Genomic DNA, 56258 nt, shown 5'->3' with positions numbered 1-56258 from the left:
GCGTCCGGCGCGAGCAGCGCGCTGACGATCGCGTCGGCGGACGCCGCCGCGCGCTGCGGGTCGTCCCGAGCCGAACCGCGCACGAAGACCAGTCGGCCGCCGAGGGCACGGACCGCTCCGGCCGTCGCGCTCGCCAGGGCGACCGTGTCGGCGGGCGGAGCGTCCGCGGGCCAGTTCAGGTGGTGGTCGGCGATGGTCGTGACGCCGGACAGGAGGCCCTCGGCGGCTCCGACGGACGCCGCCAGTCCGTAGAGCTCAGGGTCGTGACCGACGCGCGCGTACGCGCCGGCCATGGTCGGCAGCCAGTCCGCCATCGGCACGCCACGGGTCCCCGGCAGCGTCCGGAAGGCCGTCTGCAGCAGGTGGTGATGCGCGTTCACCAGGCCGGCGGTGACGACGCAGCCGGATGCGTCGAGGACGGAGGCGTCGGGGCTGCCGTCCTCGAGGACCACGTCGCCGACGCGCTCGGTCCGCGGGTCGACGAGGACACGGACGGCGCCGGAGACGGTGAGCATGACGTTCGTTCTAGCAGGGGTGCGTTTCGGGCTCGTGTCGGGGCGACATCTGCCGGTAACACCCACGTGACACGGCTCTCCTAGGGTCGCCGCATGACCCAGACCCTGATCCGCGGCGGTTGGGTCCTGACCGCCGCACCCGCCACCTCGCCGACGCCGGCCGCGATCCGGGACGGTGCCGTCCTGCTCGACGGACCCCGCATCGTCGCGGTGGGGACCTTCGCCGAGCTCGCCGCGGAACACCCCGACGCGGTCGTCCGGGGCGGCGCGGACGACATCGTGACGCCGGGGTTCGTGAACACGCACGGGCACTTCAGCGAGGGCCTCATCACGGGCATCGGCTCGCAGTACACGCTGTGGGAGTGGCTGCAGGAGCTCATCTCGCACGTCAACCCGGTGATGACGCGCGACAAGGCGTACGCCGGGACCCTGCTGCAGGGCATCCAGATGCTGCGCAGCGGTGTGACGACCGCCAACGACATGTTCTGCTCGGACCCGATCCCCGGAGAGCCCGCGACCCCGGGCGTCGTCCAGGCGCTCGACGAGCTGGGCCTGCGCGGCATCGTCTCGTTCGGGTCGGGCGACGTCGACCGCGGCTTCGGACCGGCGCCGATCCTGGAGGAGTTCCACGCCCTGCGCGAGGCGGCCGACGCCAGCCGGTACAGCACCTTCCGTGTCGGGATGTCCTCGATCGGCCGGTACACCGACGCGGCGTGGGAGGAGCACATCGGGTACGCGGTCGACGGCGGGCACGGCATCCACGTCCACATCCAGGAGGTCCGCGAAGAGGTCACCGCCGCACGGCAGCGCACCGGCAGGACCGTCGTCGGGCACGCCGAGGCGACGGGCATGTTCGCGGTGCCGGTCATCGCCGCGCACAGCGTGTGGGTCGACCGCGACGACCGCGAGCGCTACGCGGCGAACGGCGTCGGCGTCGCGCACAACCCGGTCGCGAACGGCATCCTGGCCAGCGGCATCGCGCCCGTCGCCGAGATGCGGGCACTGGGGATCCCGGTCGGCATCGGGGTCGACGGCCCCGCCTCGAACGACTCCCAGGACTTCCTGCAGGCGATGAAGACGGCCGCGCTGCTGGCTCGGGTCCGCGACCTGCAGGCCACGGCGATGAGCGCCCGCGAGGCATTCGAGATGGGGACCATCGGCGGTGCGCAGGCACTGCGGATGGAGGACGAGATCGGGTCGTTGGAGCCGGGCAAGCGGGCCGACGTCGTCGTGTTCGACGGCAACGGACCCACGCTCGCGAACGTGCACGACCCGTACCAGGCCGTCGTGTTCGTCGCGGGCAGCCGCGAGGTCCGCGACGTCTGGGTGGACGGCGACCTGAGTGTGGAGCAGTTCGAGGTGACGAAGGTCGACGTGGCCGAGGTGGTCGCCCGCTCGCGGCCCCTGGCCCGGCAGCTGGTGCGCGAGGCGGGGCTCGAGCGGCTGTCAGCGCTGACGGGCGCCCCGCTGGACGACACCGAACGGCCGTAGCGGACTGGCCGCCGGGCGGCCCTGCTGGCGCTACAGCTCGAGCACCAGCTTCGGGCACCCGGCGGCGGCCCGCGAGACGCAGATCATCATCGTCCGGTCGTCGGCCTGCTCCGCGGGGCTCAGGACGGTGTCGCGGTGGTCGACCGAGCCCTCCAGCACGGGGGTCTCGCACGTGCCGCAGGTGCCCTCGCGGCAGGACGACAGGACGAACACACCGGCGTCCTCGGCGACGTCGAGCAGGGACCGGTCTGCTGGCACCTCGAGGGTCAGGCCCGACAGCGCCAGCTCCGCCTCGAACGCCGCACCCGGCGCGGTCGCGTCGGCGGCGGCCTCGAAGTGCTCGACCCGGACGCTGCCGGGCGCCCAGTGCGCCGCAGCCGCCTGGACCGAGTCCATCAGCCGGGCCGGCCCGCAGCAGTACACGACGGCGTCACGCGGTGCCGCGAGGAGCGCCACCAGGTCGAGCCGGGCCCCCTCGTCGGCGGCGGCGACCCTGACGTGGTCGGGGTACCGCTCGGTCAGCTCGGCCGCGAACGCCATCCCGCCACGCGTCCGCCCCGCGTAGTGCAGTTCCCACGGCGTCCCCGCGGTCTGCGCCGCGTCCACCATGGCGACGATCGGGGTGATGCCGATGCCGCCCGCGACGAACACGGCCGGCTGCGTCGGATCGAAGCCGAAGTGGTTCCGCGGTCCACCGACCCACAGCTGGTCGTCGACGGCCAGCTGGTCGTGGACCGCGATCGAGCCGCCGCGACCCGGGTGCTCCCGCAGGACCGCGATGCGCCAGTGTCCCTCTGGGGTCCTGGCGACGAGCGAGTACTGGCGCTCGACCCCGGGGACGACCTCGACGTCGATGTGCGCGCCCGGCTCCCACGCCGGCAGGGAGCCGCCGCCGACCGGAGCGAGCTCCACGGCGACGACGTCGTGCGCGACGAGCTCGCGGGCGACGACCCGCACCCGGCACCGCGCGGCCGCCGCGTTGGTGATGCCGGCGTTCATGCTGCACCCCCGCTCCGCGACGGGCTCTCCTTGACGACGACCAGGTGGAACCGCCCGCCGTCCGGGCTGCACCACCGATGGGGCGTCCCACCGCGGTAGTACGCCGAGTCACCCGGCCCGAGCAGCAGGGGCGCGTCGGCGCCGAGGTCGAGCCGGACCGAGCCGCTGAGCACGTAGAGGAACTCGTCCTCACGGTGCTCGTAGAAGTCGCCGGGGTCGGTGTTCGCACCGGTCCACTCGAGCGGCTCGAACGCGTGCCTGCCGGCGTGCACGAGCAGGCGCGCCTCGCCCTGCGAGAACGGTCCGCGTGCTCCCTGGTCGGAGCGCAGGACGTCGGGACGGGTGTCCTCGGGGTCGCGCGGCTGCGGGTCGCCCGCCGCCAGCAGCTCGACCTGGCTGGTCTCGAGCGCGACCGCGATCTTCTCGAGCGACACCATGCTGGCGCGCGAGTGGCCCCGCTCCAGCTGGCTCAGGAACGGGTGCGACAGGCCGGTCCGTTCGGCGAGCTGGACGAGCGTCAGCGAACGGGAACGGCGCAGCGCACGGATGTGCTCGCCGATGCGGTGGGCTTGCGCGTCGACCACCCGGGGGTTCGGCGGGACGGTCTCGACGAGGTCGGAGGGCATGTCGACTCCTCGGGGTGGGCCGCTCCGCACGAGGGTTCGCGGAGCGGTGTCACGAACGGCAACCGCCGTGAAACAGAGGGGAAACACGACCCTCGTAGCATCGGCGATGTTGATGCGATCAACATTCTCACACACGATCGGAAGGGGTCCCGTGGACCAGCAGCTCCCCCGCCAGATCGCCCTGGTGCGCGACGCACTGCTGCCCGACGGTCGTCGCGTGGACGTCGCGATCGAGGGCGACACGGTCGCCGCGATCGCCCCGAGCGGCACGCTCAGCGCGACCGCCGCAGCTGACGGCAGCGTCCTCGACCTGCACGGATCGCTGCTCCTGACCGCTCCGGCGGAACCGCACGCGCACCTCGACAAGGCCCTGAGCTTCGACCGCATCCAGCCGCCGCTCGGCGATCTCGGCTCGGCCATCGACGCCTGGCGGGACCACGCGGTGACGATGACCGTCGACGACATCGCCGACCGCGCGCGGACCCAGGCCCTCACGATGCTCGCCGGCGGCACCACCGCCGTCCGGACGCACGTCGACGTGCTCAGCGGCCACGGTGAGGCGTCCCTCGACGACGCGACCCGCGGTGCCCGTGCGCTGGTCCAGGTCCGCCACGAACTCGCCGGCCTGATGGACATCGAACTCGTCGCCCTCGCTGGCCCGCACGCCCCTGATGCCCACGTCGAGGCGGTGCTCGACCTCGGCGTCGACCTGATCGGTAGCGCACCGCACCTGGCGGACGACCCCGACGCGGACGTCGACCGCCTGCTCGCGATCGCCGCACGGCGCGGACTCGGGGTCGACCTGCATGCCGACGAGAACCTCGACGGACCGGTCACCCTCGACCACTACGCCCGCGCCGTGCGTGACTGGCCGCGTGACCGGCAGTACTCGGCGGGGCACTGCGTGCGACTCGGGACGCTCGGCCCCGACCGGCTCGCCGAGGTCATCGCGGACCTGGTCGCCGCGGACCTCGGGATCATCAGCCTGCCGATCACGAACCTGTACCTGCAGGGCTGGCAGCACCCCGTCGCGACACCCCGCGGCCTCGCACCGCTCCGCGCGCTGCTCGACGCCGGGGTCCGGGTGGCGGCCGGCGCGGACAACGTGCGCGACCCCTTCAACCCGGTCGGCCGGTCGGACGCCTTCGAGACCGCGTCGCTGCTGGTCAGTGCCGGCCACCTGACGCCCGACGAAGCGTGGTCGCTCGTCACCGACGGCGCCCGCAGCGTGATGGGCCTGCCCGTCGCCGGCGTCACGGTCGGCGCCCGGGCGGACCTGGTCGCCGTCGCGGCCACGAACCTGGTCGACGCCGTCGCGAACGCCCCCGCCGAACGGTCCGTGCTCTCCCACGGACGTCTGGTCGCCGTGACCGAGGTCCAGCGGAGCGTCGCCGCCGTCCGTCCCACCGAGCCCGCGGTCGTCTGACCCGGTCCGGACTGCTCCTCGGCAGTTCCGTCCCCGCACCGCCCACCGAGCACCGCAAGCACCGGAAGAAGAGGTAGCCGTGACCACCACAGCTCCAGCACCCGTCACGACGACGGACACGCTGCTCGACTTCGCGGACGTCGAGATGACGTTCCCGAACGGCACCGTCGCCCTGCAGGGCGTCGACCTGACCGTCGACCGCGGCGAGTTCGTCTCCGTCGTCGGCCCCTCGGGCTGCGGCAAGTCGACGCTCCTCCGGATCGCGTCCGGGCTCGAGACCGCGTCCCACGGCACGGCCGGTGTCGCCGCCGACCGGATCGGCTACGTGTTCCAGGACGCCACGCTCCTGCCGTGGCGGACGGTCCAGGGCAACGTCGAGCTGCTCGCCGAGCTGCAGAAGGTCCCGAAGGCCGAGCGGGCCGCCAAGGCCGAGCGCGCGATCGACCTGGTCGGCCTGAGCGGGTTCGAGACGAACCTGCCGAAGCAGCTCTCCGGCGGCATGCGGATGCGCGTCTCCCTCGCCCGGTCGCTGACCCTCGACCCGCAGCTGTTCCTGTTCGACGAGCCCTTCGGCGCGCTCGACGAGATCACCCGCGAACGCCTGAACGACGAGCTGCTGCGGCTGTTCGTCGAGCAGCGGTTCGCCGGGCTGTTCATCACGCACTCGGTCTCCGAGGCGGTCTACCTGTCCACGAAGGTGATCGTCATGTCCGGCCGGCCCGGCAACGTCGTCGGCCGGTTCGACGTCCCCTTCCCGATGCCCCGCGACCCGGACATCCGCTTCACCCCCGAGTTCGCCGAGCTCGTCGGCGAGGTCTCGCACGCACTCCGCGAAGGACACCGCTGATGGCCACGCTGCAGGAGGTCACCGAGGCCAGGACCGCGCGCGTCGCCGTCCGGCGGAACCGCCCCCGTCGCCGCGTCATGTGGTGGCAGCCCGTCGTCGTCCTCGCGATCCTGGTCGGCATCTGGTACGCGGCCGCGGCGTACTACGACCACGTCCGGAACCTGGCGTTCCTGGTGCCCTACCCGCACCTCGTGCTCAAGGCCATCGTCGCGCCGACCCTCCCCGACGGCTCGCCGTCGACGTTCGGCAACGACCTCTGGGCCGCCCTCGGTCGCACCACGGTCGTCTCACTGACGGGCCTGGCGTTCGCGATCGTGATCGGCGTCGTCTGGGCGATGCTCATGGCCCAGGCGAAGTGGCTCGAGAACTCGCTCTACCCCTACGCCGTCGTCCTGCAGTGCGTGCCGATCCTGGCCCTGGTGCCGCTCATCGGTGCCCTGTTCGGCTACGAGTTCACCAGCCGCGTCATCGTCACCGTGATGATCGCGCTCTTCCCGATGGTCTCGAACACGCTGTTCGGCCTGCAGTCGGCCGACAAGGCGCAACGCGAGCTCTTCCGGCTGCAGCGCGCCGGCCTCGGCGCCGAGCTGGTCAAGCTCCGGATCCCCGCCGCGCTGCCCTCGATCTTCGTCGGCCTGCGGACCTCGGCCGGCCTGAGCGTGATCGGCGCGATCGTCGGCGACCAGTTCTTCCAGCGCGGCAACCCCGGGCTCGGCGTCCTGATCCAGGTCACGGCGTCGCGGCTGATGGGCCCCGAGCTGTACGCCACGATCATCATCGCCTCGCTCTACGGCGTCGCCGTCTTCCTGGTGTTCGGCCTGCTCGGTCGCCTGGCCGTCGGCCGCTGGCACGACTTCGGCTGACCTCCCCACAGATCTCCCCCGCCCCCCCCCGAACGACCCGACAGCACCACGAGACCCGCACCACGAACGGAGCCTCCATGCGCACCACCACCCGCCTCGGCGTCGCGACCGCAGCCCTCGCAGCGACCGCGATCGCCCTCACCGGATGCGCCGCCGGCTCGTCCTCCGGCACCACCACGAGCACCGCCTCCGCGAAGGCCGCCACCGGACCCGCCGTCGACCTGTCCTCCGTCTGCCCGGCGAAGGTCGTCGTGCAGACTGACTGGAACCCCGAGGGCGAGCACGGACACCTGTACGAGATGCTCGGCCCGGACCCCACCATCAACGCGTCCGACAAGTCCGTCACCGGTGACCTCTACGCCAACGGCAAGAGCACGGGCGTCAAGCTGGAGATCCGTGCCGGCGGTCCCGCCATCGGGTACTCGAAGGTGTCGTCGCAGATGTACCAGGACAAGTCGATCACCCTCGGCTACGTCTCCACCGACGAGGCCGTGCAGTTCTCCGGCAAGCTGCCCACCACCGCGGTGTTCGCGGAGAACGACCAGTCGCCCTTCGTCATCATGTACGACCCGTCCACCTACAAGGACGTCGACAGCATCAAGGACCTCGGCAAGGCCCTCGAGAAGAACGGCGGCGTCGTCCGCTACTTCAACGGCGCCTCGTACATGAGCTACCTCGAGTCGGCCGGCATCCTGCCGAAGAGCGTCCTCGACGGCAGCTACGACGGCACCCCGGCCAAGTTCGTCGCCGCCGGCGGGAAGGACGCGCAGCAGGGCTTCGCGACCGCCGAGCCGTACATCTACCAGAACCAGGTCGCCGCCTGGGGCAAGAAGGTCGACTACAAGCTGGTCTCGAGCACCGGCTGGAACCCGTACCCGGAGACGATGTCCGTCCGCTCCGGCGACCTGTCGAAGCTGTCGCCCTGCCTGAAGGAGCTCGTCCCCGTGATGCAGCAGGCCGACGTCGACTACCTGCAGTCCCCCGGGGCGACGAACGACCTGATCACCAAGCTCGTGCAGCAGTACAACAACGGCTGGACCTACGACTCGAAGGTCGGGGCGTTCGCCGCGTCGCAGATGGTCAAGCTCGGCATCGCGAAGGACACCGACGGCTACATCGGCTCGATGGACGACCAGCGCATGCAGGACTTCCTGAAGAAGGCGGAGCCGATCTTCTCCGGTGCCGGGGACGTCAAGAGCGGCCTGGAGCCGTCCGAGCTCTACACGAACGAGTTCCTCGACAAGTCCATCGGTCTCGGCAAGTGACCCCGGGTGGTCGGCCTGGCTGACCACCCGTCGGCCCAGCCGACCACCCACCGGACTGGAGGCGCGGTGCCCGTCGCGCACCGCGCCTCCAGTCCGTCTCCCCCACCGACCTGCACCCCTCTCCCAGGAGCCACCATGCCTGCAACCCCCGCCGACCTCGAGGCGCTGCGCGCCGACCTCGTCGCCCTGCTCGGCGACCGCGGTGTCAGCGCCGACCAGCGGACGCGTGAGCGCGCCTCCGTCGACGAGGCGACCATGAGCCCGATCCTCAGCGCGCAGCTGCCCCTCGGGCTCGCCGACCTGGTCGCGTACCCGGCGAGCGCCGACGCGATCGCCGGGACCCTGCAGGCGGCCGTGCGACACGGGGTCCCCGTGACGACCCGCGGCAAGGGCACCGGCAACTACGGCCAGGGGATCCCGCTCGACGGTGGTCTGGTCCTGGACACCAGCCGGGCGCGCGCCGTCGTCGAGGTCGGCGACGGCTGGATCACCGCCGAGGCGGGCACCACGATGGTCGCCCTCGAGCAGGCCGCGGCCGCGCAGGGCCAGCAGCTCTGGATGTACCCGTCCACCGCGCAGTCCACCATCGGCGGGTTCCTGTCCGGCGGGTCCGGCGGCACCGGCTCGATCTCCCACGGGTCGAACTGGGAGGGGTTCGTCACCGCACTCGACATCGCCCTGCCCGGTGAGACCGAGCTCGTGCACGTCGAGGGCGACGCGGCGCAGCCGTTCGTGCACACCTACGGCACCGCGGGCGTCATCGCCCGCGCGACCGTCCGTCTCGAGCCGCTGCAGGACTGGCGGGCGGTCTACGCGTCGTTCCCCACGTTCGAGCACGCACTGACCGCGGTGCGGACGCTCCGCGGACTCGTCCCCGCACCGCGGCTCGTCAGCGCGGACCGGGCCGAGATCGCCGCGACCCTGCCGAAGGACGACGGGATCGCCACGGGGCGTGCCAGCCTGCGCGGGATCATCGACGACGTCACGCTCGACGAGGCCCGCGCACTGATCGCGTCGGCTGGCGGTGTCGTCGAGGACGTGCGCGAGGGACTGCAGCAGACCACGAAGGTGTCCATGCTCTCGTACAACCACCCGATCTGGTGGCTCAAGCGGAACACCCCCGACACGGAGTACTTCCACGTCGAGGTCGGCGGCGAGGCCCTGATCGACCGGATCGCCGAGGTCGAGGCCGTCTACCCCGGCGGCATGCTCCACATCGAGGCGGCGCACGTCGGCCCGATCGGCATGCTCACCGCGCCGTACACCGGTGCCGAGGACGTCTACGCCGGCTACCCGGCCCTGCGCGACCTCGGTGTCCGCGTGCACAGCCCGCACCAGTACTACGTCGACCACGGCGTCGAGGAACTCGTCACCCTGAAGCACCGCACCGACCCCGACGGGCTGCTCAACCCGGGCCACGTCATCGACCCGTCGCTCGTCGTGTCCGGCGGCTCCACCGCCTCGGCACAGCCCGTCGTCCCGGGGTTCGGCAAGTGACCGGCCGCCTGCTGACCGAGCTGTCCGGACCCGAGGTCGTCGCCCGGGTCACGAAGGACACCATCGTCGTGCAGCCGACCGGCGCCGTCGAGCACCACGGCCCGCACCTGCCCCTGATCACCGACTTCCTGCTCGCCGACCGCATCGGTGGCGCAGCGGTCGAACGTGCTGCCGCCGAGGGCCTGGACGTGTGGCAGCTCCCGACGCTCGCGTTCACGAAGTCCGACGAGCACAGCTGGGCCCCCGGCACCGTCTGGCTGAACGAGGACACCATGTTCGACACCGTCGTGCAGATCGGCCGGGCCGTCGCGCTCACCGGCGCCGGCACCCTGGTGTTCGCGAACGGCCACGGCGGGAACGTCGCGCTGCTGCAGGTCGCGCTGCGCGAGATCCGGAAGCGCCACGGCCTGAAGACCTTCCTGATGCCGACACTGGCCCGGGTCCCCGGACCGGACGGCGAGGACGCCGACGAACGCGGCTTCGGCATCCACGGCGGTGCGGCCGAGACCTCGATGATCCTGCACCTGCGCCCCGACCTGGTCGACATGTCGAAGGCGGAGCGCTGGGTGCCGGACCACCTGGCGGAGTTCGAGCGGATCCGCTTCAACGGCGGCCCGGTCAGCTTCGGGTGGCTGTCGAACGACTTCGGCACCCCCGGCGTCGTCGGCGACGCGAGCCGTGCGTCCGCCTCGTACGGACAGGCGCTGTGGGACGTCTCCCTCGACGAGGCGGTGGCGTCCCTGCACGAGATCGCCCGCTTCGACCCGGCTGGCCGGGGATGACGTGTCCGTGGTCGGGGACGTCGTGACGGAGGGGGACGTCGACCCGGTGGGCGCCGGGTCGACCCTCCCCGACCCCTTCGAGCTCGCCGCACGGTGGCTGCCGGAGCCGGACTCCGGCACGACACCGTTGATGACGCTGTCGACCATCGGCCTCGACGGGTACCCCGCGGCGCGCACCGTCCTGCTGTCCCGCTTCGACGGGCGCCGCCTGCACTTCCACACGGACCGTGCGAGCAGCAAGGCCGCCGAGCTCGCGGCGACCCCGCGGGCGGCGGTCACGATCCTGTGGCCGGAGCGGTCACGGCAGCTCGTCGTCACGGGGGACGTGACCACGGTCACCGGACTGGAGGCGCGACTCGCCTACACGGCGCGCACCCGGTACCTGCAGGTGCTCGCCTGGCTCAACGACCACGAGCTCGCGGAGCTCGGCCCCGGCGAGCGTCGCGCGCGCTGGGCCGCGTTCACCCAGTCGCACGGCGACGACGAGCTCGAACCCCCACCGGGCTGGGTCGGCTACGCGATCGACCCGGTGCGGCTCGCGTTCTGGAGCGGGGCCACCGACGCCCCGAGCAACCGGCTGCTCTACGAGCGGGCCGGCGACGGCCGGTGGAACGTCCGCCGTCGGGCGGGCTGAGGCCGGTCTGCCAGTCCTGCGGGTCCTGCGGGTCCTGCGGGTCCTGCCGTTCCGCTAGGTCGTGATCGGCTGGTGGAGCACCGCGAACGACGGCTCCCGGTCGCGCTCGATGTGTGCGAACGCCAGGGCCTCGGCCATCCGTTCGTTCCCGACGCCGATCGCCGCGGCGAGCTCGACGTGGTCGTGGAAGGCGTCGTGCACGTCGAGTTCGCTGGTCAGGGTGAAGAGCCACTGCACGCGTCCGGACACCGACCGCATCGACGCCTGCATGAGCGCGTTGCCGGTGGTCTCGACGATGGCCTGGTGGAAGAGCGTGCTCGCCTCGGCGATCTCGTAGGGGTCCCCGGCCTCGACGACGGCGTGCGAGTGCTGGAGCGCCCGCTCGATGGGCTCGACGGGCGCGCCCCGGCCGACTGCCCGCGCCGCCAGCCCCGCGGCGCCGACCTCGAGGACCTCGCGCAGGTCGAACAGGTCGTGGATCAGCTCCGACGTCCACGTGGTGACGACGGCCCCGCGCCGCGGTGACGTGACCACGAAGCCCTCCATCTCGAGCATCGGGACCGCTTCGCGGAGCGGGACCCGCGACACGTCCAGCTCGTCGGCGATGCGGACCTCGGCGAGCCGGTGTCCCTGCGGGTACTCGCCCCGCATGATCGCCTCGCGGAGTCGGGCGTGGATCTGGCGCGGGAGCGAGGGCTGTGCCGTCGCGTCGTCACGTCTGGTCGTCGTCATCGTGGCCGTCCTCCCGGGGACCACCGGGTCGGGTGCTCCGGACCTGCGTCCGGACCACCCGACCCCGCGGGGTCACTTCTTGATGCTGAGCTTGCTGAAGTCAAGCTCATTCGCGCCGATGTTGTGGGCTCCGGGGACCCCGGCGAGCCACTTCTGCGCCAGGACCCAGTCCTTGTTGTACGACAGGTTGTAGTAGCAGCCGGTCGCCGCGTACTCCTTCGCGGCCGACACGTACAGGTCGTCGTCCCCGGTCGCGACGGCCTGGTCGAGCTTCTGGTCCACGCTCGGCACGTCGCAGCCGAAGTAGTTGATCCCGCCGGACTTGTCCCAGAAGACGTGCCCCCACATGTAGGGCGAGCCGCCGTCAGGGCCGTTGTTGCCGTCGAAGAACGCGTCCGGACCCGAGCTCGGGTCGTTGATCCACCCGAACACCTGCGAGGTGGGGTACGACTTGGCGGTCGCCGTGACGCCGAGCGCCTGCAGCTTCGCCGCCTGGATGTTGGCCATCTGCTGCGCGTTCGTGTTGCCGCTCGCGTAGCCGATCGTCATGCTCGTGCTCTTGGACAGCCCGGCGGCGTAGTCCTTCATCACCGACGGCTTGTAGGTCAGCTCCTGCTCGTCCTCACCGCCGGGGATCATGCCCTTCGCGTAGAGCGTGGTGGCGGGCTCCGAACGGCTGCCGAGGACCTGCTTGACGAGCGACTTCTGGTCGATGCTCTGCAGGAACGCCAGGCGCGCCTCCTTCGACGCGAAGAACTCCCGCGACGGGTTCAGCGTGACCAGCGCCGACTGCAGTGTGGGCAGCATGTAGCTGGCGTACTTCGTCGAGTCCTCGTACTTCGACAGGCTCGACGACGGCAGCGCGGCGACCACGGCCGACACGTCTCCGCGGTCGAACGCCAGCTGCAGTGCGGAGACGTCCGAGTAGATCGGCAGCTTCACCGTCGTGAACGGCGACTTCGTGCCCCAGTACCCGTCGTAGCGCTTCAGGGTCCACGAGGTGCCCGGGTCGGCGGCGCTGATCGCGTAGGCCCCGGTGCCGGCGTCGTGCGTCTGCAGCCAGGTCTGGGCGTCGTCGGAGCCGGCGTGCTCCTCCAACGCGGTCGGCGACTCCATCTTCGGACCGAACGGCGAGGCCAGGTAGTCGAGGAACGCCGAGTTCGGTGCGTCGAGCGTGACCACGGCGGTCAGGTCGTCGGGCGTCTGCACGCTCTTGACGCCCTGCACCATGTAGGCGGCTCCGCCCTTGACCGCGATGCGGCGGTCGAACGCGACCTTCACCGCGGCAGAGGTGAACGGGGTGCCGTCGTGGAAGGTCACGCCCTTCCGCAGGTGGAACGTGTACGTCGTGTTGTCGCTGCTGACGTCCCACGTCGTCGCGAGCCGCGGTGCGATCTTCACCGAGTCGGTGTCGTTGGCGTACTGCACCAGGCCCTCGTACGTGTTGAGCACGATCGCGAGCCCGTTGTTGGCGTAGTAGATGTCCGGGTCCGGCGGCTGGCCGATGTCGCCGAGCAGTCCGACGGTCAGGGTGCCGTTCGTCGGGGCGGGGTTCGCGGTGCTCGCGCTGCCGGCGCCGGAGCACGCGGCGAGGGCGAACAGGGGCAGGACCGCGGCGGCGGCGAGCGCGATGCGCGTCCGCCTGCGGAGGGTGCTGAGGCTCACGGGGTCTCCTTCGGGTGGGTGGTACCGAGGTGGTGGAGCAGAGGTGGTGTGGAGCAGGGGGTGGGACGAGGTGGGGCGTCTCAGGCGAGACGCGGATCGGCGGCCGTCTGCAGCACGTCGGCCACGGTGTTCACGACGACGTAGACGGCGCCGAGCACGAGCGTGACGGCGGCGATGGCGGGGAAGTCCGACGTGGGGATGCTGTTCGCCAGGTAGTTGCCCATGCCCGGCCAGCTGAAGACCTGCTCGACGACGACGTCGCCGGCGAACATGAAGCCGAGCTGCAGTCCGGCCATCGACAGGGCCGGCCCGATCGCGTTCCGGACGACGTGGTGCGCCAGGATGCCGGCCTCGCCGATGCCCTTCGACCGGGCGGTCCGGATGTGGTCGGCGGCGAGGGTGGTCTCGAGTCCGGCGCGGAGGATCCGCCCGATCGCCAGGGCCGGCGCGATCGCCAGGACCGTCGCGGGGAGCACCAGGTGGGCGATCTCCGCACCGGGTCCGCCGTCACCACGACCGGACGCGGGCAGCCAGCCGAGCTGGGCGTAGAACAGGATGATCCCGCCGAGCGCCAGCAGGAACGGCGGTGCGGTCGCTCCGATCAGCAGCACGCCGCGGTACACGCCGGCGAAGGGCCAGGACAGCGCGGCCGAGGCGGCGAACAGGGCGGCCAGGACCAGTGCGATCACGAACGCGGCCAGGACGAGTTCGACCGTCGCAGGCAGGGCCGACGCCAGGTCCGTCGCCACCGCGCGGTGGGTCCGGAACGACGTGCCGAAGTCGCCGTGCAGCGCGTTGCCGATGAACCGCAGGAACTGCACCGGCAGCGGGTCGTCCAGCCCCAGCCGGCTGCGTTCGGCTGCGACGGCCTGGCGCGATGCGTTCGCGCCGAGGGAGGCACGGGCTGGGTCGCCCGGCGAGACCTGCTGCAGCACGAACACCACGGCGCTCAGGACGAGCAGCACCACGACGAGCGAGCCGAGGCGTCGGAGCAGAAACCTGGTCATGCCGGTCACCTCCTGGTGACGAGGGTTCGGATGCCGTCGCCGGCGAGGTTCGCGACGAGGCTGAGGACGAGGACGGCGACACCGGGGACGACGGGCACCCACCAGGCGCTGAGGAGCAGCTGCGTGTTCGCGGCCGTGTCCGCACCGAGCTCCGGCGCCGGCGACGGCTGCCCGAGTCCCAGGAACGACAGCCCGGCGAGCAGCAGGACGACGTTGCCGATGTCCAGGCTCGCGGTGACGATCGCGGTGGGGACGGCCCCGGGGACGACGTGCCGCAGGACGAGTCGCGCGCGGCTGACACCGGCGACCCGGGCGGCTTCGACGTGCGGCCGCGCGACGATCGAGCGGATCTCGGAGCGGATGATCCGTGCGTAGTACGGCCACCAGACGATCGAGATGCCGACGAGGGTGTTCGTCAGGCCCTGCCCGAGGGCGGCGACGATGGCGATCGCGACCAGGGTCGACGGCAGGGCGAGGAACAGGTCGGTCACGCGCATCAGCACGGTGTCGACCCAGCCCCCGGCGACACCGGCCGTGACACCGACGACACCGCCGACCAGCAGCCCGACCGCGACCACGGCGAGCGCCGAGAACCACGACGTCCGCAGGCCGTACAGCGTGCGGGACAGGACGTCACGGCCGATCGAGTCGGTCCCGAGCAGGTGCCCGGGCGTGCCGATCGGCAGCTGGATCCCGCCGACCGGCTGGATCGGGTCGGCCGGGGCCAGCACGTGCGCCAGCAGGGCGACGAGGGTGAGGACGCCGAGCAGGCCGACGAGCACCCACGCGGTCCGGCGTCCAGCGTGCACGCCACCGGTCAGCGCGGCCGGGGAGAACCGTCGCGTGACGGCGACGGCGCTCACCGGGCCACCGCGATCTCGGGCACGGAGGCCACCAGCGTGCGCGTGTAGGGCTCCTGCGGGTCGCGGACGACGGCGTCGGCATCGCCGATCTCGACGATCCGACCGTCGTGGACCACGGCGATCCGGTCGCCCATCAGCCGGGCCACCGCCAGGTCGTGCGTGACGAACAACACGGTCATGTCGAGCTCCCGCCGCATGTCTCGGATCAGGTTCAGGGTCATCGCGGCGAGGGACGCGTCGAGCGCACTCGTCGGTTCGTCGCAGAGCAGGACCGCCGGGCGGACGATGGTCGCCCGGGCCAGCGCGACCCGCTGTCGCTGTCCGCCGGACAGGTCGGCGGGTCGGAGTCGGGCGACCGACGTCGGCAGGCCGATGCCGTCGAGGGCGGCGGCCACCCGGCGCTCGGTCTCACCGCGGCCGAGCCGCTGGGCCGCGAGTCGCTCGCCGAGTGTCTCGCCGATGCTCATCCACGGGGTGAGCGAGGACCCAGCGTCCTGGAACACCATCTGGGCACCGCCGTCCGCCAGCGTGATCGAGCCCGACGCCGCGGGGACGAGCCCGGCGACGGCGCGGAGCAGCGTGGACTTGCCCGAGCCGCTCTCGCCGACGATGGCCAGCGCCTCGCCGGCACCGACGGTCAGGTCGACCCCCTGCACGGCGTGCACGGTCCGCCGACGACGGCCGTGTCCCGAGGTGTACGAGCAGACCAGCCCGGAGACGACGACCGCGGGTGCGGCGTCACGGTGCTCGGGCAGGACGTCGGCGACGCGGCCGACGGGCTCGATCGTCGCGGTGGCGTGAGCGCGGACGGTCTCGGCGGACACCAGGCACGCGGCACCGTGGTCGGGCGCCGGCTGCGAGTCCGCCAGGGTCGGCATCTCGGTCGCACAGCGGTCGAACGCGAGCGGGCACCGGGCGCGGTAGGGGCAGCCGACGACCCGTTCGGCGGCGTCGAGGGTGTCCACGGGCAGGGTCGGCAGCTGTGCGCGGCGGTCCAGCGAGAGCGACAGGCGCGACCGCATCAGGCCCACCGTGTACGGGTGTGCCGGCGCGGTGAGCACGGCGTGCGCCGGACCGACCTCGGCCAGCCGTCCGGCGTACATCACGGCGATGCGGTCGGCGATCTGCGACGCGACACCCAGGTCGTGGGTGATGAGCAGCACGCTGCAGCCGTGCACGTCGCGGAGTTCGCGGAGCAGGTCGAGCAGTTGCGCCTGCACGGTGACGTCGAGCGCGGTGGTCGGCTCGTCGGCCACCACCAGGGCCGGACGTCCGGCGACGGCGATCGCCGCCATCACGCGCTGCCGCAGGCCACCGGAGAGTTCGTGCGGGTAGACGCTGAAGCGCATCGCGGGGTCGGGCACGCCCATCGCGTCGAGCAGGGCGATCGCACCCGCCCGGTCCTGCCCGGTCTCGGTGATCTGCCGACCCACGCGCATGGTCGGGTTGAGCGAGGTCATCGGGTCCTGGAACACCGCGCCCAGGGCGGTCCGCCGGGTCTCGCGCCGTGCGGCCTCGGGTCCGTGGGCCATGTCGGTGCCGGCGACCTCGACGGTGCCGGTGACCTCGGGGTGGGCGGCCTCGGGCAGGAGTCCGAGCAGGCTCATCGCGAGCATGCTCTTGCCCGAGCCGGACTCCCCGACGAGCCCGACGATCTCGCCGGCCTCGATGTCCAGGTCGATCCCGCGCAGCACCTCGGACCGGGCCCCGTCGCGCTCGAGCGAGAGCCGCAGGTCCCGCACGCTCGCCACGGCGGTCATGCCGCGCCGCCCCGGGTGGCGAGGTGTGCGGCGATCGCGCGCGGCTGCGTGAACCAGACCCGGTCGCGCTGCTCGGTCATGTGGCGCAGCGCCCGGTCGAGCGCCCGCAGGCGGAACGGTGCGCCGGAGATGAACGAGTGCACGACGACGCTCATCACGAGCGGCTGCTCCTCGGAGCGTTCGAGCAGCTCGTCGAACTCGTCGACGATCATGTCCGCGAACTCCCGGGCGGATGCCCCGCGTCCGATGATCGTCGTGCTGTCGTTCACCTCGAGGGCGTACGGCAGCGCGGTGATCGCTCCGGACGGTGTCGTGAGGGTGACCGGCCGGTCGTCGATGCGCAGGTCGAGGAGGTACCGGTACCCGGCGTCCACCAGGTTGGCGAGCGTGGACGGCGTCTGCGTCAGCCAGGGGCTCGACCAGCCGCCGGGCGGGGTGCCCTCCTCCGCGGTGATCCGGGCGGCGACGGCGGCCAGGTACGCGGCTTCGTCATGCGTCGACAGCCCGGCCAGCGAGTCGGAGTTCGAGATGCCGTGCCCGACGAACTCGGCACCGAGGCGCCGCGCGGTGGCGACGAGCTCCGGCGCGGAGTCGTAGACCGCGGTGTTCAGCAGGACGGTCGGTGGGATGCCTGCACGGTCGAGCCGCTCGAGCAGCCGGAACGCGCCGACGCGGTTGCCGTAGTCGCGCCACGAGGTGTTGACGAGGTCCGGCACCGGGACGTCCGGCACGACGTCCTCGGTGCGGCCGACGCCGAACCGGTACTCCTCGAGCCCGACGGCGACGTAGACCGCCAGGCGGCGGCCGTCCGGCCAGGCCGGTCCCGCGGGCGCGGTGATCGGGCGGTAGGGCCAGAGCCCGTGCCCCGGCGGGACGGTGTCCTGTGCGGCGGAGGTCACCGTCTCGGGGATCGTGCTGTCGTGCGTCATGCGGTCCACCTGTTCATGCCGACATCGGTCCGGGCGGCGCGGCGCACGACGGCGTCGTACGCCGGCAGCAGCGCGTCGACCGAGGCCCACGTGCGTTCGAGTGCCGGTCGGCGCGCGGCGTGCAGCTCGCGGGCCTCGGCGAGGAGTGCGGTCTCGTCGACCGAGACGACCTGGCCGCCCTCGGCGACCACGCGCCCGGCGACGAGCGTCATCCGGACGCTGCCGCCGTTCTCGCAGTACACGAGCTGGCCGCGCAGGTCGTTGAAGGGCGTGAACGCCGGGGCGTGCAGGTCGAGGAGCACCAGGTCCGCCTGCGCGCCGACGACGACGCGACCGATCTGACCGGTCCGCCGCATCGCCGCGGCACCGCCCTCCCAGAGCGCGTCGAGGACCTCGGCCGGAGCCGGCCAGTCCTCCGCGTCGCGTCCCGAGACGTTGTGCACCAGACCGGCCTGCTTGACGACGCCCCACGTGTTCACGGAGTCGTCGCAGATCGCCTCGTCCACGCCCAGCGCGATCGTGATCCCGCGGTCGCGCATCGCCCGGAACGGCATCACCCCGCTGCCCAGCCGGAGGTTGCTCACCGGGTTGTGCGCGACGACGGCACCCGCGTCGGCGATCAGGTCGAGGTCGTCGTCGTCGACCCACACGGCGTGGATGACGTTGACGCGGTCGTTGAGCAGGCCGAGGTCCGCCGTGTACCGGACCAGGCTGCGGCCGGCGAACCGGTCCTGCCCGGTGCCGGGGACGGACAGTGCCCGCTGCGTGCGGGTCTCGAGCATGTGCGCGAACACCGGCAGGTCGTGCGCGCGACTCAGGTCGTCGAGCGCTCCCCAGTACTCCGGGCTCACCCGCTGCGGGGCGGAGACGGAGACGGCGGCGGACAGTCGGCCGTCGGCCGCGCCGTGCCAGGTCCCGACCAGGTGGTCGTACGCGGCGAGCAGCTCCGGTGCGGCGGCGGGTGCCGGCGCCCGGAGCGCAGCGGCGAACGCGTCGTCAGCGCCGTCGAGGAACGGCAACTTGTCCGCGTCGGGCAGCTCGGGCTGGTCCAGGGCGACGGTCGCGCGGATGCCGCTGTCGGCGTAGGCCTGCATCACCGCGTCGATGATCGCCGGGTCAGGCGTCGGCATCAGGAACGCGTCGTCCTGCACGCTCGTCGTGCCGGTCCGCAGCATCTCGAGCGCACCGAGCATCGTGCGCAGGTAGGCCTCGCGCGGCGTCGGTGCCAGTGCCGGGTCGGCGGGCGATTCGTAGAGCATGAAGGTCTCGAGCGGCCGACTGCGGAACGCGCCCTTCAGGTGGTTCGCCGGCGAGTGGAAGTGCGCGTTCACCAGGCCGGGGACGACGACGTGGTGTCCGGCACCGTCGACGATGCGGACGTCCGCCGGGGCTGCGGCACGGGCGCTCGGGCCGATCGCCGCGACGACGTCGCCGTCCACGAGCACGTCGGTGGGCCCGGTCATCCCGGACCGTTCGTCCGGGGCCCACACGAGCACGTCGGTCAGCAGCACGCTCATCGCCAGACCTCGCTCGTCGTCGGGGAGCCGTCGGGAGCGGCCCAGGTGGAGACGCGCGACGTCGACAGGCCCTGCGCGAGCAGCCCCTCGACCGCCGTCGTGGCCGAGGCGACCCCGTCGACGACCGGCACGCCGAGCGCGGCGGTCAGCGACTCGACGAGTTCGGTGAGGCCTGCGCAGCCCAGCACCACGGCTTCCGCAGCATCCGCTGCCAGCGCGGCACGAGCCTCCAGGACGAAGGCGTCGAACGCCGGGCCGGCGCCCGCCTCGATCTCCGCGACCGACACGTCGACGGCGCGCACCGTGCAACGGTGTGCGAGTCCGAGCGAGGCAACCACCCGGTCCGTCATCGCGCGGGTGCGCGGCGGCATGGTGATGACCGTGAACCGGTGGGCCAGCAGCGACGCGGTCTGCAGCGCCGCCTCGGTCATGCCGACCACGGGGCCGGCCGCGCGTTCGCGTGCCCCCGGCAGGCCGGTGTCACCGAAGCAGGCGACCACGTAGCCGTCGACGGCGTCGCGCTCGCCCTGCTCCACCTGGGCCAGGATCCCTGCGGCGCCGAAGACCTCGTCGACGTGGGTCTCGACGGTCGCGGGTGCTCCGGTCGAGTGGCTCGCGCTCACGGTGGTGTCCGGACGGGCGACCGCTCGGGCTGCTGCCAGCACGGCGGCGGTCATCGGCTCGCTGGTGTTCGGGTTGAGGATCCGCACGTGGGTCACCGCTGGCCCCCCGCCGCGACGAACGACGTCGTGATGCCGTGTTCGGCCAGCAGTGGGGCGACGCCGTGGCCGCTGATCGCGACGCGCGCCGCTTCGGCACCGTGGCGGCTCGCGTCCTCCGGGTCGGCTCCCGCGACGTGTGCCGCCGCGAAGGCACCGCAGAACGCATCACCAGCACCGGTGGAGTCGACCGGTTCCACGGCGACGGTCGGCACCACGACGGTCCCCCGCGACGTCGGGACGACGCATCCGCGCTCGGCGGTCTTGATGACGACCACGTCGGCGCCCGCGTCGCGGAAGCGCGCGGCGGCGAGCGTCAGGTCGGCGGTCCCGGCGAGCGCGACGGCCTCGACCTCGCTCGGCAGGAACACGTCGCACGTCGGCAGCAGGTCGAGCAGCGCGCGCTCGTTGCCGAGCACGTAGTCCTCCTGCAGGTCGAGGTAGACCACGGTGTGGTCGTGTGCGGTCTGCTCGCGCAGCCACGGGCCCAGGGCGAGCTGCGACCGCAGGCTCATCGCGGACACGAGCACGCCGTCGACGTCGAGCGCCTCCGCCGCGACGTCCTCCGGGTACACCGACATCGTGTCGAAGGCGTCCTCGCCGGACAGCAGGTCCCAGACGCGCGACCCGTCCGCCGCGTAGGTGATGCGGTTCCGGATCGTGGCACCGTCACGGGGCCGGGTCGCCTCGATCCGGATGCCGGTCCCGGCGACGGCCTGGAGGAGCGGTGCCGGCAGGTCCGTCCCCACCGGTGCCAGCATGCGGACGTCCGTCAGCACGCGGCGCGCGGCCAGGGCAGCGAAGAGCGCGTCGCCGCCGAGAGCGGTCGTCGTGGTGCCGTCGACGACCAGGTCGTCGATCGTCAGGTTGCCGATGCAGAGCAGCGAGCCGTCCGTCACGGGGTCCGCCCGTCGGCTGCTCCGGTGGTCACCAGGGCGGCTTCGGCTGCTTCGGCTGCGCCGAACTGGGCCATCGCGAGCAGGTAGCCGGTCAGCTGGGCCGGCAGGACGGTGAGCAGTGGGCTGAGCGGTTCGGCGACGGCCGGCAGGGTCAGGACCTCGTCCGCGACGGCGTCGAACGCGTCCACGCCCTCGGTGGTCACGACGACCACGCGGCCACCGAAGCGCTTGGCCTCGCTCGCCGTGTGCACCGCACGCGGGACGGAGGGGCCGGCGGGGGCGATGACCCAGATCGGCTCACCGGTCTTCAGGGAGTTGTAGTGGTGGAACTCCTCGACCTGGATCGCCTCGGCCCGGTCGGGCGTGCACTCCTTGACCTTCGCGGCGCCGATGATCGCGGAGCCCCAGCTCGGGCCGGCGGCCGAGAACAGGAACGTGCCGCTGTCGTGCTCACGTTCGGCGATGGTGGCGAGCTGCGGCTCGAGTGCGGCGATGACCTCGGCCATGCGGTCGGGGATCCCGGCCAGCTCGGTGCCCAGCGCGGCGGCCTCGGGGTGGTGCCGCAGGACGCCGACGCGGGTGCCCAGGTCGAGCAGCAGCGCGAGCGCGGTCGTGGAGGACTGCGTCGGCCACCCGACCCGGGTCGCGCGGAGCAGCAGGGTGCGTTCGCTCTCCTGGTCGAGCGTCGAGCCCGCGGTGTTGGTGATGGCGACCGTCAGGGCACCGGCGTGCTGGGCGATCAGCGCGGCCTCGACCGTGCGGGTGGTCTCCCCCGAGCTCGACAGTGCGATGACCACACTGCGCGGGGTCACCAGCGGGGCGAGGTAGTAGGCCAGGTCGAGGCTCTGCACCGGCTCGCACGGCACCCCGAGCATCGTCTCGAGCAGCTGCCGTGCCGCGATCGCCACCGCGAGCGAGTCGCCCGCACCCGTGACGAACACCCGGTCGACGTCCATGCCCGCGATGACCGATGCCAACTCGGCCAGCGCCTGGTCGTTCGCCGCGAGCGTCTCGCGGATCCGGTCGGGCTGCGCGATGAGTTCCGGGTACGTGGCCTCGTCACGTGCTCGACGCTTGGGGTCGAGCGGGTGGTCCGTCGGGAGGGCGACGATCGAGGCGTGCTCGGCGGCGGAGACCCGCTCGACGACGGCCTGCTGGCGGGCGTCGAGGGGGCTGCCTGGACCGATGAAAGGGCTGGGCGGGGTGCTGGTCATCGTGTGGCTCCGGTGGTTCGGGTGATCTGGGGGTCAGGACGTGACGGGGGTCAGGACGTGACGGGGGTCAGGGCATGACCGGGGCGAGTGCGTCACCGAACTGTGCCGCGACCGCGGGGGCGACCCGGGCGTCCGGCGCGGTCGACTGCTTGATCGCGCTGCCGAGGATCGCCCCGTCGGCACCACGCACCGTGTCCTCGATCGTGGCGAGCGACACACGGCCGCCGATCACGAACGGGACGTCCGGCACCGACTCGCGCAGCCGGGCGATCACGTCGAGCGCATCGCCGACACCGCTGTCCCGCGTGACGACGAGCACGTCGGCGCGTCCGAAGTCGCGCGAGACGACCGCGGCCCACTCCGGCGTCGACGCGAGCGCCAGGCTCGTGGCCTCGTGCACGTCGGCCCAGACCTCGACGTCGCTGCCGACCAGTCGGCGCACGGCGGCGACCTCGTGCGCGCACCCCTCGATCCACCCGGTCGGCCCGATCGAGACGCCCGTCAGCACCTTCACCCGGATGAACGAGGCACCGATCGCGTGGGCGATCGCCACCGCGCTCGGTCCGTCGTTGTGGCCGACGACCACGCCGACCGGGATGTGGACGGCCGCGGTGACGGCGGCGCCGATGACGGCGAGCGCTGCGACGGTGGGGGCTCCGACCGTCACCGCCTGCGGCATGTCGCTGGCGTCCTGCACCATCACGTGGGTGAAGCCGGCGTCCTGCAGGACGACCGCGTCCTCGGCCGCACGCACCGCGATCTCCTGGACGGAGGCGCCCGCGTAGTTGACCGCGCCGGGCAGGGGCGGGAGGTGGAGGACACCGACGAGGCGGAACGCGTGAGGCATGTGAGAACGGTATACATTCCGGTGTTTCCAGCGAGTCAACGCGCGTTACGACGGTGTTACGAAGCGCTGGAAAGAATTGCTCCACCGCAAAACACCTGTTCAGAGGTCATACGGGGCAGGTCCACCCAACCGCCCGCCCCCGTCAGTGCGGCAGTCTGTATACACAGCCCGGCGAGGCGAACTCGCGACGAGCCGTTCGTTGGTTCGGGCATGCTCTCGGCTGACGGTCACGGGTGACCCCTCAGCCTTGACCGTCGGGTGCGCGGTGCGCTCTGACTCAGCGGCGCGGGAGAGTTTGCCGCACGTCAGCAACGTCGAACCTGCCGTCACCTTCGACACCGCAACCGCCCACACGACGTTTCAGGCCCAGCACCTCCGCACGACCGACGGCACCGGCCAGTACCTCCTCGGTGGGAACTACGACGACGAGTTCATCAAGACGACAGGGGGTTGGAAGGTCGACAAGCGACGCGTTCGAGGCCTTTGGAGCGCTGGCGACACCACCGTCTTCGCTCGACCTCTCACGCGTCCCAGCGCCTCGAACTGACTGTCGGCCCACCACCGCAAGCGGCCATCGCGCGGCCGAACGAGAGCGGTCAATTGACCGCCTCGTCCGCCCGGCGCCGCTGCTCGGTGACCACTCAGCCAGCTCAGGAACGCGAACCGGGTCGTGTGGGACTGGGTCGGCGAAGCGAACACCCGCCGTGCGAGTGCTTCGGTCGGTCCGAGGGTTGCTCGTTACCCGACGACGTCGCCGACTTCCAGCTATGGCAAAGGAATCGAACGTGGTCCGCTTCCGGATCCCGCTCTCCGCTGAGGCCTTCGTCCCCGTCCACGAGAGTCAGGCCCGTAAGCAGCGGCAGCGGAGCACCGCTTCGGCCGCTGGTCAGGCGGAGTCGCAGCGCTCGTCACCGTCCGGCATCGATTGCCTCATAGAGTCGAGCCACGACAGGTGCGATGAGGGACAGCCATGACGGAGACAACAACGCCAAACGTGCGAGGCGTACTACGGCGCGCATCGATCATCGACGCCGCACGGGCCTTATTCTCTGAGGTCGGATATCGCGGCGCGACCATGGCGCAGATCGCCGCGCGCGCCGATGTCACGCATGCTGGCCTGCTGTACCACTTCTCCACCAAGGACGCGGTTCTCGACGCGGTGCTCGCCGAGCACCGTGAACGGACCGCCGTCCTCGCCGAAACCCCCGAGGGGGACGGCGACTACCTCGACCGCCTCGACCGTGTCGTCGCGCAGAACGCCAACGAAGCCGACTGGATGCGGCTGTCCTCGCTCCTGCTCGGTGAAGCCGTCGCACTCGACCACCCGCTGCACGGCGTCCAAGAGACCCGGTACCAGGACCTTGAGAGACGGATCACAACCGGCCTACTTGGCGTCTCGCACCAGCCGCACGACAACGTCGCCCTCGCGCCGCTGGCCAGGCTCCTCATCGCAGCAATGGACGGGCTGCAACTACAGGCGACCCTGACCGAGGTCGACGCTGCACGCGCAGCCAGGATGCGCTCGGACTTCAGCGTGATGATCGAGCTCATCCGTGCCCGGCTTGACACCGTGTAACCCGGCAGGCCAACCCTCGACAAGTTTTTAAAGTCGACTTGACAAAGCGTGTGACCGTTCACATGCTTGCTCCTGCGCGCTTCCACAGCGGAATCGCAGCTCTTACGAAGGAGTAAGCATGAGAGCACTCTCTCCGGCGCTGCCGACCGGCCGACGGGTCCTCGGGATCGCCGCCGGAGCCGCGGTCCTCGCGACCGTCGGTATCGCTTCGGTCAACATCTCGCCCGCGATCGCAGCAGATCAGCCCGTTCTCGGCGCGAAGTCCGCGCCGATCATCACGGTCGATGGACTGCAGTTTCGCGACCTGGACCGCAACGGACAGCTCACGCCGTACGAAGACTGGCGTCTGACCGATAAGGAACGCGCGGCGGACCTGGTGTCCCGCCTCGACCTGAGCCAGCGTGCCGGAACCCTGGTGCACGCCGACCTCAACAACAACGCCGCGAAGACGGCATACGACATGCCCTCGTACACAACGATGGTGCAGAACAGCCACATCACGACCTACATCTCGCGCCTCGCCGGCGGCGCGGACTCCCTCGCGACGCAGAACAACGCGCTGCAGGAGACCGCCGAAGCGCAGCCCTTCGGTATCCCCGTCAAGATCAGCACCGACCCGCGCAGCGGCTTCAGCGTCACCGACGGTCAGAGCGTCAGCAACGGCGACTTCACCCCGTTCCCGGACGCCATCGGCATGGGTGCCGTCGGCGACGAGCAGCTCACGAAGCAGATGGGCGAGATCATCGCCCAGGAGTACCGCGCCGTCGGATTCACCGAAGCGCTCTCCCCGCAGGCCGACATCAGCACCGAGCCCCGCTGGTCCCGCCAGAACGGCACCTTCGGCTCCGTCGGCACCACCGTCAAGGGCCAGGTACGCGCCTACATCGAGGGCATGCAGGGCAGCGACACCGGCCTCACGAAGGACGGCGTCGCCACGGTCGTGAAGCACTGGGTCGGCTACGGCGCCCAGGAGAACGGCTACGACAGCCACTACTACTACGGCCGTTACGCGACCTTCCCCGGCAACAACTTCGACGAGCACCTGATCCCGTTCGAGGGCGCCTTCGACGCGAACGCATCCGGCGTCATGCCGACGTACTCGATCCTCAAGGACCTGCAGATCAACGGCAAGACGATCGAGCAGGTCGGCGCCGGCCACAACGAGTACCTGCTGCAGGACCTCCTCCGCGGCAAGTACGGCTTCGACGGTGTCATCACGTCTGACTGGGGCATCGTCAACGACTGCCCGCAGGAGTGCCAGTCGAAGCGACCCCCGGAGTCGTTCCGCTACAACGGCAGCAACTACGGCATGCCGTGGGGTGTTGAGGGCTTGTCGCTCCCCGAGCGGTACGCGTCCGCGATCAACGCCGGCGTCGACATCATCGGTGGCACCAACCAGCCGCAGTACATCGTTCAGGCCGTCGACCAGGGGCTCCTCTCCGAGCAGCGCGTCAACGAGGCTGCCGAGCGTGTGCTCGAGCAGAAGTTCCAACTCGGCCTGTTCGAGAACCCGTACGTCGACGCCGCCGCTGCGAAGGCGACCGTCGGCAGCGCCGCTCACCGCGCGGTCGGCATCGAAGCGCAGGAGCGCTCCCTCACGCTGCTGACCAACGAAGACAACGCGCTGCCGCTGACGAACACGGCCGGTAAGAAGGTGTACCTCAACGGCATCCAGCCCGCCGCCGTCGCCGACACTGGCCTGTCCGTCGTCACCGACCCGACCAAGGCAGACATCGCGCTCGTGCGGCTCAGTGACCCGGCCGGCGGATCAGACCTCACCGACCTCAACTTCACGGGCACCGAGCCCGCGTTCGTCGCGCTGAAGGCTGCGCACGACGCCGGTGCGACCACCATTGCGCTGCCGCAGCTGTCCCGACCGCTGATCCTCGGCAACGTCGTCGCGAACAGCGACGCGGTGCTGGCGAACTACGGCGTCTCCGACCAGGCCCTCATCGCAGCCGTGACCGGCAAGACCGAGCCCGCCGGCAAGCTCCCGTTCGAGCTGCCCTCGTCCATGGACGCGGTCAAGGCGCAGTACTCCGACGTCCCGAACGACTCAGCCAACCCACTGTTCAAGTACGGGTTCGGTCTGGCCTACGCCGACGTGACCGAGCCGACGGACCCGCCCACCACCGGCACCCCGACCCCGACTCCCACCCCGGAGCCGACCAGTGAACCGACCGGTGAGCCGACCGCGACTCCCACGGCAAAGCCGACTGCAGCGCCGGTGCCGGACTCGGAGCTCACCGACGCCAACCGCGGTGACGTGGCCGTCCCCGCGACGGCGCAGCGCGGTGAGACCATCGCGGTGCACCTCGGGAAGCAGGCCGCGGGCACCAAGGTGTCGATCTGGCTGCACTCCACCCCGGTACTCCTGGCCTCGCCGACGGTCAACGCCGATGGCAGCACCACCGTGCAGATCCCGCCGAACGCGACACTCGGCGCACACCGCATCGTCGTCCAAAATGCTGACGGCACGCTCTACGGATGGGACGACCTCCGCATCGTCTCCGCAGCCGGAGCGGGCACGGACAGCGCGACAGGCGACAACGGGCCGCTCGCCTACACCGGCACCGACGTGCTTCCCTGGGCCAGCGGAGCTGCGATCCTCCTCCTCCTCGGCGCAGCGCTCCTGATCACCCAGCGCCGCCGCAACCGCAGCACCAACACGAACAACAACACCAACCAGTAACCAGTAACCAGTAACTGGAGGGAGGGTGGCCGCCTGGCCGCCCTCCTTCCGCCTCCCAGCAACGCGTAGTAGCGATGGGCGCGTCGCACCCCGACACGGAGTTGTCATGCCCTCCTGCCGGTGGGCTTCAGCCGGAACACGTCAGCACCCTGACAGCGCCGAACTACGTAGCGGCCGGAAAGAACGCGAGGACAGGAGCGGGATGACGACGGCGAGGCCGAACACTGCCGCCAAGGCAGTGCGTTCGTTTCGTTCTTCCGGCCGGAGCCAAGCAGTGGCCAGGTCAATGCGGAGCAGGATCTCAACTCAGCGAGCCATGGCCATCACGTCGCGGACGAATCCTTGAGCATCTTGCGCATCGACCGCGAGCGCGAAAACGACACGGTAGTACAACGGTGCCACAACGTGATCGAGAACCTGCTGGACTGATGGCACGGGTTCACCACGCTCCGCGGCACGGCGAACCATCTCCGCGGCCTGCTCACGCCGCGTGTCGGTGATCGCACAGTGCGAGACGATTTCGACCCGCGCCGCAACCATCGCCCGCAAGTATCGAGCGCGCTCCGGTCGGGTGATGTCCTCGGCGATGACCGTGCTCCACTGCAGCAAATCGGATTCAAGCGAACCAGTGTCGGGTGCTGCGTCCCCTTGCCGCGTGAGGACGGCGACGGCGACATCCTCAAGGAGCGCGTTGACGTCGCCCCACCGCCGGTAGAGCGTCGTCGGGTTGACGCCGGCTCGCTCCGCGATGACCGGGAAGGTTACTTTCTCGACCCCTTCACCCATGAGCTCGCCGACCGCCGTGAAGATCGCGGTCTGGACTCGACTGCTGCGACCCCCGGGGCGGCGGGAGACTCCTGCGCTACTCATGTAGCCATTGTCGCAAAAGTGTTTGCTTTTAGGAAGCCGAGCGGTACGCTGTCCTTAAAGCCAACTTCATTGCTTTACTGGGGAGCTTCCGTATTCAACCGTTCCGTGTCCTTCGTTATCGACGGAGCGGCTGGCGCTGCGAACCTGACGGCTGCGTCCGCCCCCTCGCCGCTGTACCCCCTGTACCAGCAGCTGTGGGGCTTCTCGTCATTCACCCTCACGCTCATCTTCGCTGTCTACGTCATCGCGCTGCTTGTCGCCCTCCTCACCGTCGGGTCCCTCTCCGATCGCGTCGGGCGCCGGCCTGTTGCGATTGGTGCTCTCGTGCTCCTCACCGCGGGGATGCTGCTGTTCGCGACCGCCAGCGGTACCGGCGGCCTCATAACGGCACGGGTCGTGCAAGGCTTCGCCGTCGGAGCCGCCACAGGCACCATCACGGCGATGATCATGGACACGGCACCGAACTCGAGGGCCGGGTCGATGATCAGCAGCGCCGTCCCGCCGCTGGGAATCGCGATCGGGGCCGTTCTCGCCGGTGCGCTCGTGGAGTACGCCCCGTTCCCGCGCCAACTGGTCTTCCTGATCCTCGCGGGCGTGTACGTGCTTCTGGCGATTCTCGTCGCGTTCGTCCCTGAACGCCCTCGTGCTGCGTCCTCACCCCGGAATCCGCTTTGGCGGTCTCTCGTGCCGAGCGTCGGGCTACCGGCAGGTGTGCGACCGATCTTCTTTGCACTCATTCCATCCGTCGGCGCGACCTGGGCACTCGCCGGTCTCTACCTGTCGCTCGGATCGTCCGTGATCGGCAAGGTCCTCGGCGTGCACAGCCATCTCGTCGTCGGCATCATCCTCGGCGTGTTCTTCAGCCTCGGAATCATCGGCACTGCCGTGTCGGCTGCGATTCCGGAGAAGCGCAGCGAGTTGGTGGGGTACGGGACCCTCGGGATCGGCGTCCTGGTCACGATCGTGGCGACCTCGATGTCGTCATTGCCGCTGTACGTCGCCGGATCGATGATCGCCGGCTTCGGTTTCGGAGCTGCGTTCCGGTACGCGGTCAACGCGCTCGGCGACGTCGCCCCGGCGGATGAGCGGGGGCAAACGTTCGCGACGATGTACGTCGTCAGCTACGTCGCCTTCAGCATCCCGGCCCTCGCAGCGGGCCTCGCCGTCGAGCGGATCGGCCTGCAACGCACCGCCATCGCCTACGGGGTGATGGAGATCCTGCTGATCGTTGCCGCCACAGCTGCCGGGATCGCCCGGGCACGTCGGCAGAAGGCCAGCGCAGTACCCCAGCGACACGCCAGCGCGGACTGAACCTCGCGGCCTCCCCCGACGACGCAATCCTCCCATCCTCACATTGGAGAACTGACCATGAACGCACCTCTCACGTCCAAAACGTTCAGAAGCGCCCGCCACACGACGCACTACCTCGAGGCCGGACCCGAAGAGGGACAGCTCATGGTGTTCCTGCACGGCTGGCCAAGTATCGGACTGATGTGGCGTGCCCAGATGGAGGCGTTTGCTGCCGACGGATGGCATTGCGTCGCCCCAGACCTCCGTGGTTTCGGCAAGTCCTCCGTGCCTGAGGAGATGAGTGAGTACACCGTCGAGAACGTCGTGGAAGACATCACGGAGTTGCACGATCACCTCGGCGGAGAGCCTGCGATCTGGGTCGGCCACGACTGGGGAAGCGTCATCGCCAGTTCCCTGAGCGCGCACCATCCGGAGCGTAGCCGGGGCATCGTGCTCACCTCGCTGGCGTACTTCCCCGACATGAATGCTCTGCCCACCCTTGTCAGGCTCGTCGATCGTGGGATCTACCCCATTGAGGAGTTCCCGGACGGTCAATGGGACTACTACCGCTACTACAACACCCACTTCGATGCCGCCGTCGCCGACCTCGACGCTGACGTGGCAGCATCACTGGCGTCCATCTACCAGCCCGGTAATCCCGAAGCCGTTGGCACAGTGTCAGCGACCGCACTCGTCACACGCAACGGGGGCCGTTTTGGCTCCGCGCACCGCGCGCCGGCCGAACCCGCCGACCCGAACCTCTGGCCACCCGCCGATTTCCACACACTCGTGGAAACATTCACCCGGCACGGCTTCCGTGGTCCCTCAGCCTGGTACATGAACGACGCCGCCAACATCGCGTACGCCCGCAGCGCCCCGTATTGCGGCCGGCTGTCTCAGCCGGTGCTCTTCGTCGATGGGGAATGGGACGTGATCTGCAGCACTACCGGCAATCGTCAAGGCGACCCGATGCATGCCGCGTGCGCAGACCTCACCGTGAGCAGGCTGCCCGCCGGCCACTGGCTTCCCGTGGAACGCAAGGCCGAACATGTAGACGTGATCCAGTCCTGGCTTCGAAGCAAGGGGCTCTGAGGGAGAGGCGCTCGCGCAGGTCGGCTTGCCGCGGTTCGCCCCCTTGAGGCTTCCTTCAGGCACGGGGCAGTGAGGAACGCGGTATCGCCCGGTTCGATACCTCGAGCACCGGCCGCCAGTGGCAGATAGGGCCTTCGTGGCCGGGTCCCTCGGCGTGACTCCTCCATCGATCGCGCAAGCGCCCCCGACCGCGACGGTTTGTGCTGACACCGAGAGCCCTCCTACCGATCGGTTCGCGGCGGCAGCAGCTCGATGCACTCTCCGCGGAGGGGCGTCATGGGGGTGGCAGTGGGAAGGTCGTCGTCACCCAGCCGTAGGGCGGCGCAACATGACGGGTTGACGTTGTCGACCGGTAGCCCGGACGCTGATCGGCAACGTCTACTCCCATCTGATCCGGACAGGAAGAGGCAGCTGTACGCCGTGACATGCCGCCCTAGGGCAGGGCCGTCCCGCGCACGGTTGCCGTCGCGGCGCCGGGATGCGATCGAGTCGCCTCGATGGTCATTTCTTTCGGATGGCGTCGTCCCATATCGTGCGGATGATGCTGGGGCGCCCGTCGACCGAGCGGACATACACGGTCTCGCGGTGGTGGTCGTCTCTTGTGGTCTCATCGACCATGATCGCGCCGAGGTCCTGCCGCGCCACGAACTGCGCAGTCATCGGTCGCAGAGAGGTCTCGACGGCGCCGACGGCGTCCTTGTTGAACAGTGCTGGTGGGCGGAGGATCGTCCAGTCGAGTGAGGTGGAGCGGATGATCTCTTCCATCCGGACCATGTCTTCGTACATGGTCCGGCCGAGGCGGTGGATCACGGGGCCGATGAGGTACTTGCCCACCAGCTGCTTCATGAGCGAGGTTGCGGGGAACCCGTCGGGGTCCACTGCCGAGGATGTGACGACGATGAGTCGTCGGATGCCGGTGTGCTCCATCGCCATCACGATGGCGCGCGCGCTCTTGGAGTAGAGGCTGATCGGGTTGCGGCTGTAGGGCACGCCCAGCGCGGAGAGAACCGCGTCTGCTCCGGCGACTGCTCCGAGGACATCTGCTTCCACGGTCGCATCTCCCTTGAGCACGGTCAGCCGTTCGTGGCGTTGGGAGAACTGTTCCGGGTGGCGGGTGACGGCTGTGACTCGGTGACCGGCGGTAAGTGCTTGCTGCACCGCGGCTGCTCCCGTGCCGCCGTTCGCGCCGAACACCGTGAGCGCAAGGCTGGAGTTCGATGACTCGGCAGATGGGTTTCCGATTGTGCTCACTGTTGCTCCAGGGGTTGCTGGTGATGATCCGATGCGGTTCGTGCCGAACCGTGACCTGGGCTGAGACACGATTCTGTTGCGTGTCCGCGCGTCGCGCATGCGGCCATCCGAGGCTGTGGCGCGCCGGTACGCAACCGAGCGGCGGTGAACTCCCGCTCAGGGGAAGGCTATATGCGCTTCCTGGCGGGTCGCGCGTTCTCGGCGCCCGCTCGCACTTACCCCTCGCTCGCGCGGAGGTGGTCCACAGAAGCGGCCTAAGCCGATCGAGGATCACGCCCGTCCCGGGAGCCAGACACGGGGAGTCCCCGAAGCTGATTGCTGATCGTTTGCTGGACTCTCGGGAGAACCCTTCCCCCGGTTATATGCTGTAGCACATGATGACACAACACACGAGTGCACGTCGGCTTGCGATCACGGGAGCCAACAGCCGGACTGGCCAGCAGATCCTCGCCAGCGTGAACGGCGACGCCGTTGCGCTCGTTCGCAAAGCTGGTGACGTCGACGCTCATGAGGTGATCGCGGACTGGACGACGTCCCCGGCTGCCAGGGCTGCCCTGGGTGAGGCCGACGCGGTCGCGCACCTCGCCGGCAACTTCGGCGCTCCGACATGGGAGGACTACCTTGCCGGCACGGTCGAGACGACCCGGCTCGTCGCTGAATCGGTGAAGGAAGGCACGCGGATCGTGTACCTCTCCCAGCTCGGCGCCGACTCCTTCGCCGAGAACTGGTACGAGCGCGCCAAGGGTATGGCCGAGGAGATCCTCGCGCCGATGAATGCCACGGTGTTCCGCATCAGCGCGATCGTCGGCGGCCGGAACAACCCGCAGCCGTTCGACTTCATGGTCCGCGGCGGCAGCGACGGCGGTCCGGTCCCGATCGCCGGGGACGGCGCGCAGGTGTTCCGTCCGATTCACATCGACGATGTCGTCACGGCGATCCTGCTGGCCACGCAGCCGGGCGCGCCGAGCGGGGTCTTCGATCTTGTCGGCCCGCAAGAACACACGATGCAGGAATGGGTCGACATCGCCCACGGCGGCCCGACTCCGACGACCCGGCGGAGCGATCTCCCGCCGGCGATCGACGACCTCCTTGCGAACCCGGTCACCCCCGGCGATCCGGCCGCGCTGCTCGCGGCGTTCCCGGAGCTCCGCCTCACTGAATGGCGTCCCTGATCATGGGGATCATCAGCGTCATCCTGAGCATTCTCCTCGGCCTCGTCATGCTCGGCTCCGGTGTGACGAAGCTTGCTCGGACCGCTCAGGCTGTCGGCATGATGCAGGACGTCGGAGTGCAGCGGTCACTTGTTCCCGTGCTCGGTGGGCTGCAGGTCGCAGCGGCCGCTGGTCTTTTCGTGGGGCTGTTCATCCCCGTCCTCGGTGTGGTCACGGCAGCGTGCTGCGCGCTGTACTTCGCCGGCGCGATCACGGTTCACCTTCGCGCCCGGCGCGGCGCGATCCAGGCTGCCATCGTGCTCTTCGCGTTGTCGGTTGCGACGCTCACCGTCCTGTCACTGAACATGTGACCGCCCCTGCCGGCTGCCCGGTGCTGCAGGGGGTGATTGTGAGGTGCCGCTGGAGCGCTCCGTGGCGGCACCGCACAATGACGCGCCACCGCCAGGATCGAAGCACGAAGGGCGGCGGCGTCGGCGGCTCGGGTCACGGCGCGGGCGGGGTGACCTCGTCCGTCCGAGCCCGGTCAAATGCGGGCGCAGGCCGGTCGGTCATGCTGATCCGCCTCGATGGTGTGCTGAGGCGTGCGGGGAGCGCGACCAGCCATCGCCGCGCTGGTTTCTCGACGGTCGGATGCAGGATCGAGGCGATCGCGAGGGCCGCGTTGAGTGCGAGTACCGCCAGCGCGAACCCGATGACCGCGGGCCGAGCCGGATCAGGCGGGACGAGCGCTGCGATGGCGTCGATGACCAACAGGTGAACGAGGTAGAAGGCGAAGGACCGTTCCCCGAGGGCGATGAGCGGCGGCGATGCGAGGACTGTCGCTCGGCCCGTGACGTCGGCTCGGGCGAGGGCGGCGATGAGGAGCGTGAAGCCGACCACGGTGAACCCGACGAGCGCGAACGGCGACGATGTGTAACGGTCGGCCGCGGCGAAGCCGGCGGCAGCTAGGAGAGCGGACATGAGGACGCCTGGTCCACGCCATGCTCCTCGACGCAGCAAGCATGCGACCAGCACGCCGATGATGAACTCAGGCAGTCGCGCTGGCGGCCAGCTCGCCGACGAGAGCCCCCCGGGAAGGCTGCTCAGGAGGATCGGCATCCCAAAGCTGAGCAGCACCGACACTGCAGCTGCGATCCACAGTCCGGCGGTGCTCGTCCTGGTCGCGATGGAGATCACGAGCGGGAAGGCGAGGTAGAAGAACGCTTCGCACACCAAGGACCAGGAAACCGGGTTGCCTGTCTGCCACCAGGGGCCGTGCCAGTCGCTGATGAGGAAGAAGTTGGCGAGGAGCGCTTTTGGGGAAGCCGTCGCGATACTCGGTACCAGCAGGCGTGCGAGCAAGACGGCAGCGATGACCGCGATGAAATGCAACGGGTAGATGCGCGCGAGCCGTCGCCACCAGAACGTCGTCGCACGTGTTCCGCTCTGGTGACCCCAACCGAGGATGAAGCCGGACAGGATGAAGAACAGCGACACCCCGGTGGCTCCTGCGCCCATCGTTGCGGTGAGGAGCGTCTGCGACCGACCGTCGACGAGGCCGAGGTTGCGGACGTGGTACGCGAACACGGTGAAGGCGGCGATCCATCGCAGCCCGGTCAGCGATGGCAGCGTCGACGGCCTGTCGAACGGCTGCGTCGTCGCTTGCATGGTGGAAGGCATGCCCTCATCCCACGAGGTGGAGCGTCGCGTCGTCGTTCGTGGTTTTCCTTACGCCTGCGTTACACCCCGTGTGGTCTGATGTGCGTGCCGCGGCGCCCTCACCGCACCCGGCAGAAGGAGACCCGTGCGCGTACTCGTAGTCGAAGACGAACCGTTCCTCGCCGACGCGATCCAGACGGGCCTACGCCTCGAAGCGATCTCCGCTGACGTCGTCGGTGACGGCATCACGGCGCTGGAACGGATCGCGGAGAACGAGTACGACGTCGTCGTCCTGGACCGTGATCTGCCCGGCATGCACGGAGACGACGTCTGCGCACGAATCGTCGCCACGAACACCGGGCCGAGCGTGCTGATGCTGACGGCCGCGACGGCGCTGGCGGACCGCGTCGATGGGCTCCGCCTCGGCGCCGACGACTACCTCGGCAAACCGTTCGAGTTCGAAGAACTCGTCGCTCGACTCCGCGCCCTCAACCGACGCAGCCGACGTCCTCTCCCCCCGATTCTGGAACGCGCTGGCGTTCGCCTGGATCCGTTCCGACGCGAGGCCTACCGCGGCGACCGATACCTCAGGCTGTCCCGGAAGGAGTTCGCGGTCCTGGAGGTGCTGCTCCGCGCAGAAGGCGCCGCCGTGAGCGCCGAGCACCTCCTCGAGAAAGCGTGGGACGAGAACGCGAACCCGTTCACCAACGCCATCCGCGTCACGATCTCGAGCCTGCGGAGACGCCTCGGTGAACCGGACGTCATCCGCACCATTTCTGGCGTCGGCTACGCGATCGAACCAGGCATCGGGGAGAGAACCCAGTGACGGCACCGCACCCACAACGGCTGACGATTCGACTCCGTCTGACGCTGACCTACACGGCACTCATCCTGCTCACCGGCGCGGTCATGCTCGCGACGGTGTTCGCGGTGCTCGCGATCGTGCCCGGATACGCGTTCACAGCGGGCCCGTTCCCGTACGGCACGACCCATGACCTGTACACGATCCACGACCGAGGTGACGTCCTCCGGCTGTTCCTGATCGTCTCGCTCCCCGCGCTCGTCGTCATCGGCGGTGCGGGCGGGGCGATCAGCTGGATCGTCGCCGGTCGTCTGCTCAGACCGCTCCGGGAGATCGCGGAGACCACGGGGACGCTCGATGATCGGAACCTCGACGCCCGCGTCGTCGTCGACGGTCCCGACGACGAGATCCGTGAGGTCGCCGACACCATCAACGCGATGCTCGACCGGCTCGAGGCATCGTTCGTCAGCCGGTCGCGCTTCACGGCGAACGCCTCACACGAGCTCCGCACGCCGCTCGCTGCGATGAAAACGATGCTGCAGGTAGCCATGCGAGCAGACCACGACCCGGACACCGCGCAGACGATGAGCCGGCTGCACGCGACGGTCGATCAGATGACCCAGATCACCGGAGCGCTCCTCGAACTCGCGCGCGGCAACTCCGAGTTCTCCGACCGACCGGTCGCGCTCCGTGACGAGGTCGCTTCAGCGCTTCGTGCCGCCGACGCCGACCTGCTCGCTCGACGGCTGCACGTCACCGTGCACCTCGACGACGCGGTCGTCTCCGGAGAACCAGTCCTCATCCGGCAACTCGTCACGAACCTCATCCGCAATGCCATCGTGCACAACATCCGCGGCGGCTGCATCACCATCAGCGTCACCATGAACCCTTCCGTCGTGTTGACGGTGGAGAACGACGGCCGGATGATCACAGCCGAGGAAGCGCTGACCCTGACCGAGCCGTTCCGACGTCTGGCCCGCACCCACAGCGACGGCAGCGGGTTCGGGCTCGGCCTCGCACTCGTGCAGAAGGTCAGTACCGCACACGGCGCATCGCTGCGCCTCAGGCCCCGTCCGGGAGGCGGCCTCGTCGTCGCCGTCGTATTCACCCCCTCAGCGTCACCACGCGAGGGACACGTCGACGACGGGTATACGAATACAGCGCTGACGTCCTGCACGCCTGACAGCGAACGTCTCGGCCATGTCAGCACGACGTGAGGGCTGCGTAAGCGGTCCAAGGGAGCATCACTCCTGACCACGAAGACCTACCGCGAAGCGGTAGGTCGGGTACGGCGCCGAACACCCCGGAACGAAGAAGGCACAGAATGAGCTCCCCCATCGTGATCGTCGGCGCGGGCCTGGCCGGCCTCACCCTCGCACGCGTCCTGCACATCCACGACATCCCCGCAATCGTCCTGGAATCGGACCCGACCCCGACTGCGCGAACGCAAGGCGGACAGCTCGACATCCACGAGGAATCCGGCCAACTCGCAATCGCCCTCGCGGGCCTCTCGACCGAGTTCCGTCGCCTCGTCAACGACGGGGCCGACTCGACCCGCGTACTCGACAGCTCCGGACACGTGCTGTTCGAGCAGGGCAGCCGTGGCGTGCGACCCGAAGTGCTCCGCGGTGATCTCCGCACGATGCTGCTCCACTCGCTTCCCGACGACATGGTCCGGTGGGGGGCGAAGGTCACTGGGATCACCAAGACGGCCGGTTCTCGGTGGAAGCTGCAGCTCGCCGGCGGCGCTGAAGTGGTCTCCGACCTGATCGTCGGAGCGGACGGGGCGTGGTCGAAAGTCCGACCGCTCGTGCACGACGCCACACCCACGTACTCCGGCACGACGTTCATCGAAAGCTACCTGCACGACGTCGATGTGCGTCATCCCCGAGCTGCTGAGCTCGTGGGGCCAGGGGCATGATGGCGCTCGCACCCGGCAAGGGCATCCACGCCCACCGCGAGGCCGGCCACATCCTGCACGGATACGTGCAGCTGACGAAGTCCGCAGAGTGGTTCTTCAGCATCGACTTCGGTGACCGTGCGGCGGCAGCGGCGCGGGTAGCCGCTGAGTTCACCGGATGGGCCCCAGCCCTCCTGGATCTCATCACGGAAAGCGACACGACGCTGGTCGCCCGGCCGATCTACACCCTCCCCACCCCATATCAGTGGGACCACTTCCGCGGTGTCACCCTGATCGGCGACGCCGCACATCTGATGGCGCCCGCTGGTGAAGGCGCAAATCTGGCGATGCTCGACGGTGCGGAACTCGGACTGGCGCTCGCACAGCGGGATGCCGTCGGTTTCGAGGAGGCCGTCGCGGGCTGGGAGAGCGTCATGTTCCCGAGGAGCGAGGACGCAGCTCTGCGCTCGGTGTTCGTCAACGACCTCACTCTCGGCGACGGAGCCCCCCATGCAGCGGCAGACTTCTTCACACGGGTGAGCGGCAACAGCGTTGAGGCTTCCCCGGCGGTGTGATCGTCGGGCGGCCTCGGGGGCGACTGATCCCGGGGCACCGCCGGCGGGTAGCGGTCGCCCGTTCGAACGACCGCCCCTGGGCGTCAGTGCGGCCGGTTGCGTCGAGTGGCCGTTTCGCGCTCGAGGGCGCTGACGCCGATCGCAATCGCCCGCATGATCGTCCGGTGTCGGTCCTCACCAACACTCAGGGCGAGTTCCTCGACGCGTCGTTGCAGCCGCTCGTTGCGGTTCCACTGCAGGATCGTCGTCCGCGGCAGGGACGCGGACGGGTTGATGAGGGCTCTCGGACGCTGCTCCGTGTGCCCACTCCGGGCCTTCGACGGGTTGCCCGATGACCGCTCATGGTAGGGCCAGTCGCTGCCACTTTCACATCACCACCTGTCTGCCATCACGCCGGAAGGGGCGCCTCGCTGTTCGCCGGACCGTCGCAGCGGCTGCCGCTACTCGCTGCGGCGGCCCGCCGCAGCCCAGCCGTGAACTGCTTGGCTGAGAGTCGTGGCGGGCCTGCCGATCAGGGCAGACAGATCCGTCGTCGTGATCCCCATACCACCGGTGCGGAGATCAGCGTTCATCGAGGTCAGGAAGCCGGCGGTGCGCGCATCCATCCCGAAGGAGATGAGCCGCTCGGCGTACTCCTCGTCGGTCACGGCGACGTAGGAGACATCACGACCGAGTTCCGCGGCAGCGATCGCGGCGAAGTCGTCGTAAGTCCACGCATAGTCGCCGGAGAGTTCGTACGTCCGCCCACCGTGGGTGGCCGCGTCGAGGAGGACAACGGCGGCAGCTTCAGCGAGATCGGCGCGTGTCGCCGAAGCGAGAGGTGCGGCATCCAGATTCGCCACGATCCTGCCGCTCGCACGCGCGGCATCGAAGTCGGGCCGGTGGTTCTCGAGATACCAGGCGTTGCGGAGGATCGTGAAGTCGACCCCGGCGGACCGCAGATACGTTTCGGTCTCGCGGTGATCGTCCGCGATCCGCAGCTCTGGTGCATCCGCATTGAGGACGCTGGTGTACACCACTCGTCTGACGCCCGCCCGCCGCGCGGCGAGGATCGTGTCGCGGTGCTGGCGCACACGGTCCGCTGCGAGTCCGGATACGAGCAGAAGATCGCTCACGCCACCGAGTGCCCGCTCCACGGAAGAGGGGTCAGCCATGTCGGCTCGAGCAGTCCGATACCCGAACCCGGCGAGGCCGGCGAGTTTCGTCTGGTTCCGGCCGATCGCGACAACCTCTTCCGGCGGCACGCCGCGCGCAGTGAGGTTGGTCAGGACGTCCTGCCCGAGCTGTCCGGTCGCTCCAAGTACTGCCACGGTCATGATGCGATCCCTTCTCGTCGTTGTGCTGCAGTCGCTGAGCGCTGGCGGAGCGTGCCGCAGGGTGCCGGTTTCATGTCGGCGTTCATGAGCTGACCCGCGTGTTGACGAGGCTCCGTTTGGTGCGTGCCGCGACGGTGCTCTCGATCGCGGTACCGCGGAGAACATCGGCCAGCACCTCCATCGCCGGGCTCAGATCTGAGTCCTGCAGCTGCTGGCGAAGCCACACCCGGAACTGCCCTTTCGCGTCTGCGGCATCACGAGCGAGCTGCTGTCCGCTCGCCGTGCAGGTCAGCTCGACCCGGCGGCGATCCTCTGCGCTCTCTCGCCGCTCCACCATGCCCGCGGTGACCATCCGATCCACCAGGCGGCTCGGATGACCGCCCTCAGCGAGTACGAGGCCACCGAGTTCGCCAAGCGACATCGGCCCGTGCAGCGCGAGCAGCTGCAGCACCTCCGCCTGGCTGGGTGTGATGCCCAACGGCTTCAGCACCTCGGTGAGGCGACGATCAGACTCCCGAGACACCGCCTTCGTCAGCAGCCCGAGCCGCTCCAACTCATCCATCCACACCCTCCACACACCATTGCGTGCTACAGCACACTATGGCCAAGCATAGAACCGTTCTGGCGGATGCGACAGCGGGCACGGGTGACGGCCCGAGTGCCGGACGTGCGGAGACGCTCTTATGACGGCGCTGCCGTGGTCAGCGTCGTCACGTCGGCGGTGGGTGCTGCCCATGCCTTGATCGCCTGCAGCGCGTCGGCGGCCTTGGAGCCGGGCGCGGCGGTGTAAACGTGCAGTGTCTGTCCCGGGCTACCGGGAACGGCAAGTGCTTCGTGGTCGAGGTCCAGGCGGCCGGTAAGGGGATGGTTGAACGACTTCCGACCGTAGGTGCATTCGAACACGTGGTGCGTGCTCCACGCCTGCCGGAACTCGGCGCTCTTGACGGAGAGCATCCCGACGATCGCAGTCATCTCGGGATCGTCCGGCGCCGTCGCGCCGCAGGATGGCGGCGTTGTCGGCGGAGACCGTGTCCCAGTCGACGTACCGGTTCCGGGCGTCGGGATCGAGGAACGTCCAGGCGACGAGGTTCCGTTCCCGGACCGGCCGAGTGCTGATGTCGAACAGGAGCTGCTTCGCGAGGTCATTCATCGCGAGGATCGCGGTCCCGCGTCCGAGAATGAACGCCGGCGCGCTCTCGAACGAGTCGAGCAACCGGCGCGCGCCAGGACGCACGCGTTGCGGTGCAGCCGCACCGGCGACTGCAGGCGTCAACCGAACGTCCGGAGTGCTTTCGCGCGCCCGAAAACCGACCGCGAGCGGCGCAGATCCGCGCAGTGCGAGTTCCGGCCGCGCGACCAGCGCCAGAGCCAGCGCAGAAACAGCCCCGAAGACGAGAAAAGCCCCCGGCTTTCACCGGGGGCCCTTCTGTTGGGTCAGACTTGCAAACGCTGAAGACCAGACTTGCAATCAACCCCATGGCGGTACCGGTGGGATTTGAACCCACGGTGGAGTTGCCCCCACACATGTTTTCGAGACATGATCCTTCGGCCGCTCGGACACGGTACCGGGAGAGAGTTTACACGATCCCGGAGGCCCCCGGCGACACCGCAGGTCGGCTCACCCTCCACAGGTGGCTGGCTGCACGGGCTCTCCACAGACCCAGCGTCCCCGCTGATCCGACGAGTCCCGCGGGCGTAGCGTCCTGGACATGAAGACGCGCACCCTCATCGCACTGATCTCCTCCGTCGGCGGCGGCCTCGTGGTCGCCGGTGGCGCCGCCATGGGCGCCCGGGCCGGGGTCAAGGGTCAGAAGGCGGCCTCGCAACGGGTGGTCGAGATGCTGCCCATCCACGCGGACTGGTGGCGCGAACGACTCCACCACGAGGGGCAGATCACGTACCTGGCGATCGGCGACTCCGCGGCGCAGGGCGTCGGTGCGACGGTCCCGTCCCGCGGGTACGTCGGCCTGCTCGCTCGACGGGTCCGACACCGCTCACGCATGACGGTCCGGGTCGTCAACCTCAGCGTGTCCGGGGCCACGACGTGGGGTGCGAAGCGGGACCAGCTCCCGAAGCTGCAGCACTTCACCCCGGACGTCTGCACGGTGTCGATCGGCGCGAACGACATCGCCGACTTCCACCCGGACAAGTTCGAGCGCAACATCCGGGCGATCTACGGCGCCGTCCCGTCCCACGCGGTGGTGGCCGAGCTGCCGTGCATGTTCTCGCCGGACCGCGAGCGCAAGGTCGCCGTCGCGAACGAGATCATCCACCGCGTCGCCGACGAACTCGGCCTGACCGTCGCACCGCTGCACGCGATCACCAAGCGCGTCGGGATCCGTCGCACGTTCTTCAACACCTACGGCGACCTGTTCCACCCGAACGACCGCGGGTACGAGGTCTGGGCCAGCGCCTTCGAGCCGGCGATCGACGCCCGAGTGGACACCGTCGCCGCGATCCGGCACTACCTCTCCGCACGTGAAGCCGAGGAGCTCGGGCGCGAAGCCGGCGCCGTGGCGAACGCCCGCGCGGAGCAGGACACCGATGGCGCTGACGACCTCGACCACACCCGCCAGGCCGGCCCTGTCGAGCGCCTCCGGCAGCGGATGACGGGGTCGGTCCCCACGCAGCAGGAGCCCGACGAACCGGCCGGCAGCGCTTCCGAACAGACTGACGCCGACGCCCCCGACGCCCCGTCGGAGCAGTCGGGTGATGTCGGCGGCCGGGCCTAACCTCGTCGCATGGCCCGCCCCCAGTCCACGTTCCGCTGCTCCGAGTGCGGGTGGACCACGATCAAGTGGGTCGGTCGCTGCGGTGAGTGCCAGTCGTGGGGAACGGTGGAGGACACCTCCGCCACCACCGCCAGCGCCCGCGGCACGAACGCCATCGCGGTCACCGGCACTCGTATCGCACAGCCGATCACCCAGGCCCGCGTCGGGTCGGTCCCCCGGTGGCAGACCGGCATCGGCGAGTTCGACCGCGTGCTCGGCGGCGGGATCGTCCCCGGCGCGGCCGTCCTGCTGAGCGGCGAGCCGGGCGTGGGCAAGTCGACGCTCCTGCTCGAGGTCGCCTCGCGTGCGGCGGCGATGGGCAAGCGCGTCCTCTACGTCAGCGCTGAGGAATCGGTCGACCAGGTCCGGCTCCGCGCCGAGCGCACCGGGGCGATGCACGACGACCTCTACCTGGCGAGCGAGGTCGACCTCGGCGTCATCCTCGGGCAGATCGACCAGGTACAACCCGACCTGCTCATCGCGGACTCGGTGCAGACGATCTCGTCGGCCTCGATCGACGGCATCGCGGGTGGCACCTCGCAGGTCCGTGAAGTCGCCTCGACGCTGATCCGCGAAGCCAAGCAGCGGAACCTGCCGGTGCTCATCGTCGGCCACGTCACCAAGGACGGCAGCATCGCGGGCCCCCGCCTGCTCGAGCACCTCGTCGACGTCGTCTGCCACTTCGAGGGCGACCGCCAGACCGCCCTCCGCTTCGTCCGGGCCCTGAAGAACCGCTTCGGCCCCACGGACGAGGTCGGCTGCTTCGACATGGCTGGCGACGGCATCCACGAGGTCCCCGACCCGAGCGGCCTGTTCATGTCCCGCAACGGCGCTCCCGTGTCGGGCACGTGCATCACGGTCGCGATGGAGGGCCGTCGTGCGCTCCCCGTCGAGATCCAGGCCCTTGTCGTCCCCAGTTCGGCGCCGCAGCCCCGCCGGGTCGTGAACGGAGTGGACTCGTCGCGCGTGGCGATGCTGCTCGCGGTCCTCGAACGCCGCGCGGGGATCAAGCTCTCGGACGCCGACGTGTACGTCTCCACCGTCGGCGGCATCAAGATCACCGAGCCCGGCGCCGACCTGGCCATCGTGCTCGCGCTCGCCAGTGCCGCGCGGGACCGCCCCTACCCGCACACCCTCGCGGCCATCGGCGAGATCAGCCTCGCCGGCGAGATCCGTCAGGCCACCGGAGCGAAGCAGCGTGCCAGCGAAGCCCGACGTCTGGGCTTCACGACCGTCCTCGGCGCGGACGCCGAACACCTGCGCGAAGCACTCCGCGTCGCGTTCTCGATGACGAAGTCCGTGCGCGAACGCGAGCTCGACGCCGCCTTCTGAACCACAGGAGCCCTGCGGACCGACCACCCGCATCGGTGACGAGCCCCGTCAGTCGTGCCGAGCCTCCAGGCCGTCAGCAGCAACACCGGGCGGCTGGCGGTCGTCCACGATGCCGAGCCGCGCAACGGCCGAGGCGAAGCCGCGGCGGTCCCGCGTCGCCCACACGCCGACGACGGCTGCCACGGCGAGCAGGAACGCCAGGACGTCCGAGAACGGCAGCGAACTCCCCGACAGCGCCGCCCACCCGCCGGAACCGAGCCCCCAGCGCACGAACCGCTGTCCGACGTTCGGCAAGGGCAGCGGACGGACCCGGGTGACGTGCTCCCCGAGGGTCCGTCCGGAGGCGAGCACGATGACGAGCTGCACAGCGGGTGCCACGAACGCGACCGCAGCGAGCAGGACCACAGTCAGCCTGGAGCGGTCGTCCACGCCGAGGACCGTCAGCGCGAGTGCGGTCCCCACGGTCAGCACCCCGGTCGTGAAGCTGATGGCGAGGACGTCGGCCAGCATCCCGAAGAACCGCCGCAGGGCGGTGACCCGACGCGGGGCATCGGCATCCGAGCGGCGGTCCGAGCCGACGATCAATGCGAGGAGTGGTGCGGCGAACGTGCCCAGCGCGGCGCCGGCGGTGTTCGCGATCAGGTCGTCGACGTCGAACAGCCGGTACGAGCACGGGTAGAGGAACCAGTCACCGGTCAGCTGCGTGAGCTCGATGACCAGTGAAACGACGACGCCGGCGGCGGCTCCGACGAGGAGTCCGCTGCCCACCCGGTGCCGCAGGACCGCGTGCCGCACGAGCGCCCCGAGGGGGATGAAGAGCAGGACGTTGAAGGCCACCTGCACCGCGGCAGGGTTCGTGAGCAGGGAGCGGGGTCCCGAGACGCCGCCTTCGCGCTGGATGTCTCCGAGGAAGGCGAAGGCCTGCAACTGCGGCGGACCCGACACACGACAGGCAACAGCAGCACTCTCGGGCAGCGGCAGGAGCGTGTAGGTCACGAGTGCGAGGGCGTAGACCAGCGTGGCGAAGGCCAGCACGCTGCGACGGAACCCGAGGCGACCGTGCCGCCGGTACTCGTACGCGGCGAACGGGACCAGCGCAGCGACCGCGAGGAACGCGCCGACGACGAACGCGATGATCCCCGGTCAGATGGACTCCATGAAGCGACGCTAGCGATCCTGCGTCTTCGGTGTCCGCCGGTGCGACCAGGCGAGCACGACCGTCAGGCTCGCAATGCGGCCAGCAGGTCGGCGGGGTCCGACTGCATCGTGTTCGGGCCGGCGATGTCGAAGAAGACGCCCTCGAGCGAGTCGAGGTGTGCGGCGAGGAACGCCTCGAGCCGCTCGGCGTCGTAGACCATGACCTGCCGGACCTTCTCGTCCGGGACCATCGCGGTGTAGGCGTCGGCCGACGAGAACAGCAGCAGGATGCGCTTCTCGGAGCCTTCCCGTCCGAAGACACGTACCTGCATGTCCTTCTTGCCGGTGACGAGCCTGGGGACGATCACGATGTCGTTCCGCAGCGCGAACGCGACCGCGGCGACGTCCTGCTGTGCGAGGGCCTCCTCGAGCTGTTCGCTCCGGAAGCGCTGTTCCTTGTCTGCCATCACCACCAAGTTCACCAGATTTTGTTCGATCCCGGCGACTTCGTCTGGTCCTGGCGCTCCAGACGCGCTAGGTTGGTGGAACCGCTTCGGCGGCGCCCAACGTCTGGACGAGGTGCAATGCCCCTCAACCGGACTCACGGGTCACTGGCCTCCGGGTCTGACCCCGAACCCGTCCCGCCGGCACCTGCCCGCGTGGCGCATCACCCTCGTCGACATACGACGAGGCTCCGTCTGCGTGTCATACCGCGATGGAAAGCAAGAACAGTTAAGGAAACGCCATCATGGCAACTGGAACCGTCAAGTGGTTTAACAACGAAAAGGGCTTCGGGTTCATCGCCCCGGACGACCAGAGCGCCGACGTCTTCGCGCACTTCTCGGCGATCTCGGGCAGCGGCTACCGCGGCCTCGAGGAGAACCAGAAGGTGGAGTTCGAGATCACCGAGGGCCGCAAGGGCCCGCAGGCGGAGAACATCACCGTCATCGGCTGAACCCCTGAGGAACGCTGACCGTCATCCGGTCGGCTGACCTCGAACACGACCGCGGTCGGACTCGATCGATACTTCGTCATGACGAAGTTCGATCGGCCGGCCGCGATTGTGTTTTCATGCACAAAACTCTTGCAGCAGTCGCCGCCCTCGCCGCGGTCACCCTCACAGTGACGGGCTGCGCGCAGCTCCACCAGCAGGTCGGCGACGCCTGGGCGGTCACCTACGAAGTCAGCGTTGACGCCCCGGACGCCAGCACCCTGAACGACGTCCGCTACCTCGGTGCCGAGCAGCGCGGCGACGCAGCGACCATGCGCACGATCGCGAAGGCCGCCACCCGCCCCGGCGCTGGCAACGGCGGTACGGCCACCTGGACCCACGAGTCCATCGTCCTCGCGAAGGACCCGGCCGCTGTCCGCGCGACGCCCCCGGCGGGCCGGAGCGCCACCTGCCGCATCCTGCTCGACGGCCAGAAGGTCATCGCGGAGGAGCACGGACTCGCGGGCAAGCCGGTGCGGTGCCGCGTCCAGACACCGGCGTTCGGGTAGCCCGGCCCCCGCGCCCTGCGCCCGTCCCTCAGTTGAGGATGAACTGCTTCGACGCCTTCGCCTGCAGCTCCCCCACCGCGACGTCCAGGTGGTAGCTGGCGCCACCCGCGGTCACGGCCGGGCGTGCGGCGTCGCAGGTGTCCTTCGACGACCGGGTGCGGTCCCACGCGATGGCTGGCGTGGTCAGCGTCTGCCCGGCCGTGATCGTGACGTCCTGGTTCGTCCCGCCGGTCTGGCAGTCCTTCGACGACCAGTACTGTTCCTGCCCGGAGCTGATCGTCAGGACCTGCTGGGCTGAACCGAGGTCCATGCTGCACGCGTTCGAGCCGGTGTTCTCGATCGACATCGCGATCTTCGGGTCCTCGGTCGGCCCGTAGGTGCTCTTGTCGAGGACCGGCGTCAGCGTGATCTGGTCGTCGGCGCACGCGGCACCGTCAGCAGCGGCGCTGGCGGACGGCGCAGGGGTCTCGGCAGCGCCAGCCCCAGCCGTACCGGACCCGGAAGCACCAGACCCAGAACCCGCGTCCGGCGAAGCGCCCGCGTCCGCGGACGACGAGGCAGACGCCGACGGACCAGCCGCCGGAGCCCCGGTCCCGCGCCCCACGACGATGAGCACGATGACGACCACCACGATCACGATCGCAGCGATGACCGCCAGACGACGGCGCCAGTAGACGACCGGCTTCTCGGGGCCGACGGGGTGACGGAGCGACGACATGCGCACAGGCTAGACAACCGCACGCACCCCACGGCGGAACCCCGCCGCGCACCGGGGGAACCCGTCAGAGGATCTTCAGCATGCGGGTGTTGCCGAGCGTGTTCGGCTTCACCCGGGCCAGGTCGAGGAACTCCGCGACGCCCTCGTCCGACGACCGCACGAGCTCGGCGTACACATCGGGGTCGACGACCTGCTCCCCGATCTCGAGGTACCCATGCTTCGCGAAGAACTCGACCTCGAACGTCAGGCAGAAGATGCGTGCGACACCGAGCTCGCGGGCGTCGTGCTCGAGCGCCTCGAGCATCCGGTGCCCCACGCGCTTGTGGATCCAGTCCCCGTCGAGGGCGAGCGTCCGGACTTCGGCGATGTCGTCCCAGAACACGGCGAGAGCGCCGCACCCGATGGGCGTCCCGTCGGGGCCCTCGGCGATCCGGAACTGCTGGATCGAGCCGTACAGGGCGACGTTCTCCTTGCCGAGCAGGATCCGGCGGTCCACGTAGGGGGCGATGAGCCGCTGGATGTGCGGCACGTCCGACGCGAGCGCGGGCCGCACCAGGATGCCGTGGTCGTCTCGCTCGTCGAACGCGTGCTTCCCGTGGTGAGTCATCCACACCACCCTACGGCGGGGCGGCAGGCCGGGCGGACAGCAACGAGGCCGCTCCGACCAGCCCGTGGGTGCGCCCGGGGGACAGCGTCGAGGCCCGCGTCCAGGGCATCGGCCTACGTTCGGCAGGGCAAGACGACGAGACAAGAAGCTCAAGGAGTTCCAATGCCCCAGATCATCGAGACCGTCGACGTCAACGTCCCCGTTCGCGCCGCCTACGACCAGTGGACTCGCTTCGAGGAGTTCCCCACCTTCCTCGACGAGGTGGAGAAGATCGTCCAGGTCGACGACACCACCACCGACTGGACCGTCAAGGTCGCGGGCCAGGAGCGTCAGTTCCGCGCGCTCATCACCGAGCAGCACCCGGACGAGCGTGTCGCCTGGACCGTGAAGGACGGCGAGACCGACCACGCCGGCGTCGTCACGTTCCACAAGCTCGGTGACGCCGAGACCCGTGTCACCGTGCAGATCGACTGGCAGCCCTCGGGCATCCTCGAGAAGCTCGGCTCCGCGGTCGGTGTCGGTGGCCACGCCGTCAAGAAGGACCTGCAGAACTACAAGGAGCGCGTCGAAGCGGCCCCCACGGCCGACGGCTGGCGCGGCGACGTCCAGGCCTGATCAGGCCGGCTCGCGTCGCATGACGTGAGCGCAGACAGACGGGAGGCCCGGTGCCAGCTGGCACCGGGCCTCCCGTCTGTCTGGTGTGACTCCTAGGACTCGATCTCGCCCTGGGGCGCGTCGGTGCCGGCCTCGACGGCCGCCGCACCGGCGAGGACCTCTTCGCGGCCCGGCTGACGCCCGGTCTCGAACTCGAACTTGCCCTCGCGGAAGTCGACCTTCACGTGGTCACCAGCGGTGAGCTCACCCTGCAGGATGTGCTCGGACAGCTGGTCCTCGACCTCGTGCTGCATGGCGCGACGCAGGGGGCGAGCACCGAGGGCGGGGTCGAACCCGACCTTGATGAGCTGCTCCTTGGCGGGGACCGTCAGCTCGACGGTCATGTCGCGGTCCAGCATGCGGTCCGACAGGCGCTTCACGAACAGGTCCACGATCTGCAGCAGCTCGGGCTGCGACAGCTGCGGGAACACGATCGTGTCGTCGACGCGGTTCAGGAACTCCGGCTTGAAGTGCTTCTTCAGCTCCTCGTTCACCTTCGAGCGCATGCGGTCGTAGCCGACGCCCGAGTCACCCTCGACCTGGAAGCCCACCGGGCCACCGGCGATACCCTGCGAACCGAGGTTCGTGGTCATGATGATGACGGTGTTCTTGAAGTCGACCACGCGGCCCTGACCATCGGTCAGACGGCCCTCTTCGAGGACCTGCAGCAGCGAGTTGAAGATGTCCGGGTGGGCCTTCTCGATCTCGTCGAAGAGGACAACGGAGAACGGCTTGCGGCGCACCTTCTCGGTGAGCTGGCCGCCCTCCTCGAACCCGACGAACCCGGGAGGGGCACCGAACAGGCGCGAGACGGTGTGCTTCTCGCCGAACTCTGACATGTCGAGGGAGATCAGTGCGCCCTCGTCGTCGAACAGGAACTCTGCGAGCGCCTTGGCGAGCTCGGTCTTGCCGACGCCCGTGGGGCCGGCGAAGATGAACGAGCCCGAGGGGCGGTTCGGGTCCTTGAGGCCGGCGCGCGTGCGCCGGATGGTCTTGGACAGGGCCGAGATGGCCTCTTCCTGACCGATGACGCGCTGGTGCAGGGCCTTCTCCATGAAGACGAGACGCGAGGTCTCCTCTTCCGTGAGCTTGAACACCGGGATGCCCGTGGCCTGCGCCAGGACCTCGGCGATGATGCCCTCGTCGACGGTGCCGGATGCGGCGACGTCACCGGCACGCCACTGCTTCTCGAGGCGGAGACGCTCGCCGAGGAGCTTCTTCTCCTCGTCACGGAGCGACGCGGCCTTCTCGAAGTCCTGCTCCTCGATGGCGGCTTCCTTCGACCCGCGCACCGTCGAGATCTTCTCGTCGAACTCGCGGAGCTCCGGCGGCGCCGACAGGATCGACAGGCGCAGGCGGGCGCCGGCCTCGTCGATCAGGTCGATGGCCTTGTCGGGCAGGAAGCGGTCCTGCACGTAGCGGTCCGCCAGGTTCGCCGCGGAGACGATCGCCCCGTCGGTGATGGACACCTTGTGGAACGCCTCGTACTTGTCGCGGAGGCCCTTGAGGATGTTGATGGTGTGGGGCAGCGACGGCTCGTTGACCTGCACGGACTGGAAGCGACGCTCGAGTGCTGCGTCCTTCTCGAAGTGCTTGCGGTACTCGTCGAGCGTGGTGGCACCGATGGTCTGGAGCTCGCCACGAGCGAGGAGCGGCTTGAGGATCGACGCCGCGTCGATCGCGCCCTCGGCTGCACCGGCACCGACGAGCGTGTGGATCTCGTCGATGAAGACGATGATGTCGCCGCGGGTGCGGATCTCCTTCGTGACCTTCTTCAGGCGCTCCTCGAAGTCACCGCGGTAACGGGACCCGGCGATGAGCGAGCCGAGGTCGAGCGAGTAGAGCTGCTTGTCCTTCAGCGTCTCGGGCACGTCGCCCTTGACGATCGCCTGGGCGAGGCCCTCGACGACGGCGGTCTTGCCGACGCCGGGCTCACCGATCAGGACGGGGTTGTTCTTGGAGCGGCGGGAGAGGATCTGCATGACCCGCTCCATCTCCTTCTCGCGCCCGATGACGGGGTCGAGCTTGCCGTCGCGCGCGGCCTGGGTGAGGTTCCGACCGAACTGGTCGAGGACCTGCGAACCCTGCTGCGCGTTCTGCTGCTGCTCGCCGCCGACGGCGACCGCTTCCTTGCCCTGGTAGCCGGACAGGAGCTGGATGACCTGCTGGCGCACCCGGTTCAGGTCGGCGCCGAGCTTCACGAGGACCTGGGCTGCGACACCCTCGCCCTCGCGGATCAGGCCGAGCAGGATGTGCTCCGTGCCGATGTAGTTGTGGCCGAGCTGCAGCGCCTCGCGCAGGGACAGCTCGAGCACCTTCTTGGCGCGCGGCGTGAACGGGATGTGCCCGGTCGGCTGCTGCTGGCCCTGGCCGATGATGTCCTGGACCTGCTCACGGACGGCATCGAGCGAGATGCCGAGCGACTCGAGCGCCTTGGCAGCGACACCCTCGCCCTCGTGGATCAGGCCGAGGAGGATGTGCTCGGTCCCGATGTAGTTGTGGTTGAGCATCTTCGCTTCTTCTTGAGCGAGGACGACAACACGACGGGCCCGGTCGGTGAATCTCTCGAACATGTGCTCTCCCTTGGCCCCTGCGATCGGAGCCGACAGCTGTGCCGGTCTCGTGTGAGTCCGGCCAAGTACTTCGAGAGTAACCAGCGCTCCGCCCCGGGGCTGCCCCTGTTCGCCGTGGGCGTGACCTGGGTTGGCTGGCTGCGTTCAGCGGTGACGGACCGACTGTCGGACGTCAGGGGCGGCGCGCTGCCCGTCGGATTGCACGGCGGAAGCGACGGGGTTCGACCCCGAGACGCTCGAGCACGTCGTTGGCAGCGCCCATCAGCGGGTCGTCGATGCCGTCGAGCACGGCGAGGACCACGTGGTGCGGCCGGACCCGCTCGGCCGGACCGGCGATCTGCGCCGCCCGCGCCAGCACCCGGGCACCGGCCGGCGTGCACACGATCCGGTCCGGCTCGGACGGGTAGGGGACGGAGCCCGCGCCGACGAAGACCCGGATGGACTCCCGCACCCGCGCCGGCGTGACCCCGTGTGCGTCGAGCACCGAGGCGAGCCGCGGGATGCCGGCACACAGGACGACCGCCGCGACGAGGAGGTGCTCCGCGTCGACGAAGCCGAAGCCCGAGTCCTGCGACTCGTGTTCGGCGAGGAGCACGATCTCGCGGCCGTGGCGGAGGGTGGGCACGGCGACGGAGAGGGCAGCAGTCTGCATCCATACAGAATATCGCGTTTCGTGTGTGTATGGAAGCCGTTCAGCTCGAGTCCACCGGTCGGTGCAGGTCCGCCCGGTAGCATCCGGCCATGGAGCAGCCCGTCGTCGGCCTCGTCGTCCACCCGACCAAGAACGTGCAGGAGTCCGTCACGACCCTGCGGCGCTGGAACTCCTCCGGCCTCGGGCGCCTGGTCGCCCGACGCATCGACGCCGCCCGGATCGGCGACACGATCGAGGTGGTCGAGGACGACGACTTCACCGCCACCGTCGACCTCGTCGTGGCCCTGGGCGGCGACGGCACCATGCTCGGCGCCATGCGGCTCGTGGCGAAGCGGCCCGTGCCCGTGCTCGGCGTCAACTACGGCAACGTCGGCTTCCTCGTGGAGATCGAGCCGCCCGAGCTCGAGGCGGCCCTGGAGCGGCTGTCCGCCGGCGAGTACCAGCTCGAACCGCACCACGCCCTCGAAGCCCGGCTGGCCTGGAGCGGCGCCCGGACGGACTACCTGGCGTTCAACGACCTGACGATCGTGCGACGCCCGGGCTCCGGGCAGGTCTCGGCCGACCTCAGCGTGGGCGGCCTCGGCTACGGGTACTACCGAGCCGACGCCATCGTCGCGGCGACGCCCGCCGGGTCGACGGCCTACAACTACGCGGCGGGTGGGCCGGTGCTCTCCCCCGCGCTCTCCGGGTCCGTCGTGACCCCGGTCGCCCCGATGGCGGGCATCGACCGTGCCGTGGTCCTGGCGGCGCGGGAGCGCTACCGCTTCGACATCGCCGAGGGCACCAGGAGCGCAGCGCTCGAGGTCGACGGGCTCGTCGTGGGCGAGGTGGCCACCGGTGCGCAGATCGACATGCGCCTGCGGAAGGACGCCGGCAGCGTGGTGCGGCTCGACGCCGAGCGACACGGGCGGACCGGCCGGGTGAAGCTCAGCCTGCTCGACCTCCCCGTCCGCCCGGACCAGCTCGTGGAGCTCATCCCGAGCGACCTGCGCCAGAAGCTCCGGCGCGAGGTCGAGGACTGACGCCCGCCGCGACTCAGACGAGCAGGCGTGCCCGGAGCCCGTCGATGCCGTCGTCGGGCAGGCCGTGCGCCCACAGGTACCCGGCGGCTGAGCCCCACTGGTCGACCACGTGCTCGATCGCTGCGTCCAGGGCCGCACGGGGCGACCGGGTCGCGAGCGCCAGCACCGCGTCGTCGTCGACGGTCATGCCGCTCGCCCGCACCTGTTCAGCCATCGCGAGCGCCGCTGGACCGAACGACGTCGGCAGGAGCTGCTCGGTCAGGGCGTAGTCGTCGAGCACGGCGTCCCGACCGACCCCGACCGCGAGCAGGACCAGCGCGACCAGCACTCCTGTCCGGTCCTTGCCGGCGGAGCAGTGGACGAGCACCCCGCCGGTGTCCGGCTGCTCGAGGAGGACCTGCACGGCGGTGACGATGCCGGTGCCCTCGTCGTCGAGCAGGCCGAGGTAGAGGTCACCGAGCGTGGGGACGGACGCCATCGACGACAGCGCCCCGGTGAGCAGCGGGACCGCCGTGCACCGAGCAGCCGACCCGATCAGGGCGTCGGGCGCAGCGGAACGCTCCACGATCGTCCGGAGGTCGACGACCCGCACGACACCGAGGCGGTCCAGCTCCGCGCGACCCCGACTGGTGAGGCCGGCAAGGCTGCCCGAGCGCAGGAACCGTCCGGGTGCGATGACCCGTCCGTCGACGGTCGACAGTCCGCCGAGGTCGCGGAGGTTGAAGGTGCCGTCGACGTCGCGCACCCGTTCGGTGCTCGTCGGGGCGACGGATGGTGATGCAGCAGACACGGGGACTCCTCGGGACGATGCAGAACACCGTACATCACATGCTGGCAGCACTGGCCGTGGAGGCCGGACGCACGAGAGGCCCGCCCGAGCATCGCTCGGACGGGCCGTTCCCGTCACCCCACCGGGTCGCCTTCCCACGGAACGACCCGGTTCCCCCCGACCGGCACCGTTCGCGGCACCGGCCGAAGTCCTTGCCCGACCTACTCGGTCAGGTACAGCTGCATGTCCTGCGAGACCGCCTTGGCGAACAGGCGGAGCTTGGCGCGGGACTCCACACGGCTGACCGCCTGGCGGGTCGTGTGCACGATCTTCGAGATCTCGTCGAGCGTCATCGGCTTGTCGTCGTCGAGGCCGTAGCGCATGCGGATCACGTTCGCCTCGTCGCTCGGCAGCTCCGCGACGATCGAGCGGATGTCGCGGTGCAGGAGCGTCGTCTCGGTGAGCTCGTTCGGGGACGCAGCGTCCTCGTCCTCGATGAAGTCGCCCAGCTCGCTGTCGTCCGAGTCACCGACGACGGTGTGGATCGAGACCGGCTCGTGCGAGCGGCCCTTGAGGTCGACGAGTTCCTCGACGCTCATGCTCAGCTCGGCGGCGACCTCGTCGGGCGTCGGCGCACGGCCGAGGTCGACGGTGAGGTCACGCTCGGTACGCGAGATCTTGTTGATCAGCTCGACGGTGTGGACCGGGATGCGGATCGTGCGGGCCTTGTCGGCGAGGCCGCGGGAGATCGCCTGGCGGATCCACCAGGTGGCGTACGTGGAGAACTTGTAGCCCTGCGTGAAGTCGAACTTCTCGACCGCGCGGACGAGCCCGAGGTTGCCCTCCTGGATGACGTCCATGAACGGCAGGCCGCGCTGGGAGTAGCGCTTCGCGATGCTGACGACGAGGCGGAGGTTCGAGGTGATCATCCGCTCCTTGGCGCGCTCACCGTCGCGGACGAGCCACTTGAGCTCACGCTGCAGCGCCTTGGGCAGGTTCTGCTCGGTCGCGAGCTTCTCACCGGCGAACAGGCCGACCTCGATGCGGCGGGCGATGTCGGCTTCTTCCTCGGCAGTGAGGAGTGCCAGACGCCCGATGTGGCGCAGGTAGTCACCGACCTGGTCGACGGATGCGCCACGGACGCCGGCGAGCTGCTCGTCTGCCTCGACCTCGGGTGCGGCGTCGAGCGTCGTGCTCTCGACCTTGGCGGAGTCGGTCTTCTTGGCGGAGTCGGTCTTGGCGGTTGCCTTCTTGGTGCGGCGTGAGGTGGTGCTCGGCGTTGCCGTTGCGATCGTCATGTGACTCTCCCTGCATTCGACGTTGGTGAACCTCGTCGGTGTTGGCCCTTGTCGGGTGAGACCGAGTAAAGCGGTCCGGAGGTGTACCCCACAAACCCGTCGGATCGATTCCCAGGGTTCTCCGTGCTTCACCATCGGTACCCCATGGGGAGGGGTACACGATGCCGACAGCATTTCGCCTCGACTTCCGCGGAAGTGCGCGGATCAGGCCGTGTTTCCGCCGATGTCGGCATGTGTCGGGCGCGTTTCAGCGGGTGTACCCCGGGGCACAGCGCTTCCCGGACAACGAAAAGGGGTACGTCGGTCCGGATCGATGCGATCCGGCCGCCGTACCCCGAAGAGCAGGTGCGTGAGGGTCACCAGGACGGCTCGAGCCACCCCGCTCGGCGCTTCGACACCTCGAGGTCGGCGTCACGGTCGTACTCGTCGTACTCGCTCTCGATGTCGCCGACGAGGCTGCGAGAACGGAACATCTGCATGATGGACATGCGGATGATGCTCACACCGGCCGGCAACGGCCGCGTGAACGCCGGACGGCCGGGACGTGTCGGACTACTCCGAGGGCGTCGACGTGGGCGCAGCGGTGCCGTGGACGCGCTCGAAGCGGGCGCGCTCCTCGGCCTCGACCCTGGCGTACGCGGACCGTTCGTTGCGGTCTGCCCGCATGATCGCGCGCATGACGAACCAGAACACGAGGCCGACCACGACGGTCGGCGTCAGCGCGAAGATGATCCCGGTCACGACTCCATGCGGCACGCGGTCATCGTACCTCGCCCTGTCAGGAGGCTCGGTGTGCGTCGGACGCGCACCGAGCCTCCTGGCTGGCTCACTTGACGAGCGGGAACAGGATCGTCTCGCGGATGCCGAGACCGGTGATCGCCATGAGCAGACGGTCGACGCCCATGCCCATGCCGCCGGACGGCGGCATGGCGTGCTCGAGGGCCCGCAGGAACTCCTCGTCGACGCGCATCGCCTCGGGGTCGCCGCCCGCGGCGAGCTTCGCCTGCTCGACGAAGCGCTCACGCTGGACGACGGGGTCGACGAGCTCCGAGTAGGCCGTCGCGAGCTCGAACCCGCGGATGTACAGGTCCCACTTCTCGACGATGCCCGGGCGGGTGCGGTGCTCGCGCGTCAGCGGTGAGGTGTCGACCGGGAAGTTCATCACGAACGTCGGGCGGTCGAGCGAGTCGATGACGAAGTGCTCCCAGAGCTCCTCGACGTACTTGCCGTGCGTGGCGTGGGCGACCTCGACGCCCTCGGCGGCCGCGAGCTCCTGGAGCTCGGCGAGCGGGGTCTCCGGCGTGATCGTGCGCCCGGCGGCCTCGGACAGGGAGCCGTACATGTCGATGCGGGGCCACTCGCCACCGAGGTCGTACGCGGTGCCGTCTGGCAGCGTGACCTCGAGCGAGCCGCCGGTGACCGCGCGGGTCGCGTTCTGCACGAGCTCCTGGGTGAGGTCGGCCATCTGCTCGTAGTTGCCGTACGCCTGGTAGGCCTCCACCATCGCGAACTCGGGCGAGTGCGACGAGTCGGCGCCCTCGTTCCGGAAGTTGCGGTTGATCTCGAACACGCGGTCGATCCCGCCGACGACGGCCCGCTTCAGGAAGAGCTCCGGCGCGATGCGCAGGTAGAGCTCGGTGTCGAAGGCGTTCGAGTGCGTGACGAAGGGCCGGGCCGAGGCACCACCGTGCTGGGTCTGCAGCATCGGGGTCTCGACCTCGAGGTACTCGTGGCCGGTGAACGTCTGGCGGAGCGACGCCATCACGGCGGCGCGGGCACGGACGGTCGCGCGGGCCTGGTCGCGCACGATGAGGTCGAGGTACCGCTGACGGACCCGGGTCTCCTCGTTGAGCTCGTTGTGCAGGTTCGGCAGCGGCAGGATCGCCTTCGCCGCGATCGCCCAGTCGTCGACCATGATGCTCAGCTCGCCACGACGCGACGAGATCACGCGACC

Annotated in this window: 55 protein-coding genes, 1 tRNA gene and 2 pseudogenes (2 of these 58 cut by a window edge); 25 read left to right on the top strand and 33 right to left on the bottom strand. The window is 69.8% G+C overall.

Going from position 1 to position 56258, the window contains the following annotated elements; all coding sequences use genetic code 11:
* Nucleotides 1–515: the beginning of an amidohydrolase family protein gene (locus OVA28_RS04955; protein WP_268095980.1), read on the bottom strand. It extends 781 nt beyond the left edge of the window; the window shows 515 of its 1296 coding nt (coding positions 1–515); it begins with the start codon at nucleotides 513–515; its stop codon lies beyond the left edge, outside the window.
* 93 nt (nucleotides 516–608) lie between these two features.
* Between OVA28_RS04955 and OVA28_RS04950 the strand changes: the two genes are divergently transcribed.
* Nucleotides 609–2006 (top strand): amidohydrolase family protein, encoded by a 1398-nt coding sequence (locus OVA28_RS04950; protein WP_268095979.1) that lies wholly within the window; start codon nucleotides 609–611, stop codon nucleotides 2004–2006.
* Between the two features lie 30 nt (nucleotides 2007–2036).
* Here the strand turns inward: OVA28_RS04950 and OVA28_RS04945 are convergent, their stop codons facing one another.
* Together OVA28_RS04945 and OVA28_RS04940 are read right to left on the bottom strand one after the other, a co-directional pair.
* Nucleotides 2037–3005 carry a PDR/VanB family oxidoreductase gene (locus tag OVA28_RS04945; protein WP_268095978.1) on the bottom strand — a complete coding sequence of 323 codons (969 nt, stop codon included), beginning with the start codon at nucleotides 3003–3005 and terminating at the stop codon, nucleotides 2037–2039.
* Nucleotides 3002–3631 (bottom strand): helix-turn-helix domain-containing protein, encoded by a 630-nt coding sequence (locus OVA28_RS04940; RefSeq protein WP_268095977.1) that lies wholly within the window; start codon nucleotides 3629–3631, stop codon nucleotides 3002–3004. The genes OVA28_RS04945 and OVA28_RS04940 overlap by 4 nt, the downstream gene beginning before the upstream one ends.
* A gap of 151 nt (nucleotides 3632–3782) precedes the next feature.
* Between OVA28_RS04940 and OVA28_RS04935 the strand changes: the two genes are divergently transcribed.
* From OVA28_RS04935 to OVA28_RS04905, 7 genes are all read left to right on the top strand, one after another.
* Nucleotides 3783–5057: an amidohydrolase family protein gene (locus OVA28_RS04935; protein ID WP_268095976.1), complete on the top strand. Its 1275-nt coding sequence runs from the start codon at nucleotides 3783–3785 to the stop codon at nucleotides 5055–5057.
* 79 nt (nucleotides 5058–5136) lie between these two features.
* The gene (locus OVA28_RS04930) at nucleotides 5137–5904 is read left to right on the top strand and encodes an ABC transporter ATP-binding protein (protein WP_267419550.1); all 768 of its coding nucleotides are present in this window, start codon (nucleotides 5137–5139) and stop codon (nucleotides 5902–5904) included.
* Entirely contained in the window at nucleotides 5904–6767 is an 864-nt protein-coding gene (locus tag OVA28_RS04925) for an ABC transporter permease (protein ID WP_268095975.1), read from the top strand. The genes OVA28_RS04930 and OVA28_RS04925 overlap by 1 nt, the downstream gene beginning before the upstream one ends.
* 77 nt (nucleotides 6768–6844) lie before the next feature.
* A complete protein-coding gene (locus OVA28_RS04920) occupies nucleotides 6845–8032 on the top strand; it encodes an ABC transporter substrate-binding protein (RefSeq protein WP_268095974.1) in 1188 nt (395 codons plus the stop codon).
* Nucleotides 8033–8167: 135 nt separating this feature from the next.
* The gene (locus OVA28_RS04915) at nucleotides 8168–9529 is read left to right on the top strand and encodes an FAD-binding oxidoreductase (protein WP_268095973.1); all 1362 of its coding nucleotides are present in this window, start codon (nucleotides 8168–8170) and stop codon (nucleotides 9527–9529) included.
* Nucleotides 9526–10311, top strand: coding sequence for a creatininase family protein (locus tag OVA28_RS04910; RefSeq protein WP_268095972.1), 786 nt, complete (start codon nucleotides 9526–9528; stop codon nucleotides 10309–10311). The genes OVA28_RS04915 and OVA28_RS04910 overlap by 4 nt, the downstream gene beginning before the upstream one ends.
* A gap of 7 nt (nucleotides 10312–10318) precedes the next feature.
* On the top strand, nucleotides 10319–10945 hold the full coding sequence (locus OVA28_RS04905) for a pyridoxine/pyridoxamine 5'-phosphate oxidase (protein ID WP_268095971.1): 627 nt from the start codon (nucleotides 10319–10321) through the stop codon (nucleotides 10943–10945).
* A gap of 54 nt (nucleotides 10946–10999) precedes the next feature.
* On the opposite strand, the gene OVA28_RS04900 is transcribed toward OVA28_RS04905, so the two are convergent.
* The 11 genes from OVA28_RS04900 to OVA28_RS04850 form a co-directional block, all read right to left on the bottom strand.
* Entirely contained in the window at nucleotides 11000–11677 is a 678-nt protein-coding gene (locus OVA28_RS04900) for a GntR family transcriptional regulator (RefSeq protein ID WP_268095970.1), read from the bottom strand.
* Nucleotides 11678–11749: 72 nt separating this feature from the next.
* Nucleotides 11750–13342 (bottom strand): ABC transporter substrate-binding protein, encoded by a 1593-nt coding sequence (locus OVA28_RS04895; RefSeq protein WP_268095969.1) that lies wholly within the window; start codon nucleotides 13340–13342, stop codon nucleotides 11750–11752.
* Between the two features lie 80 nt (nucleotides 13343–13422).
* The gene (locus tag OVA28_RS04890) at nucleotides 13423–14349 is read right to left on the bottom strand and encodes an ABC transporter permease (RefSeq protein WP_268095968.1); all 927 of its coding nucleotides are present in this window, start codon (nucleotides 14347–14349) and stop codon (nucleotides 13423–13425) included.
* Nucleotides 14350–14354: 5 nt separating this feature from the next.
* A complete protein-coding gene (locus OVA28_RS04885) occupies nucleotides 14355–15212 on the bottom strand; it encodes an ABC transporter permease (RefSeq protein WP_268095967.1) in 858 nt (285 codons plus the stop codon).
* Nucleotides 15209–16972: an oligopeptide/dipeptide ABC transporter ATP-binding protein gene (locus tag OVA28_RS04880; protein ID WP_268095966.1), complete on the bottom strand. Its 1764-nt coding sequence runs from the start codon at nucleotides 16970–16972 to the stop codon at nucleotides 15209–15211. The genes OVA28_RS04885 and OVA28_RS04880 overlap by 4 nt, the downstream gene beginning before the upstream one ends.
* Nucleotides 16969–17901, bottom strand: coding sequence for a hypothetical protein (locus OVA28_RS04875; protein ID WP_268095965.1), 933 nt, complete (start codon nucleotides 17899–17901; stop codon nucleotides 16969–16971). Before OVA28_RS04875 ends, OVA28_RS04880 begins: the two co-directional genes overlap by 4 nt.
* Nucleotides 17898–19418, bottom strand: coding sequence for an amidohydrolase family protein (locus tag OVA28_RS04870; RefSeq protein WP_268095964.1), 1521 nt, complete (start codon nucleotides 19416–19418; stop codon nucleotides 17898–17900). Before OVA28_RS04870 ends, OVA28_RS04875 begins: the two co-directional genes overlap by 4 nt.
* A complete protein-coding gene (locus tag OVA28_RS04865; protein WP_268095963.1) occupies nucleotides 19415–20137 on the bottom strand; it encodes an aspartate/glutamate racemase family protein in 723 nt (240 codons plus the stop codon). Before OVA28_RS04865 ends, OVA28_RS04870 begins: the two co-directional genes overlap by 4 nt.
* A complete protein-coding gene (locus tag OVA28_RS04860) occupies nucleotides 20134–21036 on the bottom strand; it encodes a carbohydrate kinase family protein (protein WP_268095962.1) in 903 nt (300 codons plus the stop codon). Before OVA28_RS04860 ends, OVA28_RS04865 begins: the two co-directional genes overlap by 4 nt.
* Nucleotides 21033–22250 (bottom strand): SIS domain-containing protein, encoded by a 1218-nt coding sequence (locus tag OVA28_RS04855; protein WP_268095961.1) that lies wholly within the window; start codon nucleotides 22248–22250, stop codon nucleotides 21033–21035. Before OVA28_RS04855 ends, OVA28_RS04860 begins: the two co-directional genes overlap by 4 nt.
* 67 nt (nucleotides 22251–22317) lie before the next feature.
* Nucleotides 22318–23097 carry a BtpA/SgcQ family protein gene (locus tag OVA28_RS04850; RefSeq protein ID WP_268095960.1) on the bottom strand — a complete coding sequence of 260 codons (780 nt, stop codon included), beginning with the start codon at nucleotides 23095–23097 and terminating at the stop codon, nucleotides 22318–22320.
* Between the two features lie 145 nt (nucleotides 23098–23242).
* Between OVA28_RS04850 and OVA28_RS19190 the strand changes: the two genes are divergently transcribed.
* A complete protein-coding gene (locus tag OVA28_RS19190) occupies nucleotides 23243–23644 on the top strand; it encodes a nuclear transport factor 2 family protein (protein WP_442780761.1) in 402 nt (133 codons plus the stop codon).
* 92 nt (nucleotides 23645–23736) lie between these two features.
* Here the strand turns inward: OVA28_RS19190 and OVA28_RS19185 are convergent.
* A pseudogene (locus OVA28_RS19185) lies at nucleotides 23737–23820 on the bottom strand (hypothetical protein); the annotation flags it as partial.
* Nucleotides 23821–24067: 247 nt separating this feature from the next.
* Here OVA28_RS19185 and OVA28_RS04840 point away from each other — a divergent pair.
* Nucleotides 24068–24673, top strand: coding sequence for a TetR/AcrR family transcriptional regulator (locus OVA28_RS04840; RefSeq protein WP_268095959.1), 606 nt, complete (start codon nucleotides 24068–24070; stop codon nucleotides 24671–24673).
* A 118-nt stretch (nucleotides 24674–24791) separates the two neighbouring features.
* Entirely contained in the window at nucleotides 24792–27365 is a 2574-nt protein-coding gene (locus OVA28_RS04835) for a glycoside hydrolase family 3 protein (RefSeq protein WP_268095958.1), read from the top strand.
* Nucleotides 27366–27671: 306 nt separating this feature from the next.
* Here the strand turns inward: OVA28_RS04835 and OVA28_RS04830 are convergent, their stop codons facing one another.
* The gene (locus OVA28_RS04830; RefSeq protein ID WP_268095957.1) at nucleotides 27672–28235 is read right to left on the bottom strand and encodes a TetR/AcrR family transcriptional regulator; all 564 of its coding nucleotides are present in this window, start codon (nucleotides 28233–28235) and stop codon (nucleotides 27672–27674) included.
* 105 nt (nucleotides 28236–28340) lie between these two features.
* Here OVA28_RS04830 and OVA28_RS04825 point away from each other — a divergent pair, with 105 nt between their 5' ends.
* Nucleotides 28341–29546, top strand: coding sequence for an MFS transporter (locus OVA28_RS04825; RefSeq protein WP_268095956.1), 1206 nt, complete (start codon nucleotides 28341–28343; stop codon nucleotides 29544–29546).
* A gap of 57 nt (nucleotides 29547–29603) precedes the next feature.
* On the top strand, nucleotides 29604–30617 hold the full coding sequence (locus OVA28_RS04820; RefSeq protein WP_268095955.1) for an alpha/beta fold hydrolase: 1014 nt from the start codon (nucleotides 29604–29606) through the stop codon (nucleotides 30615–30617).
* A 501-nt stretch (nucleotides 30618–31118) separates the two neighbouring features.
* Here the strand turns inward: OVA28_RS04820 and OVA28_RS04815 are convergent.
* Entirely contained in the window at nucleotides 31119–31868 is a 750-nt protein-coding gene (locus OVA28_RS04815) for an NAD(P)-dependent oxidoreductase (RefSeq protein WP_268095953.1), read from the bottom strand.
* 374 nt (nucleotides 31869–32242) lie between these two features.
* On the opposite strand from OVA28_RS04815, the gene OVA28_RS04810 reads away from it, so the two are divergent.
* Both OVA28_RS04810 and OVA28_RS04805 read left to right on the top strand, forming a co-directional pair.
* Nucleotides 32243–33040 (top strand): SDR family oxidoreductase, encoded by a 798-nt coding sequence (locus OVA28_RS04810; protein WP_326493736.1) that lies wholly within the window; start codon nucleotides 32243–32245, stop codon nucleotides 33038–33040.
* Complete coding sequence (locus tag OVA28_RS04805; protein ID WP_268095952.1) at nucleotides 33028–33390, top strand: DoxX family protein; 363 nt, start codon at nucleotides 33028–33030, stop codon at nucleotides 33388–33390. Before OVA28_RS04810 ends, OVA28_RS04805 begins: the two co-directional genes overlap by 13 nt.
* Nucleotides 33391–33523: 133 nt before the next feature.
* Here OVA28_RS04805 and OVA28_RS04800 read toward each other — a convergent pair whose 3' ends face one another.
* On the bottom strand, nucleotides 33524–34699 hold the full coding sequence (locus OVA28_RS04800) for an acyltransferase family protein (protein ID WP_268095951.1): 1176 nt from the start codon (nucleotides 34697–34699) through the stop codon (nucleotides 33524–33526).
* 124 nt (nucleotides 34700–34823) lie between these two features.
* Between OVA28_RS04800 and OVA28_RS04795 the strand changes: the two genes are divergently transcribed.
* From OVA28_RS04795 to OVA28_RS19095, 4 genes are all read left to right on the top strand, one after another.
* Nucleotides 34824–35504: a response regulator transcription factor gene (locus OVA28_RS04795; protein WP_268095950.1), complete on the top strand. Its 681-nt coding sequence runs from the start codon at nucleotides 34824–34826 to the stop codon at nucleotides 35502–35504.
* Nucleotides 35501–36697, top strand: a complete 1197-nt coding sequence (locus tag OVA28_RS04790; RefSeq protein WP_268095949.1) for a sensor histidine kinase — start codon at nucleotides 35501–35503, stop codon at nucleotides 36695–36697. Before OVA28_RS04795 ends, OVA28_RS04790 begins: the two co-directional genes overlap by 4 nt.
* 107 nt (nucleotides 36698–36804) lie before the next feature.
* Entirely contained in the window at nucleotides 36805–37401 is a 597-nt protein-coding gene (locus OVA28_RS04785; RefSeq protein ID WP_268095948.1) for an FAD-dependent oxidoreductase, read from the top strand.
* Complete coding sequence (locus tag OVA28_RS19095) at nucleotides 37401–37955, top strand: FAD-dependent oxidoreductase (protein WP_326493735.1); 555 nt, start codon at nucleotides 37401–37403, stop codon at nucleotides 37953–37955. Before OVA28_RS04785 ends, OVA28_RS19095 begins: the two co-directional genes overlap by 1 nt.
* Before the next feature lie 440 nt (nucleotides 37956–38395).
* Here OVA28_RS19095 and OVA28_RS04775 read toward each other — a convergent pair whose 3' ends face one another.
* The 4 genes and pseudogenes from OVA28_RS04775 to OVA28_RS04760 all read right to left on the bottom strand — a co-directional run bounded on the left by OVA28_RS04775 (nucleotide 38396) and on the right by OVA28_RS04760 (nucleotide 40838).
* Complete coding sequence (locus tag OVA28_RS04775; RefSeq protein WP_268095947.1) at nucleotides 38396–39271, bottom strand: NAD(P)H-binding protein; 876 nt, start codon at nucleotides 39269–39271, stop codon at nucleotides 38396–38398.
* 82 nt (nucleotides 39272–39353) lie between these two features.
* Nucleotides 39354–39833, bottom strand: coding sequence for a MarR family winged helix-turn-helix transcriptional regulator (locus OVA28_RS04770; RefSeq protein ID WP_268095946.1), 480 nt, complete (start codon nucleotides 39831–39833; stop codon nucleotides 39354–39356).
* Between the two features lie 119 nt (nucleotides 39834–39952).
* Nucleotides 39953–40505: pseudogene (locus tag OVA28_RS04765) on the bottom strand (MmyB family transcriptional regulator).
* Between the two features lie 243 nt (nucleotides 40506–40748).
* Nucleotides 40749–40838, bottom strand: a tRNA-Ser gene (locus OVA28_RS04760).
* 142 nt (nucleotides 40839–40980) lie between these two features.
* Here OVA28_RS04760 and OVA28_RS04755 point away from each other — a divergent pair.
* Both OVA28_RS04755 and radA read left to right on the top strand, forming a co-directional pair.
* Entirely contained in the window at nucleotides 40981–42003 is a 1023-nt protein-coding gene (locus tag OVA28_RS04755) for an SGNH/GDSL hydrolase family protein (protein ID WP_268095945.1), read from the top strand.
* Between the two features lie 9 nt (nucleotides 42004–42012).
* Nucleotides 42013–43374 carry a DNA repair protein RadA gene (gene radA, locus OVA28_RS04750; protein WP_194659700.1) on the top strand — a complete coding sequence of 454 codons (1362 nt, stop codon included), beginning with the start codon at nucleotides 42013–42015 and terminating at the stop codon, nucleotides 43372–43374.
* Between the two features lie 48 nt (nucleotides 43375–43422).
* On the opposite strand, the gene OVA28_RS04745 is transcribed toward radA, so the two are convergent.
* Both OVA28_RS04745 and OVA28_RS04740 read right to left on the bottom strand, forming a co-directional pair.
* On the bottom strand, nucleotides 43423–44409 hold the full coding sequence (locus OVA28_RS04745; RefSeq protein ID WP_268095944.1) for a VanZ family protein: 987 nt from the start codon (nucleotides 44407–44409) through the stop codon (nucleotides 43423–43425).
* A 185-nt stretch (nucleotides 44410–44594) separates the two neighbouring features.
* On the bottom strand, nucleotides 44595–44978 hold the full coding sequence (locus OVA28_RS04740; RefSeq protein ID WP_268095943.1) for an SseB family protein: 384 nt from the start codon (nucleotides 44976–44978) through the stop codon (nucleotides 44595–44597).
* Nucleotides 44979–45259: 281 nt separating this feature from the next.
* Between OVA28_RS04740 and OVA28_RS04735 the strand changes: the two genes are divergently transcribed.
* Complete coding sequence (locus tag OVA28_RS04735) at nucleotides 45260–45466, top strand: cold-shock protein (protein ID WP_071278847.1); 207 nt, start codon at nucleotides 45260–45262, stop codon at nucleotides 45464–45466.
* A gap of 116 nt (nucleotides 45467–45582) precedes the next feature.
* Nucleotides 45583–46011, top strand: coding sequence for a hypothetical protein (locus OVA28_RS04730; RefSeq protein WP_268095942.1), 429 nt, complete (start codon nucleotides 45583–45585; stop codon nucleotides 46009–46011).
* 28 nt (nucleotides 46012–46039) lie between these two features.
* On the opposite strand, the gene OVA28_RS04725 is transcribed toward OVA28_RS04730, so the two are convergent.
* Entirely contained in the window at nucleotides 46040–46729 is a 690-nt protein-coding gene (locus OVA28_RS04725) for a hypothetical protein (protein WP_268095941.1), read from the bottom strand.
* Between the two features lie 64 nt (nucleotides 46730–46793).
* The gene (locus OVA28_RS04720) at nucleotides 46794–47336 is read right to left on the bottom strand and encodes an amino-acid N-acetyltransferase (RefSeq protein WP_268095940.1); all 543 of its coding nucleotides are present in this window, start codon (nucleotides 47334–47336) and stop codon (nucleotides 46794–46796) included.
* A 162-nt stretch (nucleotides 47337–47498) separates the two neighbouring features.
* On the opposite strand from OVA28_RS04720, the gene OVA28_RS04715 reads away from it, so the two are divergent.
* Nucleotides 47499–47951: an SRPBCC family protein gene (locus OVA28_RS04715; protein ID WP_268095939.1), complete on the top strand. Its 453-nt coding sequence runs from the start codon at nucleotides 47499–47501 to the stop codon at nucleotides 47949–47951.
* 92 nt (nucleotides 47952–48043) lie between these two features.
* Here OVA28_RS04715 and OVA28_RS04710 read toward each other — a convergent pair whose 3' ends face one another.
* Nucleotides 48044–50563 (bottom strand): ATP-dependent Clp protease ATP-binding subunit, encoded by a 2520-nt coding sequence (locus OVA28_RS04710; RefSeq protein ID WP_194659694.1) that lies wholly within the window; start codon nucleotides 50561–50563, stop codon nucleotides 48044–48046.
* A 172-nt stretch (nucleotides 50564–50735) separates the two neighbouring features.
* Entirely contained in the window at nucleotides 50736–51215 is a 480-nt protein-coding gene (locus tag OVA28_RS04705) for a Clp protease N-terminal domain-containing protein (RefSeq protein WP_268095938.1), read from the bottom strand.
* An 89-nt stretch (nucleotides 51216–51304) separates the two neighbouring features.
* Between OVA28_RS04705 and OVA28_RS04700 the strand changes: the two genes are divergently transcribed.
* Complete coding sequence (locus tag OVA28_RS04700; protein WP_194626987.1) at nucleotides 51305–52237, top strand: NAD(+)/NADH kinase; 933 nt, start codon at nucleotides 51305–51307, stop codon at nucleotides 52235–52237.
* A 13-nt stretch (nucleotides 52238–52250) separates the two neighbouring features.
* Here the strand turns inward: OVA28_RS04700 and OVA28_RS04695 are convergent, their stop codons facing one another.
* The 5 genes from OVA28_RS04695 to lysS all read right to left on the bottom strand — a co-directional run.
* Nucleotides 52251–53027 carry a tyrosine-protein phosphatase gene (locus tag OVA28_RS04695; RefSeq protein WP_268095937.1) on the bottom strand — a complete coding sequence of 259 codons (777 nt, stop codon included), beginning with the start codon at nucleotides 53025–53027 and terminating at the stop codon, nucleotides 52251–52253.
* A 200-nt stretch (nucleotides 53028–53227) separates the two neighbouring features.
* A complete protein-coding gene (locus OVA28_RS04690) occupies nucleotides 53228–54304 on the bottom strand; it encodes a sigma-70 family RNA polymerase sigma factor (protein WP_268095936.1) in 1077 nt (358 codons plus the stop codon).
* Nucleotides 54305–54660: 356 nt separating this feature from the next.
* A complete protein-coding gene (locus tag OVA28_RS04685) occupies nucleotides 54661–54792 on the bottom strand; it encodes a hypothetical protein (RefSeq protein WP_267238438.1) in 132 nt (43 codons plus the stop codon).
* Between the two features lie 64 nt (nucleotides 54793–54856).
* Nucleotides 54857–55060, bottom strand: a complete 204-nt coding sequence (locus OVA28_RS04680; RefSeq protein ID WP_194659690.1) for a hypothetical protein — start codon at nucleotides 55058–55060, stop codon at nucleotides 54857–54859.
* Nucleotides 55061–55130: 70 nt separating this feature from the next.
* Nucleotides 55131–56258 carry the 3' portion of a lysine--tRNA ligase gene (gene lysS, locus OVA28_RS04675; RefSeq protein ID WP_268095935.1) on the bottom strand. 399 nt of this gene lie beyond the right edge of the window, so only the last 1128 of its 1527 coding nucleotides appear in the window; the start codon falls outside the window, past its right edge — the gene reads right to left on this strand; its stop codon occupies nucleotides 55131–55133.

The organism is Curtobacterium sp. SL109, assembly GCF_026672405.1.
GTDB lineage: Bacteria > Actinomycetota > Actinomycetes > Actinomycetales > Microbacteriaceae > Curtobacterium.
The sequence above is the reverse complement of the archived record's forward strand: the minus strand, read 5'-3'. Positions and strand labels throughout refer to the sequence as shown.

Excerpts from the sequence above, each read along its gene's own strand:
- OVA28_RS04785 (WP_268095948.1), top strand. The coding sequence starts at position 36,805 with ATGAGCTCCCCCATCGTGATCGTCGGCGCGGGCCTGGCCGGCCTCACC.
- radA (WP_194659700.1), top strand. The coding sequence starts at position 42,013 with ATGGCCCGCCCCCAGTCCACGTTCCGCTGCTCCGAGTGCGGGTGGACC.
- OVA28_RS04875 (WP_268095965.1), bottom strand. The coding sequence starts at position 17,901 with ATGACGCACGACAGCACGATCCCCGAGACGGTGACCTCCGCCGCACAG.
- OVA28_RS04805 (WP_268095952.1), top strand. The coding sequence starts at position 33,028 with ATGGCGTCCCTGATCATGGGGATCATCAGCGTCATCCTGAGCATTCTC.
- OVA28_RS04685 (WP_267238438.1), bottom strand. The coding sequence starts at position 54,792 with ATGTCCATCATGCAGATGTTCCGTTCTCGCAGCCTCGTCGGCGACATC.
- OVA28_RS04900 (WP_268095970.1), bottom strand. The coding sequence starts at position 11,677 with ATGACGACGACCAGACGTGACGACGCGACGGCACAGCCCTCGCTCCCG.
- OVA28_RS04710 (WP_194659694.1), bottom strand. The coding sequence starts at position 50,563 with ATGTTCGAGAGATTCACCGACCGGGCCCGTCGTGTTGTCGTCCTCGCT.
- OVA28_RS04925 (WP_268095975.1), top strand. The coding sequence starts at position 5,904 with ATGGCCACGCTGCAGGAGGTCACCGAGGCCAGGACCGCGCGCGTCGCC.
- OVA28_RS04705 (WP_268095938.1), bottom strand. The coding sequence starts at position 51,215 with ATGCAGACTGCTGCCCTCTCCGTCGCCGTGCCCACCCTCCGCCACGGC.
- OVA28_RS04800 (WP_268095951.1), bottom strand. The coding sequence starts at position 34,699 with ATGCCTTCCACCATGCAAGCGACGACGCAGCCGTTCGACAGGCCGTCG.
- OVA28_RS04950 (WP_268095979.1), top strand. The coding sequence starts at position 609 with ATGACCCAGACCCTGATCCGCGGCGGTTGGGTCCTGACCGCCGCACCC.
- OVA28_RS04725 (WP_268095941.1), bottom strand. The coding sequence starts at position 46,729 with ATGTCGTCGCTCCGTCACCCCGTCGGCCCCGAGAAGCCGGTCGTCTAC.
- OVA28_RS04735 (WP_071278847.1), top strand. The coding sequence starts at position 45,260 with ATGGCAACTGGAACCGTCAAGTGGTTTAACAACGAAAAGGGCTTCGGG.
- OVA28_RS04820 (WP_268095955.1), top strand. The coding sequence starts at position 29,604 with ATGAACGCACCTCTCACGTCCAAAACGTTCAGAAGCGCCCGCCACACG.
- OVA28_RS04830 (WP_268095957.1), bottom strand. The coding sequence starts at position 28,235 with ATGAGTAGCGCAGGAGTCTCCCGCCGCCCCGGGGGTCGCAGCAGTCGA.
- OVA28_RS04810 (WP_326493736.1), top strand. The coding sequence starts at position 32,243 with ATGATGACACAACACACGAGTGCACGTCGGCTTGCGATCACGGGAGCC.
- OVA28_RS04890 (WP_268095968.1), bottom strand. The coding sequence starts at position 14,349 with ATGACCAGGTTTCTGCTCCGACGCCTCGGCTCGCTCGTCGTGGTGCTG.
- OVA28_RS04855 (WP_268095961.1), bottom strand. The coding sequence starts at position 22,250 with ATGACCAGCACCCCGCCCAGCCCTTTCATCGGTCCAGGCAGCCCCCTC.
- OVA28_RS04840 (WP_268095959.1), top strand. The coding sequence starts at position 24,068 with ATGACGGAGACAACAACGCCAAACGTGCGAGGCGTACTACGGCGCGCA.
- OVA28_RS04730 (WP_268095942.1), top strand. The coding sequence starts at position 45,583 with ATGCACAAAACTCTTGCAGCAGTCGCCGCCCTCGCCGCGGTCACCCTC.
- OVA28_RS19095 (WP_326493735.1), top strand. The coding sequence starts at position 37,401 with ATGGCGCTCGCACCCGGCAAGGGCATCCACGCCCACCGCGAGGCCGGC.
- OVA28_RS04880 (WP_268095966.1), bottom strand. The coding sequence starts at position 16,972 with ATGACCGCCGTGGCGAGCGTGCGGGACCTGCGGCTCTCGCTCGAGCGC.
- OVA28_RS04850 (WP_268095960.1), bottom strand. The coding sequence starts at position 23,097 with ATGCCTCACGCGTTCCGCCTCGTCGGTGTCCTCCACCTCCCGCCCCTG.
- OVA28_RS04915 (WP_268095973.1), top strand. The coding sequence starts at position 8,168 with ATGCCTGCAACCCCCGCCGACCTCGAGGCGCTGCGCGCCGACCTCGTC.
- OVA28_RS04690 (WP_268095936.1), bottom strand. The coding sequence starts at position 54,304 with ATGACGATCGCAACGGCAACGCCGAGCACCACCTCACGCCGCACCAAG.
- OVA28_RS04715 (WP_268095939.1), top strand. The coding sequence starts at position 47,499 with ATGCCCCAGATCATCGAGACCGTCGACGTCAACGTCCCCGTTCGCGCC.
- OVA28_RS04720 (WP_268095940.1), bottom strand. The coding sequence starts at position 47,336 with ATGACTCACCACGGGAAGCACGCGTTCGACGAGCGAGACGACCACGGC.
- OVA28_RS04700 (WP_194626987.1), top strand. The coding sequence starts at position 51,305 with ATGGAGCAGCCCGTCGTCGGCCTCGTCGTCCACCCGACCAAGAACGTG.
- OVA28_RS04870 (WP_268095964.1), bottom strand. The coding sequence starts at position 19,418 with ATGAGCGTGCTGCTGACCGACGTGCTCGTGTGGGCCCCGGACGAACGG.
- OVA28_RS04740 (WP_268095943.1), bottom strand. The coding sequence starts at position 44,978 with ATGGCAGACAAGGAACAGCGCTTCCGGAGCGAACAGCTCGAGGAGGCC.
- OVA28_RS04920 (WP_268095974.1), top strand. The coding sequence starts at position 6,845 with ATGCGCACCACCACCCGCCTCGGCGTCGCGACCGCAGCCCTCGCAGCG.
- OVA28_RS04755 (WP_268095945.1), top strand. The coding sequence starts at position 40,981 with ATGAAGACGCGCACCCTCATCGCACTGATCTCCTCCGTCGGCGGCGGC.
- OVA28_RS04770 (WP_268095946.1), bottom strand. The coding sequence starts at position 39,833 with ATGGATGAGTTGGAGCGGCTCGGGCTGCTGACGAAGGCGGTGTCTCGG.
- OVA28_RS04940 (WP_268095977.1), bottom strand. The coding sequence starts at position 3,631 with ATGCCCTCCGACCTCGTCGAGACCGTCCCGCCGAACCCCCGGGTGGTC.
- OVA28_RS04945 (WP_268095978.1), bottom strand. The coding sequence starts at position 3,005 with ATGAACGCCGGCATCACCAACGCGGCGGCCGCGCGGTGCCGGGTGCGG.
- OVA28_RS04775 (WP_268095947.1), bottom strand. The coding sequence starts at position 39,271 with ATGACCGTGGCAGTACTTGGAGCGACCGGACAGCTCGGGCAGGACGTC.
- OVA28_RS04835 (WP_268095958.1), top strand. The coding sequence starts at position 24,792 with ATGAGAGCACTCTCTCCGGCGCTGCCGACCGGCCGACGGGTCCTCGGG.